Origin of the sequence: Bradyrhizobium sp. Bra64, from assembly GCF_024519875.1 — a bacterium.
Classification (GTDB): Bacteria; Pseudomonadota; Alphaproteobacteria; order Rhizobiales; family Xanthobacteraceae; genus Bradyrhizobium; species Bradyrhizobium japonicum_G.
This window is the reverse complement of record NZ_JALJRD010000019.1, coordinates 53,376-102,259: the sequence shown is the minus strand read 5'-3', so window position 1 is coordinate 102,259 and position 48,884 is coordinate 53,376. Positions and strand designations below refer to the sequence as shown.

Below are 48,884 nucleotides of genomic sequence, written 5' to 3'. Positions count from 1 at the left end.
GCTCCGGACACCAGTCCCACATAGCCCGTTCCGATCATCGCGATTCGCATGAAAAACTCTTTCCGTTGAAGACGGATGTTCCACTGAACACCCTAGACCATTTCTCTACCCGGCCGCTCGCCCAACATTAGGGCAGGATGCTGCGCGAACTGAACAAACCTTAACCGTCGCCACCCGATTTTTTTCGTGTCTTGCCGTTCGCTTCGGCGATCAGACGCCGTGGTACTTTCGATACCATTCGACGAAACGCGCGAGGCCTTCCGCGATTGGCGTCGACGGCGCGAAGCCGACGTCGCGCTGGAGGGCGGAAATGTCGGCGCGCGTCTCCAGGACGTCGCCGGCCTGCATCGGCAAAAGCTCGCGGATCGCAGGCTTGCCGATGATCTTCTCGAGCGTCTCGACGAACTCGATCAGCTTGACCGACCTGTTGTTGCCGATGTTGTAGACGCGGTACGGCGCATAGCTGGTCGAGTTTTCCGGCTGCTCGGCATTCCACGCCGGATTCGGCGTCGCAGGCCGATCGAGCGTGCGGATCACGCCCTCGACGATGTCGTCGACATAGGTGAAATCGCGCCACATATCGCCATTATTGAAAATCTTGATCGGCTGGTTCGCGAAGATCGCGCGCGTGAACAGATAGGCGGCCATGTCGGGCCGGCCCCACGGACCGTAGACGGTGAAGAAGCGAAGGCCGGTCACCGGCAGCTTGTGAACATGTGCGAACGTGTGCGCCATCAGCTCGTTGGCCTTCTTGCTCGCGGCATAGAGGCTGACCGGATGGTTGACCGAATGCTCGGTCGAATACGGCAAGGTGCGATTGGCGCCGTAGACGGAACTCGACGAAGCGTAGACGAGATGCGCCAAACCGTGGCGCCGGCCGGCTTCGAGCACGGTGACAAAGCCGTCACAATTGGCGCGGATGCTGGTGATGGGATCATCGATCGACGCGCGCACGCCGGGCTGCGCCGCCAGATGCACCACGCGGTCGGGCCGCACATCCTCGAAGACCCGCGCCGTGGCGTCGGGATCGGCAAGGTCCGTCTCATAAGACTTGAATCCGGGATACCGTTGCAGGCGGTCAAGTCGAGCGCGTTTCAAAGCTGGATCATAGTAGGCCGTGATCGCATCGATGCCGACCACATCCTCTCCGCGCGCGAGGAGGCGTTCAGATAGATGCATACCGATAAAACCGGCCGCACCGGTGACAATCACAGGAGCCATGATCAACTCGTCGCCTCATCCATCTCGCACTGCAATGCCAGACTGATACGTCCGAAGCAAGGCTCGGCTTTGCGGCCGTTTCATGCATTGAGAGCGGCATTCCGCTCCATCGTCCGGCGACGGACGTGCCGCGATGGCGATGCATGCACGATGTGGAGCAGCAGCTCAGGGGGCCAGTTCGAAAGGCCGGCGCTCCACGCGCGACGGCGAGAAGCGGTCGTCGTCGGCCATTTCTTTGCAAAATACTATCCGCGGGCTGGATGGTCGGGCTCGGCAAAGCACGCATGCGCGATGCGCAGCCCGCGACCTTCGGCGAAGCGACGGAAGATGAGTCTCACCTCGATCGGATCGTCGCACATGCCCTCGAGCAGCACGGCTTGGGTCGCTTGTGATGCGGCCTGGTACATCAGAACGGCCGTTGGAAAGAGACGGGCGCCAACGATGTCGTCGAAATCGGCGCGTGTCTGTCGCTTGAGGTCTTCCGGCAGGAAGCTGTAGGCGCGCAGCGCAAGCGGCGCGCGGAAAAGTTGCACCCAGATTTCATGCGGCCCGAAATGATACGACTGAGTGAGATAGGAAACCGCGGTCGGGCCAAAGCCTGCGGCTCGAATTTCAGCCCAGTACAACGCCAGCCAAGCGATCGATTCCGAGGGCGAGCACGCGATCAGGTGTTTGGCCGAGCGCGTCACGTTCTCCAGGCTCGCATCAAGCGAATCGACGTTGCCGGATTCGAGGTGATTGCTCAGGAGCCGCAGATTGACCAGCAGCAGGTTGCGACGCTGCCGGGGATCGCAAAATGCCCCCGAGGCGTCGTCGTAACGGGCCGCAATACGTTCGAGCACCTCATTGTCGTAGTTCTCGCCGCGGCTCAAACGCTCGGCCAGATCCTGCAACGTGGGCCGAAATGTATAACTCGCAGCCGATAGCAGCCAGACCAGTGCCGTCGCAGCGACTACGACGTTGATGATGGCTGCATATACTGCCGACGGGCGGCGGGACCCGTGCTTGTTCTCAGGCCTGCTCGACGTAATAGTCGGAATAGTGCCGCCCCTTGTACGACTCAATTCGCTTCAGCGTTTTCGGATTGGCTCGATTCAGCACGATACCGACGATCTTGCCTCTGAACACTTCAAGATCGACGATGGCCTCGTTCACCGCCGCACGGCGGGTCTTGCCCCACTCAACCACATAAACGATGGCGTCGACCAAATGTCCGACCGCCTTGGCGTCCGTCACGGGAAGCACAGGAGCGAGGTCGACAAAGATGTAGTCGTATTTTTTTCTCGCCGATTTGAGAAAATCCGACATCGCCTGGGAAGACAGCAAATCAGCCGAATTGACCAGCCGCGCCCGCACGACCGACGGCAGAAAGTGAAGATTGGACTGCCGGTCGACCTGGATGTGCTGCTCGAACTGCCCCGGCTCCGCGAGGGCCTCGACGAGACCAGACTTGGCGCCGGGAGCGATTTTCCGGGTCAATGTCTGAGTGTGCAGATCGCCATCTATCAGCAATGCGCGATGCCCTGCGAGAGCGGCCAGATGCGCCAGATTCGCGGCAACGGTCGTCTTTCCTTCCTTTGGAAGTGACGAGACGACGGCAATGACGTTCGTCTCTCTCGTCAGACGCGACAGGTCGACGGCGGTCTTGATGTTGCGAAGCGTTTCGGCAAACCGCGAGAACGGATGCTCGAGCGCATATCGCGTAAGCGCCGCCCCGCGCGTGTCCGACGACGAACCATCCGACGCCTCCGGACGAAGCTCAGGCAGCGTGCCAAGGCATTGCAGCGCTGTCTCAGTCTCGACCTCAGATGGCGTCCGCAGGACCTCGGTCAGCAACTCCTTGCCGACGGCACCACCGAGACCGAAGCACAGGCCTCCGATCAGCCCGCCCAGGAGCAGCAGCCCCGTTCTCGGCCAGCTCTTCTTGTCCGGTTTCTGAGCCGTGCTGATGATCCTGGCTTCGCTGATCGGGAAGCTCTGGTTTTGCGTCGCTTCCTGCAATTGCTGAAGGAAGTTGTTGTACAGCGTCCGATAGGTGTCGGCGGCGCTCTCCAGATTGCGCAGCTTCACCTGGGCCTGACTGGCGCTGCCGGATTCGCCCACGAGCTTGTTAAGGTCCGTTTCGAGCGAACTTTCCCTGCTTCGCGCAATCTCGTAATCGCTCTTGTAGGCATCGGCGATGCGCCTGACCTCGTCCTTTATCGCCCGCCGCAGTTCCTGCATGCGGGAAGCCAGGTTGACCGACGCCTGGTGCTCCTTGCCGTACTTGTTCGACCAATCCGCATACTGCGCGGCGAGATCGAGATATTGCGCGCGCAGTCGCGTAATCACGGTGTTGCTAAGAGCGTCAGTCACCGTCGGTTGAGCAAGGTCCTGGTCGGTGATCGCGTTGATTCTGTCGAGCCGGGCCTTGGCCTCCGCGGTGCTGGCGCGAGCCTGAATCAATTGCGTATTGACGTCGGAGAGCTGCTGCTCGTTCATCAAGCCCTTGCTCGTCCCAACGATGTGATTTTCAGCCTTGAACGTCTGAACCGCCCGATCGGCTTCCATCGCCTGCTGCTGCAGCTCAGTGCTTCGCCTTTGCAGCCATTCGCTCGCTCGCTTCGTCGACTGGTACTTGGCTTCCAGGACGCTGGTCATGTACGCATCTGCCAGGGCGTTCGCAATTTTCGCCGCCTTCTCAGGCATGGTCGATCGAAACGACATTGTCAGCACATAGGTGACGCCGACCCGCTCCACTTTCAGATTTTTCTTGAGGCTGGCGACCACCATCCGCTTCACAAAATCTTTGGATTCCGGCTCGGCGAGACCGAGCAGATTGGTGATTGAGCCAACCACGTAGGAGATCATGTCCCCCTGGACGTATTCAGGATCGCTGGTGAGGTTCAACGTATCTACGACCGAGCGCACCAGGTCGTCGGACGTGAGAATTTCGACTTGGCTCTCGACGAAGCCGGGATCAATCAGCGTGCTGTTCGCCGCGTCCGTCGATTTGTTCATAACCGCTTGACGGGTATCCACGAGAATACTGACGGAGCTCGTGTAATAAGGGGTGGCCGTCAGGGCGTACGCCACCACCACAGCCAGACAGAAGCCCACGACAGAGGCGATCAACGGCCACTGCCGGCGCACAATGTCGAGCGTCCGCTCGAACGTCAAAACGGCGGTGTTGAGCGGAAACGACGAAGACTGCCCAGGCTCGAAAGAATTTCGCGGCTGATACATGCTGCGCTACCGCGGCAGTTCGAGAGGAAGCGGGACGGGGGCGAACGGATTGCCGACATCCATGTTCCATTCTCCCTCGAATAACGAGTTGGACTGGGCGACCGGCTTGCTCGGCGCCGAAATCGGAACAGGTGCGTCGCTCTCAATCGACGCATATCCGGCGCTCACCGACGAGTCCTGCGATCTTCGTACAAAATCGATGATGCTCTGCACGACCTTGGGCTCGATCGGGCCGCAATGCTGTGCCGCTCGAGCAAGCCCGCGTCCGATTGCCGACCGATTCGACCCTGGAGCCAATGAAATCAATTTTGCAATCTGGGGCAGCAGATCGGGGTCGGTGGCCAAATACTCCGTTACTTTGTCCTCGAGCTTGGTCTTGTCGTTGTTCGCGTACTTCAAAAGATGCGCCGGATCGGCCGCAAAAACGCGAAGCTCGACCGGCGGAGTCCTCAACAGCAACGGCAGGCAATGTGCCGTTGCCGACGGCGCACCAGCCAGTGTGAAGCACACCACGGCCAGGAGCGATCGCACCAAGATCGGAGTACGCGAATAAAGGCACAACAGGCGATTGCGGTCTCTACGAAGCACTTGGTCTCACCGTATGTCATGGATCATCCGCGCTTAACGGATAAATACGGCAAGTCTTTGTGCATTGCAAAAGAAAACCGATCGCCCTGCTTGCGGCGGCCCTTACCTGTTCCCGAGCTCGGCAAAATCGCGGTGATCTTGCTTGGCGATCGAAACCCAAAAGCGAGGATCCTCGCCGGATTCCATCGACACCCATAGATAGCTCGATCTCCGCCAATCGCGCACGTCCGGCACGAGATTGTCCAGGACATAGTCACCGTCCTGCAACCGTACGATCAACACAAGGTGCCCTCCAGCGGGGGCATAGACGACCGCCAGACGCAAGGCACTCGCAGGCCACCCCTTGGCGAGAAGCAGATGGCGCTTGGTGATTGCATAGTCGTTGCAATCTCCCGACGAAGGCGAGATCGTCCAACGCGCCAGCAGCGGATCGGTTGATTTCTGCACAGGCGAAATGGCTTGGTTCACGCTCGCGTTGACCTCGGCGAGGGTCGAAAGAGCGACATCCTGAGCCGGCAATCGCGCTTCAGGCGAGCTCTGCGCGCACTCGCTCGAGTAGTTCATGCAGAATTTCACAAACTGCAACGGAGCCAGAACGTTCTGAGCCTCCTTCAGGAACACTCCCTTGCTCGCTCCCTGCTCAACCGCAAGGCACGGCAACGAAGAGCTTAGAACAAACAGAGCTGCAACCAGATGCTTCATCACCGCCTCCCGCGATACATTCGATCGCTCGACGGTAGACTCGAAAGTTCTCGACCCGATTGCGCAATTTCGTAAAATTGCGTCTAAATGGCTCGCTTCGTTCAGTTTGTCGGGCTGGTCTGCGCGAGCGGATTGATCGAGGTGGCCGAGGCCGCCGAGAAGAACGTCGTCGAAGCCGGAGCCGAGGCCGCAGTAAAAGTGCTGCTCACGGAAGTACTTACCGCGCCAGGGGACTGGACCGGAGAGGTACTGCGCCCGCCGCCAAAGATCGAATCCCCGTTTGGATCGGAGCCGGGAACGACGTTCGTCGGGACATCGCCGGTGATGCTTACGAAAGATTGAATGAGATCGCTATTCTCGGTCTTCAGGACAGCGGCCTGGATTGCCATGGCGGTCGTCGGCCGACTGAGCACGCATGTCGATGCGGCCGTTCCAAGTCCAGCGCCAATCGCTCGGTTCTGCGCCGGAGAACTGGCGCTCGATAGCGATCCAATGCCCTCCACCGTCTCGGGGCGCATCGAGGCGAAGTCTCGAATTGCTGCGGACAGCCTGCCTTCTTCCCCCTCGGGGATTCCACTCAACAGCCCAGGCGGATTATCGAGAAACTGAGTTGCCTTTTCAGCGGTCACGCCTCCGGAAAGAGGTACGCAGGCCACGTCAACGGCGGTCGCCGCATTCGATGTCGATGGCGCCAGCAGCAATGCAATCACCAAACCGGGTATCATGCGCATCTGGAAACCCCAATTCCTTCCAAGAAAAAACATCGATTAGACATACAGGATTTCCCGGGGAGCGGTTGAGTAAATTTAACGAGTGGTAAATTGCCTAAATTTTTTGCGGACGTCGGGTCGTGGATATCGACTGAGCCAGGCCGCAGCCCGAAATTGCCGCGAATATCACCGCAAATCCAGCAATTTGTAGTGAAAAATCAATACACGAATGCAACACCCCGAGCAGAAACACCGAGGCAGCGGTGGCGGGAATGTCTCGGTCGCGCAGCCTCGAGAAAGTCCCCCAGAGCATCCGCCCCCAGAAGAAAGCGGCGATGGCGCAAATTGTCGCTCCCAACGGAAGCCCGACCGAAATCATCATTTCCAACGGCGTGCTGTGCGCCTTGTCCCAGATGCCCTGACTGCCAAGACTTGCCGGGCGGTGAGGCGGAAATGCAGTCTCGAAATTTCCAATGCCTATGCCGAGCAATTCATGCCCGCGCAACATCTCCAGTGCCGTCCGATAGACTTCGGCACGTTGACCGTCAGTTAGGCCGAACAGACTAACCCGGCCGACAACACTTCCGCCGATCAGAAGGAACCCCACGAGGGTTGCAGCCGCGACGGCTCCCGCTCCCAGCCAGTAATGCCTGGATTGGAACCGAAGTTGCATGAGATGGAGATTGGCGAGGCAGGCAAGGCTGAACAGGGTCAATAGAACCCCGGCACGAGAGCCGGTCATGCCGGTGGCGACGAGACATGTCAGAAAGCCCCCAGCAAGGGTGGCAGGATGGTCTGTAAATGAACGCGAACCGTGCCGACGCGGCTGCTTGGCAACCAGAGCGTCCGATGCAATCCGAGCAAGACGGCCCAAGAACAAGATCGAGCAGCTGCCCCAAAAAACGGCAGCAGTGTTGCGGTTCACGAACGTTCCCGTCGCATAAGGAAGATAGTATTCCTTGCTCCTCCAGAGCAGCGCGCTCGGCGCCGCGAGATGCGCCAGGATGCCATATAGCGCGTAGGCGAATCCCGCATACGCGATCGTTTTCAACGTCTGCCGTGCCGCCTCCTCGTCGGTGGCAAGCAGATAGGCACGCAAGAACGCGAGTACAAAGAGCAAGCAAGAACCGAACCCGATCCATGGCACCGATGCCGTGGCTGAAATACGGTTCGGCTCCGTCACTCCCGCAATGTCCCTGGCAACCCGCCAGGAAGGATCAGCGAGCGCATCACTGACCCCGGGGAAGATCTGAAAAACCGCGAGCGCACACAATAGCAGCAGAACAGCGCCCGTCGGCCCGATAACCCAGAAATCCGAGTTGCAAACCCGGGAGAGATTGGCGGTTAGCAGACTCGCAAGCAGAAGCGACGTCCATATCCAGGTCCAGATCAGATCGACCGACCCAAACGGCAAAGGGACTATTACAAAGACTGCGACTGCGATGAACCGGGATATACGATGCACTGAAAATTCTATAGGCAAGCTGCGGAATCGACGATCATTTGAGCCAGATGTGTAGAATGACCAAAATCGAGACAATTTGCTACGCTACCGATGGGTCATATTGGTCCCTTACAAGACGCGCGATCTAACCGAAGGCCCTACGATGGATCAACCAACGACGCTGGCAGCGGAAAAACGCGAGGTCACACCTGCGGCCTGGGCCCTGCCTACCCTGGAAGGCTTCGCGGTGCTGCTCTATTTCAGCCGCGACGCTTTTGCCGGCGTCTTCCGCTATTATGCGAGTCTGACTCACCTGGACGCTCTGTGGTTCGTTCCCGACGTGTTTGCATTCGCCTGCGTCGGAGCATTCACGTACAGATATGCGTTCAAGCAAGGCAGCATCGTCGCCATTCTGCTCGTCCTGTATACGGCCTTCGCGCTCTTCCTCGGATACGTGTTCCTTGGAGAGGTGAAGGGGTTGGCCTCTTCCATGAAGATGATCGCGCCCGCCTTTGTCGGATTTTGCTTTTGCGGCCGCGAGTTCAAGGACCAAAAAGTTCTGCTGAACATCATATATTTTCTCTTCTTCGCGTCGATGATCGGGATTTTTTGGTCCGCGCATTCGCGGCTGCCATGGGTCGCCTTCTCCTACGAATCTTTCGGCGCGACGCGAACTGCGGCACGACTTTGGTGGACGGGCGGCGAAAGTCGCATTTCAGGGTTCGCCGCTGACAGCACCATGGCTGCATATTTCGTCCTGATAACCTATGTCTTCACCTCCATTCGCAAGAGCGTGCTATGGTGCCTGCTTTGGGCGGGTCCCGCGCTCTATGCGATTCAGGTCTCGACCAACAAGACCGCGCTGGGCGTCCTGGTGATCTATCTGGGCGCCCTTCTGCTGGTTCGCGCATTCGGCGAACGACATCGTTTCGCTGCGCTTCGTTCGCTCGCGCTCTGGTCCTTCCTTTGCCTTCTCGTCCCAGCTGCTTTGATGCTGGCGTTCAGCGGGACCAATCTGGGGAGGATCGCAAAGGGCCTGTACAGCCTGCAGGATCGCATCAACAACAGCTGGCAGCTGCCGTTCGTCTATATGAACGATCTGATGCCTCTGGGATACTTCACCGGCTGCGGGCTGGGCTGCTTCAACTATCCTCAGCAACTGTTCTCGAATAAGGCCAGCTATTACGTACCCGTGGATAATTTCTACATCGGAACCTACCTGATGTTCGGTCCGATCTTCGTGATCTTCGTGATCTTCGTGATCATGGCCGTGGCAAGGACCCGCGACATCTACAAGCTCACTGCCATCTTTGTGATGAATTTCTACACCATAACCGTTCTCGGCTACGGCCCTGCGAGCGGTCTACTGGTGATCACGATGGCGTTCAGCGAAGTTTTTGGAAAGCCGTCCCCGCTCCCGCATGTGAACCGCAATGCGAACAGACAGCCGCCGCAGCTCCTAAAGGTTGCAAGCGGGTGATGGCTCTTCTTGATCGTCCTTTGGGCGCAGGGAGGGCGAAGTATCTCGCCAAGAGGATATCCGACAGCAGGCGCAATATCTTCGGGCCGCACGGCTCTACGGCCCAAGCTCAGCTTTTTGAACCGTCGATCCAAGGGCTGCGTGGCCTTGCCGCGCTAAGCGTCTTGCTCGTCCATCTCTATGACATGCCCCTCATCGCCGGCTTTCTGCCGCCGGTGCCGTCGTGGTTCGATGCGACCATTGCAACCTTCGGCCGCGGGGTCGAAGTGTTCTTTATGATAAGCGGATACCTGATCCCAGCCAGCCTGGTCCGGCATCAGGTGGTCTCGAAATTCTTCGTCGACCGCTGTCTGCGCATCCTTCCTGTATTTGTCATCCTTCATCTCGCGCTCTTCGCCATCGGGCCGCTGGTCGGATACAAATTCTTCAAGGGCATCGATGCGCTGGACTACGCGAAGATCTTCCTCGCGAACCTGCTCTTCCTTCCCGACGTTCTGCATCTACCGCTTGGGCAGCAGAACGCATGGACGCTGACATATGAGTGGGTCTTCTACTTGTGGTTCGCGGCGGGTTTTTATTTCGCCACGCGCTCCCGGCCGGTTACCGCCCTGCTCGTGCTTGGTGGCGCCATCACCGTTCTCTACTTTCCGATCTCGGCCTATTTTCTGGTCGGGTTCGCGCTAAGGGCGATCGACCTGCGCATCGGAGCGCGAGGCGCATCGGGACTGCTGCTCAGCTTCACGTGCCTGGCATTGACGTACATGCTGCTGGAGTATGTTCATCCGTTCCTGGGGCTGCTTCCAGGCCTCATCTTGTTTTCGACAGTCCTGAACCCGGCCTCGACCATTGCGCAGTTGCTGTCGAAAGCTGCACCACAATTCGTCGGCAAGATCAGCTACAGCCTGTATCTCGTTCACCCGTTCGCGCTCTACCCGCTGCAGGTTGTCGGGGCACGGCTGGTTTCCCATGGCTACTCATCATGGGTGGTTTGGCCCATGTTCGTCGCCCTCGGACTGCTGTCCTCGTTCGTTGCCTCGACTATCACCTATGAGCTGATCGAGGTCCGGCTACGGAACGCCATCGCAGCCCGCCTTCGCACGGGCGGCCGGAAGACTTCGGTCGAAGTCCAGAGCGCGGTCGCCAGTCCCCTCTTGCAAGAAAATACGAGCGACCACGTCCCGCTCGATCGTCAGGGACGCCGGCGTGAGTGACGGTCGTGCTTCACCCGACCTGCCTCGACCGGGAGCTTTTTGGCCGGCGCGCTACGCCGTTTTTTCGGGACGATGCTGGGCGAGATCGTCTCTGGCGGACCGTCCTCACCGAACATCTCTATATAATGCGACAAAGGCATGTAACCGGCGTCGACAAGCGCCCTCGCGCTGTCGCGCGTGAGTTTTGCCTTCATTCCAACCTCCCCTTGGTTAACTCATACTTACTCTTCTTTGCCTTTCGATCAGCCTAGGCCGGGAACAGTAAAAGGGGCGTTGAGCAATTCGCCCTGATTCCGCCGATACGTCCACGAGGGCTAAGATCGAATGAACACCGCGATCGGCCATCGCCAGCCGTCGGACGGGAACCGCACGGATTGAAGCCTTGAACCGCCCGCCTTGCGTTTCGATGCGACGCCACGCGGTCTCGAACCGTGCGAGGCTTGCCCGCTCAGGCGGCGCAGAGGCGGGGGCAGTCGCGATGGAAGCACGCCGGCCGATCGGGCTGTCGTATTGGGCAATGACGAGCGGGAGCGCAGTTCGACCCGAGATGCCTCCCTGCATTGCACCGGTTCTCGATATCAACCTCCCGACCGCCTTTGATCCGCGCGCCTCTCTGGCAACCGCACGAGCGGCCTTGCGACATTCGACTTGAGAGCGAATCTTGCGCAATCGGATTCCTGCCTGCAATGAGGCACAAGCGGTCAAAAATTCGGCGGATTGGCGTGCCGCAGAATGATCGCGTGCATACTGGCGAGCAGTAACCCGCGCGATGACGCTTCGCCTTTGACACCGGTCGGATGATATGCTTGCCCTGCACAATCACGGATCATCGGTGCCCTGACAATGCAAGTCCCCCAGAAGCTGGTTGCCTTCGCGAATGTACTCATTCGATCGGCGACGCTAGGGCTACGATTCCTGCTTTCGTTCTACGTCATCAAATATCTGGGCTACGACGCGGCAGGTGTTTATGGGCTGACGGTCGGTGTCACAGGCCTCGCTCCGGCGGTGATCGGCTGGGGCCTGAATTATTTCGTGGCGCGCGAGGTCGTGGGATTGTCCCCGGCCGAAGCGGCAATTCGAGTCCGGAATCGCTTGTTCGTCACATTCGCTTCGCTGAGTCTGGCTACGATCCTGGCGCTATTACTGTCGCTCTACCTGCACCGCACGATCAGCCTCCTTTACGCGCTGATCGCCGTCCTGGTGTGGCTCGAAACGATCGGGCTCGATTTGCACCTGCCGTTGATCGGCCTCGACAAGGCGCTCGAAGCCAATGTGCTCGTTCTGCTTCGTTCCGCCGTCTGGATTCCCTTTGTCATCGGCCTCGGCCTGTTGTTTCCGCAACTGCGCTCGATAGAAACGGTGCTGTGCGCATGGATCGTCTCGAACGTTTTTGCCCTCGTTGCGCTTTGCATCATGGCAAGAAAGTGGAAACTCAGTGGCGTGCTGTCGCGGGAAGTCGACTTCGATTGGATCACCAACCGCCTCAGGAAATCCTGGCACATCTATGTGAGCGATGTCAGCCTCGTCGGGCTCATGTATCTCGACCGCTACATCGTAAGCTTCTTTCTCGGACTCTCGGCGACAGGAATCTATACGTTCTTCTGGTCGCTCAGCAATTCGCTGCAGACGCTGGTATCGACTGCCGTCGTTCAAACTGCCCTGCCGGTTCTCGTGACGACCTATTCGAGCGGGAATCGCGAGGCATGGCGCGAAGCCCTTCGCGGTGAATTCTACAAGGTCATCTCGATTTCCACGGGAATGGCCGTGGCCATTTTCGCGGCGAGCGAAGTGGCGCTGCGCTACATGGCCATGGAGGGACTGAGCGAACATCGCGGCTTGTTCCTGCTGCTGCTTGCGGCAGCCGTGCTGCGCTCATGCTCAGATCTGGGTAATGTCGGGCTCTTGAGCACGAGAAAGGATGCGTCCTACGCTGCCATCAACACGATCGGGGTCTGTCTTTCGACCGCAATGACCTGCGTCGGCATTGTAACTCTCGGCCTCCTCGGCGCAGGAATTGCAATTTTCCTGACCGCGGTTATCCTGTTGCTCATGCGCGCGTGGTTCTTGGCAGGGGCGCTTCGCTCGACCGGCGCATCGTCCTCTCCCGACAACAGCGGATGAGTGGAAATGAAGGTCGCCCTGCCGACCCATCGAGGCCGTTTGGATCTAGCCAGCGCCCAGCCGACGTTGCGGAGCTCACGTTCATGACAGAGAAGATGAAGATCATCGACAAGATCAAAGAGGATCTTGCTCATTACGCCTCGCGCGAACACACCTCGGTAGGCTTTGCATTCGTTGCACGCATGCTGTTGCTGACGCCAGGCTTCCAGTTCGTCTTTGCCTGGCGCATACAGGAGGTACTCTTCCGGGTACCGCTCGTCGGCCGGATTCTTCGCCGCATCGTCTGGTGGTTCACATGCCTGCTGTTCGGCTCGGAAATTGCCCTGGCGGCGAGCGTCGACGGCGGCCTTTATGTTCCGCATCCGTACGGAATCGTCGTGGGTGCCAGTGATATCGGAAAGCGCGTGACGTTATTGCAGCACATCACAATTGGTCGAAAAGACCACACCGATCGGGGCCGGCCGCGGATCGAGGACGGAGCTTCCCTGATGGCAGGCTGTGTCGTCCTCGGGAGCATCACCGTAGGCAGCAATTCAATGATCGGCGCAAACGCCGTCGTGCTCAAGGACGTGCCGCCGAATTCCGTGGCGGTAGGTGCCCCTGCGAAGATTTTGCCGCGCTCCGACGCTTCGCCGAAGTCCCTGGACGGGCTGCAAGGTCTGGCATCCGAAGTGGCTTAGCGCGACGAAGTCGCCCGATTCATATCCGCCGTCAACAACGGGCTTTCCGGCCTGACAGTGCCGACGATCCTCGCGGGCGCCCCCACGACCGTGGCAAAGTCCGGCACGTCAGACAGAACCACCGAATGCGCCGCGACGACCGCGTTGCGTCCGATTCTGATCCGGCCCAGCAATGTTGCGCCAGCGTAGATCACCGCACCATCGTCTATCGAAGGATAGGCGTCGACGTCGTGCGAAGCCCTGCCTAGCGTGACGCCTTGGTAGATCGTCACGTCGTTTCCGATCACGCTACCTTCGCCGATCACGATTCCGACCGGATGCGGCAGGCAGAGGCCGGCGCCGAGGCGCGCGGCAGGGGCAACATAGCATCCGTAATTCCTGACGGTAGACCGCCAGACGAGCCGCGAAAGAGCCCTGCCCCCTTTGCCCCGGTCGTCCAGCCAGGACGCAAGCCTTGCACGCGACACAAGAGCGAAGCCGGGTGACGTGACGAAAGCGATCAGGGCGCCAGTCAGACCATTACGTGCTGCGTTTCGCTGAAGATCCTGTCTCCACATGCTCATCATCACCCTGCTGGACGCCTCTTAACCGATGCTTGCGACCGGCTCCGCCGACCATGATGTAGCAAGTTCCACGGCCTTTCCAAGCGGCCAATATCGGGGCTGGGCTCGCGCAGCCTCTCGGCAGCTGCGCTTGGCAGTCGATATCCGATACCGCAAGGATCGTATGGCACCGTGAACCGTCCAACGAACTGCAACAAAGACTCAAAGTCAGACCGCCCCGGAACTTCATGCGCCCAGGCGAGCCCGCCCGTAAGCAGATCGATAACGCGAAAGTCGCGCGCTGCTTCGCCGTCGTGCAAGCGAGAAGCCGCAACCATCCGGACCGATCTGCACTCTTTCACGCCAACGGCAACTCGAGCACACGATAAACATCTGGCTAACAACGCTTGAACACCTGACGGCCGGAATCGGATTTACGATTCACGCAAATCCGTGCGACGCCGGACGTCGGCTGATTACGAACGAAGCATCTGCCAACTTTCTCATCGGAGATCGCATCTTCGTTGCCCGTGAGAACACGGGGACGGACTCGTTTTCGTGCCCGATGGCATCGAAAATGAGCAGACCCATTTTGCGGAACCTCGCGCACGCGTACGCGATCCGCGGCGCTTGCGCGATCATCGACCTCATTGGGAACACTGTGACGAAACTCTTTTTACCATCTTCAAACACGAAAACTTCCAAGTTGCATGACAGAGATGAGTGAAACTCTCCAACTCGGAATCTCTTCATGACGACGACAAGCACATCATCCGCCGTCCCTTCCGCGCATGCATTCGTCGATTCGATCGCAGTCAACGCCCATGCCGCCTACTCGGCCGCATCTTCCTGGGGAAGCTACGCCAACTCGAGTCTCATGATCGACGACCTGCGCTATCTCGGCGTCACGACGATCCGCGATTCCCTGCCAACCGATCCGTCGGCAATCCCGGTGATCGATGCGCTTGCGGCTGCCGGCGTGAAGTTCGACTTTGTCGTGACGTCCGACCTGCCGGCATCCGGTGCGGCTGGCATTGCCCAGTTCCTCGCTTCCCTCGACGGTTTCGTCGCAGCGTATCCGAACAGAGTCATCGCGATCGAGGGTCTCAACGAGGCCAATATCCAAGCCTTCACCTACCACGGCAGCTCCTCCCTGCAAGCTGCCGCGCAATTTCAGAAGGATCTGTACACGGCCATCAAGGCCGACGCACATCTCAGCGACGTCGCGGTCTACAACATGACGCTGGGACTGAACGACGTGAGCGGCTACGCTCGGCTTGGCGATCTCTCGAAATATTCGGACTATTCGTCGTCCCACGCCTACGTCGCGACGACTACGCCCGAAAACTACGGCATCAAGTACGCCGTCGACCTCGCTTCAACCAGCTCTCCCAACAACCCTTCGGTCATTACCGAGACGGGCTACACCACCCTGGCAAGCTATTCGGGCCTCGGCGTCGACCAACTGGTGCAGGCAAAGTCCATTCTCAATTCACTCGTCGATGCCTTCAAGGATGGGGTCACCACAACGTATCTCTACGAGTTGCTCGACCACGGCAGCAGCTCCGACCCCGAAGGCAAGTTCGGCCTCTTCAATGCGGACGGCACCCCGAAGCTGGCCGCGACCGCAATCCACAATCTGACGACACTCCTTGCTGACGATGGTGCAGGCGGCCACACGCCGACAAAGTCGCTCGGCTACACGATCGAGAACCTGCCCTCAACGGGCAGCAGCATGGTTCTCGGCAAGAGCAATGGGGCCTACGATCTGGTGGTTTGGGCCGAACCGCAGCTCTGGAACGACGCGAAGGACGTCGAAATCGCAAACCCGACAAAGCGGGCTCATGTTCATCTGAACAGCGTGCACAAAACCGTCACGATCTACGATCCGCTGAACACCACGAAGCCGATCGCGAGCTATACGAACGTCCAGGATTTCACCGTGCCCGTGAGCGACCATCCGCTCATCATCGAGATCGACGCCCCCGCCACCTCGGTGACGCAGCCGGCCGTGACCAATGTCACCGGCACCGCAGCCGAAATCGTGGCCGATTTGTCCGACCTCAATGCCGCCGGAACCGTCAAGTCCATCACGCTGACCGACACTCATGTTCTTGCCGTGTCGACGAAAGCGACGATGGACTACATGATCTCGCACTATGGCAACGTGCTTTCGACGATCAAGGGCGGCTATTCGTTCGCGGTGACCACCTCGACGTCAACCTGGAGCCTCACCAAGAACTACGATTCGACCGGTGCGCTCACGTCGACCGAGCAAACGGCCTATCAGGCCGGCCTCACGGTCTACGACCTCGTGACCTACGCCGACGGATCAACCGCCTCCTCGTCCTACGCGAACGGGGTCAAGACGTCGATGACGGTCACCCATAGCGACAAGTCGAAGGACGTGTTCGTCTATGGAATCACAGGCAAATCATATGTCACCGAGGTGACTCACAAATCCGCCTCGGGCGCCCTCACCGGAAAGACCTATATCAGCGCGGACGGAAGCGCGATCGACGATCATTACAACCCGGCCGGCGCGCTCGTGTCGGAAACCAAGACCAACGCTGACGGCTCGACGAGCACCACGCTCTTCACTTCGGGCGTCAAGACGGCAATGTTCGTCACCCATACCGACCGCTCGAACGACAATTTCCTCTACAACATCGTCGGGAAGAGCCACGTCGCCGAGGTTCTGCACGTGAACGCCAGCGGCGTCGTCACGTCCGTCGTCAGAACCCACGCCGACGGAACCCTGGACTACACCGAGACGCGCAGCGCCGACGGCACGGCGACGTCGACCAGCTTCGATGCCAAGGGCGTGAAAATCGCCCAGTCGATCTCGCGTCCCGACGGGACGAAGGACATCTACGCGCTGAACATCAAGCAAAAGGCTTATGTGACGGAACACAGCGGCTTCGACGCGGCGGGTCACCTTGTGCTGTTCGAGCGGCTGCATGCCGATGGCAGCTACGCACAGAAAGTCGCAATGGCAGGCGGCGTCACGACCACCGACAATTTCGACTCGGTCGGAGCTCTCTTGAATGAAACTGTGGTCGTCGCGGGCGGCGCGAGCACGACTTCGCTGTTCAGGGGCGGCATCAAGACGAAAATGTACGTCACGAACGCCGATCACAGTCAGGACAATTACGCGTTCAATGTCGTAGGTCAATCCTACGAAAACATCGTCCAGCACGTCAGCGCATCGGGCCAATTGACGTCCATCGTCCGCACGCATGCGGATGGAACCCTGGAGTACACCCAGGTCGTCGACGCCCATGGGACGAAGACCAGCACGCAGTACGACGCTCACGGCACGAAGCTGGCGCAGACGGTGCATCACACGGATGGATCGTCGGTCAACGATCTGTTCGACGCCGCGGGGTCGATCACTCGGGAGAGCGTCAAGAACGCGGACGGATCCACCTCAACGTCTCTCTTCACGGACGGCGTGAAGACCAAGATGTATGTATTGCACGCGGATCACAGCCAGGACAACTATGCCTACGGCATCGTCGGCCAGTCATACGTCAACATCGTTCAGCACGTCGATCCTGCCGGCAAGCTGAACTCGGCGACCCGCACCCACGCTGACGGTACGCTCGACTACACGCTTGCGACCGGCTCGGACGGCAGCTCGACCGCGACTTACTACGACGCAAAGGGACTGATGGCATCCAAAGTCGTAACCCAGAGCAGCGGCGTGAAGGACATCTATACCTTCCTCTCGTCCGGCGCGCAGGACAAGACCTACAGCCCCGCAGGAGTCTTGCAGAAGACGGATCTGCTCAAAACCGACGGCACACACGTCGAGACGGCGAACGCGGCGGGCGTAACGCTGAGGGGCGGCAACGGCAACGACCTGTTCACGGCGGCCGGTTCGACGACTTTTGTCTTCAGCCACGGCAACGATCAAATCTCCGGTTTTCACGCGGGCGCCTCCGCGAACCACGACGTCATCCAGATATCCAAATCGCTCGCGGCCGACTTCGCTCACCTGAACGTCACCCAGACGGGAGCGGACGCGATTGTTCACCTGGGAGATGGTGCTTCGATTCTGCTCGCGCATGTCAATTCGACCACCCTAACGCACGACAATTTCCTGCTCGTGTAGGGTGCAACGCCCGCGCAGGCTGCCTCGCGATCAGCACTCGCCGTTCTTCTTGCACTCCGCGCGCCAAGCAAGCGCGCGGAGCGACGTTAGATATTCGCGTTGCAATCGCTTGGGCGGAAATATAGACATTGGCGGCTGAGCGGCAGATCGGATGGCGCTACCATTCGAGGCTGAGCTGGTGTTTGTGTGTGCAGTCCAGAGACCAGCAAAGGGCGGACCAGGAAATCGCACCCGCAAAATTTAGTGGGGGCGCTGAATTGCCACAAAGCTCGTTTTGGTTAAGTCTGTCAGCGAATGTATCTCAGCCTGTACCGGGCTTGCTCAAAACCGAAGCAGGAATATCGTTGAAGACCGGGTGTTTGTTGTGTGGGTCGCATATGTCTCCATCAAGCCAATTTTCGAATGACGCCTGATTCCCCTCGGCTTAAGATCATCCACGTTGCCGAGACTATTCGCGGTGGGATCGCGACCTATTTCACCGAATTGCACGCGCTTCAGTGCCAGACTTTCGGCAAGGAAAACGTGTGCTATATCGTTCCGTCGGATCACCGGGCCGACCTGATCGGAATTGCGAATTCCAATATCGTCGCCTTTGACCGCTCAGGGCGGAACTTGCCCAGCCTGATGAGGCTGGCTCTTGAGACGATGCGGCAAGTGCAGGTTGCCAAACCGGACATCGTGCACGTTCACTCGACACTCGCCGGCCTGATCGTGCGAACGGCGTTCGTTTTCATGCGCAATCGTCCTGCCATCGTTTACTGCTCGCATGGCTGGGCCTTCTCGCGCGAGACGTCGCGCTTCAGCAACGCCGTCGCCAAAGTGGCGGAGCGGTTGCTCGCCAAGGTCACCGACAAAATCATCTGTATCTCGCAAAACGAGTACTCGGCAGCTCGCGACGCCGGTATCCCGGAGAAGAAGCTCAGCCTCGTCCTGAGCGGAATGCGAAACGAGCGCCCAAATTTCAGTCGCGATGATGCCAGCTGGAACACATCAAAGCTGAAGGTATTGTTCATTGGACGCCTTGATCGCCAGAAGGGATATGACTTCCTGATCGAGGCGGCGAGGCAGCTCGAGACGTCTATTGACGTCCGAATGATCGGATCCGCGGTCGTCAACGAGGAAGGCGACCACACCATGCCTTCGAATGTCACCCTTCTGGGCTGGCTCGCGCGGACGGACATTGAGGCCCAGCTCGACCTGACAGACATCGCCGTGATCCCGTCGCGGTGGGAAGCCTTCGGATTCGTCGCGCTGGAGGCAATGCGCGCGCACAAGCCGATCCTGGCATTTCGCGCAGGCGCGCTGCCGGAAATCATCGAGGACGGGCTCACCGGGTTGATCTGCGATCCTGCCGGAACACAGGCACTTGTGGCGGGACTGAGGCGAGCCTCACAGGTGAATTTGCGAGCGCTGGGAGAGGCTGGTTACGATCGGTTCGTGTCGATGTTCCGCATCGAGAGGACGCATCAGGAACTGCTCAAAGTTTACGCACTGGTGGTCACAACGTCGCCAAGGCACCTGTCGAAATTTGTCTTCTAGCGAAACGCGACGTGACCGGATTGCAACACTGATTTTCATTGTCCGTTGCAACCTGATCCAGACTTGGTCTCAAATGGTGCGACTGCTAAGAATTCAGCAGGCTAAGTGTGAGATAGGATGCGCGTTTGTTAGTATCGATGTTCAAAGTTTCTCCCGCGCTTGCCATCTCCGCCATTTGCTTGGCGGCGTGCGGCGGGCTTACGCCGCAGGACGCGCCGAACGGGGCTTCGGTCGTCTCAAATGCGGCGCTGACGGTCGCGCCCAGCCCGCCGGTGCCTTACGCGCTTCTGGCGGTGGACCCGCAGATCATGAAGGCGGCAAACTCGATCAGCGATCACGTCAGCGGCAATTTTCGCAATTTGCCTGGCGGAAATTACAAAGACATCACCATCGGCGTCGGCGATATCGTTACTGTAACCGTGTTCGAGGCCCAGTCCGGCGGACTCTTCATTCCGCGAGAGGCCAGCGTCCGGCCTGGTAACTTCGTGGACATACCTCGCCAGCAGGTCGACCAATCCGGCAACATCACGGTTCCTTACGCGGGCACGATCAAGGCCGCCGGGCTGACCGCTCGTGCGGTTGCCGACATCGTTCGCGAGCGGATCAAGAACCGCGCGATCGATCCGCAGGCCGTCGTCTCCGTCGTCGAGCAACGCGGGAACCAGATCAGCGTGCTCGGCGAGGTCAATGCGCCGCTCAGATTTCCGGTCGACCCGGGCGGGATTCGCGTGATGGGCGCAATCGCGCGCGCGGGCGGCCCGAAATACCCGTCGTGGGAAACTAAGGTCAGGGTCAAGCGAGGCGGCCGGACGTACACCGAAACGATGAGTTCGATCGTGCGTCATCCGGAAGAGGACGCATTCCTTGCGCCAGGCGACGTCGTTTATCTGTCCCGTGAACCGCGCGTGTTCATGGTCTTCGGATCGACGCCCTCGCCCGGCTCCATCGGCGGCACCAACAATCGCAGATTCACCTTCGAAAACGACAGGATGTCGTTGGCTGAGGCGATCGCGAAGGCTGGCGGCTTGGACGGCGCTCGCGCCAATTCACCTTCGGTCTATGTTCTTCGTCTTGAGCCGCGCAATCTGCTCAAGTCGGCCGGAATCGACGTCGAACGCTTCCCCGGCGATTTGGTTCCGACCGTCTACAACTTTGACTGGAGCAAGCCCGACGGGTTGTTCTTCGCCGACTCCTTCCAAGTTCGAGATCACGACGCGATCGTGGTGTCGGAATCGCCCAGCACAGAGTTCATCAAGTTCTTCTCGCTTATGATCGCCGGAACGGACTCGGCTGTTAACATTCAGACTCTGACGAGATAACGCACGTCAGACTGGATGGCACCGGCACTCGGCGCTGCAATCCTGCAGCGCCGCATTCGCATCCAATATCTCTTGGGTTGTGCGCGGCTAGGCTGCCTCAGTTCATTGTGACTGGAGCGGGTGAGCCGGGCATTTGGCCCGGATACTGCAAGATGCTGGATGACCTGGGCACGTCATAAAAAGGCGCTGTGTCTGCGCTTAAAGGAGCCAGATCCGCTAGTCATTTGGAGCTTGAAAGTATGCGCATTCTGGTTGTCTCGGCAATGTTCCCTCCGAATGTGCTCGGTGGTGCTGAGATTTCTGCTTTCAACCTCTCCTCCTGGCTCCAGAAGCAGGGACATGAAATCGGCGTACTCACGGCTGCAAAGTCTCGCGCAGAGGAGAAGCACGGCGAGCTCGTCGATGGCATGAGAATCTGGAGTATCTACATGCCGCGGCCATACCCGATCTATAAGCAGGGACGCGTCGATGAAACTTACCTGAAGCCGTTGTGGCATCTGCAAGATCATCTGGACCCGAGAAATCAGCGTATCGTCGGCCGCGTGCTCGACGAGTTCAAGCCCGACTTCTGCAATGTGCATTATCTGACGGGCATCGGACACAACGTTCTGCAGGAGTTTGCCAAGCGCGATCTCCCGATGATGTACGTCATGCCGGACCTGGCGCTGTCCTGCCTGCGGCTGACGATGTTCGTCAACGGAAAGACCTGCGAAACGCAATGCGGCGTGTGCAAGCTTTCGGCGAGCGTAAAGCGGCGCGGGATTCTCTCGATGCGGCGAATCGGTTTCTGTTCTCCATCCCGCGCCAATCTGGAACGGAATGCCGAGTTTCAGCCGCTGAAGCGATTCCCAACCGCGCACATTCTCAACGCGAACAAGTACCCGTCGCCAACAGTCCAGCGCGCCGATTCAGCGTCGGTCCGATTCGTCTACGCGGGCCGGCTGCACGAAGCGAAGGGAATAGATGTCCTGCTTGAAGCCGCCGAGGGGCTCGTGGATCGCTGGCCGTTCACGTTCACGATCGTTGGCGGCGGCGGACATGAACCCGCGTTGCGAAAGAGGTTCGGTCATCATTCGTGGATCAACTTCACGGGCCACGTTCCGCTGCAGGAAGCCATAAATCATATCGCGACGAGCGACGTGCTTTGCATTCCGTCGATCTGGCTGGAGAATTCGCCAGGTGTCGTCATTCAGGCCCTCGGCCTGGGAGTTCCCGTGCTCGGCAGCAACTTCGGCGGAATTCCCGAACTCGTCGAGCACGATGAAACGGGGCTGCTGTTGCCGCCGGGAGACGTGGATGCGTGGCGCGCCGGCCTCGAAAAGGTCCTGTCGGACCGCGAGACGCTTGGCCGATACCAGGCTAATGCGATGGGCCGCGCGCGTGAGTTCGATCAGGACTTTCTCGGCGCGAAGTACCTCAAATTCATCGACGAGATTCGCAATTTCCGCGGGCCTGCGAGCCAATGAAGGCCCCAGGATCTTTGACCGGCAGGCCTGGCCATCATCGTACTACGTCGCGTCCGGCACGTCCCGGCGCGCCGTTCAATTCGGTGCTGCGTCGAGCCATTCCATGGTGCCTGATGTGCGGCGTCGCGTTTTTCGGTGCCGAGCGCTCCGCGGCCGCGGAGCGAACCGTAACTCTGCCGCCCGTCACCAGCGCCAATCCGGCAGCTCGGCTGCTGATCGGATCAAACATACATTTCGGCCTCGTGCGCACGCTCGGATACGACTCGGCAACCACGGCCCTGCACGGGCTGGCGCAGATCGGCGCGGCATCTTTTCGCGACTACCTGCCGTGGCAATCCTTCAGCTTTCCGCCTCAAGGTCCGACCCTCGTCAAGTCGCAGCGGCTGATGAATTTTCTGCCTCAAACGAAGTTGAAGCCCGTCCTCAATGTCGGGTCTACAAACTCATTCGTGCCGGGAGGTATCCCGCCCCTGTCCGATGACGCGCTCGGAGTATTCGATGCCTACCTCAAAAAAGTCGTCGAGCTGACACGGCCATATGATCCGATCTATGAGATCTGGAACGAATGGAACATGGACATCGGCACGGGAACACGCCTGCCGAGACTTGTTGGCGAAGGACCGGCCAGCGATCCCCGATCGGCGGTCAACTATGTCCGCGTTGCAAATTCCGCGGTTCGAGCCATCAAGAGTGCGAATGCGCAAGCTGCAGTTATCGTCGGAGCTGTAGGGGACGATATCGACTGGAAATGGGCGAGGGCAATCGTCCGCGATGGTGCTATGAACGGCGCTGATGGCTTATCCGTTCACCTCTACAACCATTGCCTGAAGCCGCAAAACAGAACGGCCACTGAACTGATCGGCCGGGTCAAGCGTTTGCAGCAGGAACTGATGCAGGACCGTGGCGGGGTCGTGACGCCGATCTACGTGACCGAATTCAGCTGGCCCACGTCCACCGAGCCGTGCGGCCTATTGCCACTCGCTGCCGGTTATAACTTCGCTCAATTCATCATGCAGAGCGCGACGATCCCCTGGATCAAGGGAATATGGGTGCATGAATTGAAGGATATCGGTCCGAGTCCGACGGACAGGGAGCAGAACTTCGGTCTATTCACCTTTCACGATGAGCCAAAGCCGGCCGCCTGCTTTGTGCGTGAAGCAACGGATCTCGTTCGCTCGGCTGATCACGTTGACGTTCAAGAGCCGCTCCTGGACGTCTTCATTTTCAGGGCCCGACGCGGCGCACGACAAAACATCGTTCTTTGGACCTCAAACTCGGCCGTCAAGGCGCGATACGAACTATTGAACCCGCCCGGCGCATTGGGACGGCCGATGTGCGACGAGGCCGCGCCGGCCTCGGGTCCGCAAGGCAATGTTGGGCCGAATCCGGTCGTCTACGACATCGATGCGTCCGCTCCGGTCACCGTACGGGTTCTCAACTGATGCTGCCACAAGACCGAACCCCAGAGAGACTCTCGTCCGTTCTTGGCGCGATCAGAGGTCGAGCGACGTGATGCCCAGTGAACTCACCATTCCGCTGTTCGCAATACATCACCACAAGATCGGCGGCACGGAATCCGCGATCTACAATCTCATTCACGGTCTCGACAAGGCGAAGACCGCATTGACGCTCGCCTTTTCCGATCCGAAGCGCCTCTCCCCGGAATTTCTGCAGTGGATGGCGAAAACCCCGACGATCGCGCAGCAGCGACAATCCCCGCTTCCTGGCAAGAACAGCCGCTTCCTCGAGGAGCTTATGTTCGAATGGCAAAGGCCTGGGAACGGCTGGGCAGTCTATCCGAACTATTTCCTTCCGCCGCGGCGTCCCGGCAGCCGCGCCAAGTCAGCCGTAATACTCCACGACATTCAGTACAAGGTGCTGCCGCAGTACCATTCCCGCAAGAGAATCGCCTGGCTCGACTTCTATCTTCCCCGCATGTTCAAGACAGCCGACCTCGTATTCCTGATATCAAATTCCGAGAAGGAGTACGTTCGACGCCATTTCGGGGACGCGGCGGCTAACAAATGCAAGGTCATCTACAACGCCATCGAGTGGTCCAGGCTTGAACAGGGCGAAGTTAGCGAAGAGGCTCGCAGGCTTGCGAGCCGGCCTTACGTTCTCACCGTCAGCCACCCCTTCCCGCACAAGAATTTGGGAGTACTCATCAAGGCTTTCGACCGAGTCGCCCAATCGATGCCCGAAGTCGAATTGTATCTCGCCGGCAAAGCCTCCGACGAGAAAAGGCGTCTGATCTTCGAAAATGCGAGTGAGAGGACCGCCGCTCGCATCGTGATGACGGGCATATTGTCGGACGCAGATCTCGGCGAACTCTATCGAAACGCAAGGCTCTTCGTCTTGCCCTCGCTCTACGAAGGCTTCGGCATGCCGGCAGCGGAGGCTATGGGCTTCGGCGTCCAGACGCTCGTCAGCGGCGTGACATCGCTTCCCGAAGCAACCTTGGGTAAAGCGGAATACGTTGGCGATCCGACCAATGTGGATGCATGGACGGATCAGATGATCGCAACTCTGAATTCCGGAAAACGTCTCTCCACCGAGACCGTCGCAGAAATACGAGAGGCGTTCGCACCCCATAAAGTTGCGCAGTCTCTCCTGCAAAATCTGGGTTAGCGCACTCATGCAGTTTCTCGATGATGACAAAAATAGAGGCTCTCCCGGCTGGGTTTGTGACGGGGTCATCCGGAAAGTTATGGTATGACCTCATCAGGACCGACGAAGGCCGAGCACATCCAGGAAGATCGGAATTCATGCAAAAGATCAGCAGCAGTTGTGACGTCACACGGACGCGGGAATCCTGCCACGGGCGCGGTTTGTCATAGCGAGCACGTTTTGCATGACTAGGCCTTCAACTCTGCAGGAATCTCGCTCGATGAGCAGTTCGGGTAAGCTCCAGGCGATCATCGTCAATTTCAGAACCGCTCAACTGACCATTCGCTGCGTGAAATCGATGCTGGAGCATCGCGTGGTGGATTCGGACGGCGTGCTGATCGTGGACAACTGTTCCGGAGATAACTCGATCGAAGATGTTCGCAAGGCCCTGCCCGGAATTCGAACAATCGTTGCCGACCACAACGGCGGATTTGGAGCCGGTGTGAATCTGGGCGTGGCGGCAACCACCGCCGATTATCTTCTCGTCTTGAATCCCGACACCTATTTCGAGTTCAACAGCGTCGCTTCCGTCGTAGACTTCATGGAGCGCAGTCCCGAAACCGCAATGGTCGGGCTGGACCTCGTCAATCCCGACGGAAGTCGGCAATACTCGGCTCGCCGCTTCTACTCGGTGTTCGACGTCCTTGCCCGGCGCGTGGACTGGATCGGGGCCCTGGTGCCCGGGCGTACCGAAAAGCACCTGATGAAGGACGCTTGGGAGACCGGAAGGCCGTTTGATGCGGAATGGGTGATGGGGACGGGCTTCGTCGTCCGGCGCAGCGCATACGAGCAGATCCGGGGAATGGACGAGAGCTATTTCCTGTACATGGAGGATGTCGATCTCTGCGCACGTCTCTGGCGGGCGGGACACAGGATCAAAGGCATGCCCGGGGCCCAATTGGTTCATGACCATCAGCGGTCCAGCGCCGCCGGTCCTCTCACATTTGCAGGGAGGACGCATATTCGCAGCCTTCTTCTGTTCAGGTCGCGGTTTACCGTTCCGCTATTCCGGCCGCCGGGCGTGGACAAGATCAGCGGACGCGCAGGCTGAGCTTTGGGCTCCGCTGCGACTTGACGGGGAAAGTCAGCTTTCATGAAGCCCGAACTTCCGAAAGGAGAAACGCAGGTGCCACGGCAAGGACAACTGCTGCAGTTGAACTGGATCCGAGGCATCGCAGCGCTGCTCGTCGTGGCCTACCATTGCGAGGTGACCATGCTGATGCCGAAATACTTCGGGGTCAGCACGTTTCCATTGTTCAAGGCAGGCCATTCCGGCGTTCAGCTGTTTTTCGTCCTGAGTGGCTTCGTCATTTACCTGGCGCATCATCGCGATCTCGAGAATAGCCGCAGTGCCGTCGCAAGGTTCGCGGCGAAACGGTTTCGCCGCCTCTATCCGTCGCTTTGGATCGTGCTTGTTCCCCTGATCATCTTGTCGTTTCTCGGCTTCTCCACGAGAGTACCGAGCAGCACCGACGTCGCCCTGTCGCTGCTGATCTTGCCCGTAAAGGAAGAGGTCATCCTGGCTACGGAATGGACGCTTCGCCATGAAATTCTTTTCTACGCGATGTTCGTCTGCTTCCTGTGGAACCGGCGAATCGGATTCGGAGTTCTGATCGCGTGGGGCCTTGTCGGCCTGCCTCTCGCGTTGGTCGACGAGAAGGGCTGGCTTATCGATTTCATCTTCAACAACAACCATCTGCTCTTTCTCGCAGGGGTTGGCATTGCGTGGCTTTATGTTCGCGGATACTCCGCCGGCGGCCCCTACTTTCTCTTCGCCGGCCTGATCATTTTCGCCGTCACTTTCTACTTCGCAATCTCGAAACAGATTCCTGCAAAGGCTGAGCTTCTGCTGTTCGGACTGGGGGCCGCAGGAATCATCTACGGCGCGTGTTCGATGCCATCCCTGAACCGGCGAATTGGCCCGCTAGAGGAGGCAGGAGCGGCTTCATATGCGCTCTACCTCATTCATTATCCGCTGATCTCACTGCTTGTGAAGTTCGCGGTCAAACTTGACCATTCGATCGCGCTACCGCACGCCCTGTATTTTGTGACAATTTTGGTCGTCTGCCAGCTGGCCGCCGTGCTCTTCCATCATCTGGTAGAAGCCCCTCTGATGAAAGCCCGCTGGATGCAAAACCTGTTCGTTCCCGCCAAGGCGGCGGCGGTCACCTCGAGCTTTCAGGGACAATCTCCGAAAATCGCGGAACGCAACATGCCGGCGCCGTCTTCCGACTAATTGGGGTTTCAGTTCCCTTCCTTGGTGTGGTTCAGGGCGCCATTGCGCGGCCGCTCGCCGCCGCGAGCCAGTGACAGCGGGCGCTATATCGAATTCAGCAACGCAAGGGCCGACGAAGTCCACGTATAACGTGCCAGCCGGCCGGCTTGGCGTTGTCGCTCGAAGGCGGACAGCGGCCCCTTTTCGATCCGTTCGTGCATCAGAAGCGACAATTGCCCTGCATCCGTCGGGTTGCAGTATTCGGCTGCATCACCACAGATTTCTCGCAGCACGGCAATATCCGAAGCGATCACGGGGCAGCCGAACAGCATCGCCTCGAGCGGAGGCACACCGAATCCCTCATAGAAGCTTGGAAAGATCAATGCTGCCGCGTGCTGGTACAATGCCGCGATCGCCTCATCGGAGACCTGCCCCACACGCATCACTCGTTCATCGGGCATCGGACCGGAGTGCCGGAATACGCGCTCATCCTCCGCGCCGACGATCACGAGCCGATGGTCTGCCGGCATCGATTTGATCGCGTCCGTTGCGAGCCGGATATTCTTGTTCTTTTTCGTGGACCCAATCGCCAGAAAATACCTGCCCGGACCGAGGTCGAGCCTTTCGAGTATCGAAGTGTCCGGTTCGACCTCGGCGAGGTGCTCCGCACTATTCGAGCAAACCGTGATGGCGTCGGACGGGACACCGAGGACAGCCGAGAGTTCGCTCCGGGAGAACTCCGACACGGTTATGAGGTTCGCGGTCCTCGCGTAAAGCCGTCCAAGACCACGATGGAAAGACGCGTAGCTGCGGCTGAAGAACTCGGGGTGACGAAAGACCTGCGCATCGTGAAGCACGATATGATGCCGACGATGGAGCACGGGCCCGGAATTGGCCAGACTGATGAGAGTACCGTTCCGCGCCGCCACGGCGAGATCGATCTGATCCCAGGCATGCCCGGTGCGCGTTCCGACCCTTGCGATGTGAATGTGCTTCAGTGAAAGACGTTCTTCGGCGTTCGAAGGCACCAGAAGGGTCCAGCTTGCGTCGCTGAGCCGAGCAGGCAGCTGCTGTCGATCGATCAATTGATCGATTGCCTTGACGATTTCTGCGGCAAATCGCTGAACGCCGCTCAGCGATTGTGAAAGGAACCGACCGTTCAGGAAGACATCAGGCATGCTTCTAACGGCCTTGCGCGGCCTGCGGCGAGTTCGAACGGCTGAGAACCATGAGGGACCATCCGCCGACAAGTCGAACTGTGGCGTCGGGAGCGGCGCGAAACGCCAAACGTCGGGGCCATGCGGCCAGCCGCTTCTTCCAGGTCTTGTAGGATTGGTCGATCGCCCAAGCCGTATAGAAGCAATCGATCGTCTCCAGGCCGGATTCCGCAATCATCGACAACGCGCTATCCCGGGAGAAATAATGGATATGCCCCAACGTGCGACGGGCTTCGGGCAGCACCCAACCACGTCCGACCGCAAGAGCATTCATGTCGAGCGGGAGATGGATGACCTGCCAACGAGACATCTTCCCCATCGCCCTGAGGAATTCAAAGGGGTTCTCGACGTGCTCCACCACGTCGATCGCCATGGTCAGATCGAAATGCTTCCCGCTCTGAAAAGCATCCTGCATGCTGAAACTTAGATTTTCCGACGCTCGCTTGAGGGACAGCTCATGAGCATAGGGAGAAACCTCAAAACCTTCAAGTTTCGATTGCGGATACTGCTTGGACAGGATTCCGACGATCGCACCCGTCCCGCAGCCGATATCGGCGAGCGTTGCCCACGGGATAGCGTTGCGCTCCAGAATCGTCCGAATATGCGAGACCTTCCACGGCGCGTCTTCCTCGTGCCAGTTCGGATTGTCGGCCGCGTAGTCGTCCTGCCTGTACCTGCTCGTTGCGTCTGCCGCCGGCTGCTCCGTCGAGGAAGAATTCATACCGGTAGCGTCCTCACGCTTTCATAGAAGGCAACGACTCGCCGCCCCAGAGTGTCCTGATTGAATTCTTGCATCGCCGCGCCGGCGCTGTCCTTGTACGCCTCAAGACGCTCCGGATGATCCAGTATTTTCTCGATCGCGGCGCTCCAGGCTCTTACATCGCCCGCCTCCACAAGGATACCATTTTTCTCGTGTGTGATGAGTTCCGGTATTCCGCCGGCATTGCTCCCCATGACGGGAAGCCCCTGCCCGAGAGCTTCAACGATCACGCCGGGGGAATTTTCGAACCATATGGACGGCACGAACAGGAGATCGCTCTGCGCCATGCGGTTGGCGACTTCCTGCACCGAGACATGGCCGGCGAACTCGATCCAGCGATGATCACCGAAGCGCCGCCTGAGATCATCTTCGCTGGGGCCGGTCCCGACCAACGTCAGCTTGAAATCATGGCGTGCCGACAGCGGCTCGAGGGCCTGGAGCAGAACGTACAACCCCTTGGACTCATGCAGACGCCCGACATACAGGAAACGAACGGTTCTCGATCCTTCCTTCTCGACTGTCGGGTCCGGCGACTTGTTCGGGTTCAGGATGTGGTCATGGAGCCAAGTCTGGATCGGTTGAAATGCCGACAGCCGACGGAAAATTGCAAGCGAAGGCGACACGAATCCCAGTCGTGGAACGGAGCGGAGAAAGCCGAGCTTCGCTCTCGACGAAAACGCGCAAGGCGCGCATTGGCGCTCGCACTCGCGACCGGACTTGAACATCGCCATCCTCACGCAGGCGAGGCTGAGGTCATGAATCGTGAAGACGACAGGTATGTTCCTGGCACCGATCGCGCGAAGGGTATTCCAGCCGATGCCTTGCAGGACGTGTATGTTGACCATGTCGGGGACAAATTCGTCCAGCACCTGACGCATGATCCAGTTGTTGCGAGGGTCAAAATGGTCTTGAAGATGCCAGATGGATTTCTGCAGACCGGATTTTTGAGCAGCTTCAAACACCGCGTACGGCCGAGGCATGTGAATGCGCCAGACTTTGAGACCGTCAACGATCGCCCCCCTCACCTCGTCCTCCGGAGCCGGTGATGTGGTCAGGACGGCGACCTCATGGCCGTTCGCAACGAGCCACGCCGCCAGATTGCGCGCGGAAATTTCGGCTCCGCCTTGGACAAAGGGCGGAAAGAAAGCTGAAACGATGAGAATTCGCATGTACGTTCGTTACCTGACACAAGTGAGGGCGTAGATGGCCAGAGCAGCGACAAGAGGGTTAGTGGCACTTGCAGTCATCGCAGCGGGTTTGCTCTTCAGTAAAATCTATGCGGCTAATCAAACTACATCCTTCTGGATTGGCAAGCAGCCGTTGGCCGAGCGGGCCGAACGGCCGATAATCGGCATCGGCGTACACTTCGGGATAGGTGGAGAATATGGCTATTCCCCTCAGAAGACCGCGCTGACATTGCGATCCGACGCCTTTGATTCAGTCAGGGACGATCTCGCCTGGAGCTTGTTTCAGGCTGGACCGGCGATCGGCAACGCGGCCACTCAAGTGGCACGAGAACCAGCCAAGCTGTTCGATTTCCTGGATCGAACTCAAGCAAGGCCATTGCTCATCCTGGGTCATCCAAATCCTCTGGTTCCTGACGGCCAGCCCCCGCTGACCGACGTCGGCCGAAAGAGCTTCGGCGACTTCGCGGCGAAGGCCGTTCAGGCGACCGCCAAACGTAACCCGATTTACGAGATCTGGAACGAATGGAATATGAACGCCGTGCTGGGACGCCCCTTCCTGGTCGGCGAAGGCGACCCGAGCGATCCGCGCGCGGCGGCCAATTATTCCGCCCTCGCGAAGGAGGCGCTCGCAAGGATACGCAGCGTGGCACCCCAGGCACAGGTGCTGGTCGGGGCGGTCGGAATGGATCCCGACTGGAAGTGGACCATGGCGCTCGTTCGGTCCGGAGCGCTGGAAGGTGCCAGCGGCTTGTCCGTTCACCTCTACAATCATTGCGAGCGCGAGGTTTCCAACCGAACCGCAGAGGCTGCGATACATCAAGTCAGCTCCTTGCGGAAGTTGCTGGACTCCGCCGGATCAAACATCCCCATCTTCGTCACAGAGGTCGGATGGCCGACAACATCGAAGACCTGCCCGATTTCAACGCAAACTGCCGCGAACAATATCGCGCAATTTCTATTTTGGACTGCAGCCACACCTTGGATAAAGGGGGCCTGGATCTACGAAATGAAGGATCAGGGTTCTGATCCGACTGCCCTGGAAGACAATTTCGGGCTGTACGACTACGCTTTTTCACCAAAGCCTGCTGCATGCGCGACCCGCGAAGCCATTGCTATCATCAAGAGCATGGGCCCAATGAGACTTGAGCAACCCTTGCCCGGGCTGTTTGTGGTCGAGGCAACGACCCCTGGAGGAAAACAGCTGATCGCCTGGACCTCACAGGAAAAGACTTCGGCGACGCTCGAATTTCCCAACGACACAAAACCGGAATTTGCGCCGCTGTGTCAGCAAAAGACCACGTCGAGCACAATACGGCTAGGGTCCACCCCCGTCGTCATCACCTTGCCGACCACAGCCCCATTCGAACTGAAGGCCACATTGAATCAATGATCCCCGGTCGGCGGACGCCGGCCGGGCCTGTCGTACCGCGCTAACGTCGGCGCGCCCGGAGAGAGAATTGCTTTGCATGAAACCACCGAAGCGCGATGCAGGCCCGAGGCAAGCCGCGCTGCGGCTGGCGCCCGCCCGTTGCGGCAGGATGGGCGCATCGGCGATCGCGGGCACGAACATCCTGTGATGGACAGGCAATCAGTTGCGCTTCACCGGCCAGCGGTATGCAAGATCGCCGTCAATACGCTTCCTGATGGATCAAGGCCAGGGCCGTCTTGAAGATGATCTTGATGTCGAGCCAGATGCTCCAGTTACTGACGTACCAGACATCGTACTCGACGCGCTTTTCCATCAGATCGATCGTCGGCGTTTCACCGCGAAATCCATTGACCTGGGCCCACCCCGTCAGGCCCGGCTTCATATGATGGCGGTAGACATACTTGCTGATCATCGGATCGTAATAGTTGTCGTGTGCGAGCGCATGCGGACGCGGCCCGACCAAGGACATCTCCCCGCGCAGAACGTTCCAGAGCTGCGGCAGCTCGTCGATGCTGGTCCGCCGCAGCACGCGGCCGACACGGGTCACCCGTGCGTCGCTCCTCGTCGCCTGCGTGACGATATGGCCGTTCTCCGCCACCGTCATCGAGCGAAACTTCCAGATCTCGAACTGCTTGCCGTTAAAGCCGCGTCGAAACTGCTTGAAGATCACCTTGCCCCTGGAATCGAGCTTTATCATGATCGCGGCGGTCACCAGCAGCGGCCCCAGCAACAATAGCGCGAACGAAGCAATACCGACGTCGAGGCAGCGCTTCTGCGCCTGCTCAAACACGCTGAGCGGCGCACGCTGGATCTCGATCGCGACCGTGCCGCTGACGGGCTGGAACGGACGCGAGACCAGATCGGCGATCGGGAAATCCGGCAGCAGACGAATCGGCTGCGGAACCACGCGCAGGTGCTGGCTCAGCTTCTGGAGCAGCGGCATCTCATCCCAGTCGATCACCAGGAGATATTCCTCCACGTCAGCGGTCCGGGCCTGACGAATGATGTCACGAATCTCGCGATCCCAGCCCGCGCCCTCTTCCGAGGGCTCGAGCACGAAATGCCGCACAACGTTGAAGCCGTGCTTGCGCAGGTCCTTGAGGCGATTCGAGGTGAAATCCAGCGGCTTGAGGCTGAGCAGCACCACCTTCCGGTCGACCAGGCGCCCCTTGGCATAGCTCGAGGTGAGAGCCAGGCGCCACAGCACGCGGAGGCCACCCAGAGCAAGGCCGCCGGTTGCGGCGAACAGCAGCGTGGTCCCACGCGACAGCTCTGCAGACGATTTGAGCAGAAACGCTTCGACCGCGAGAATGGTCAGCGAGATCAGCCAGACTGCCAGAGCCTTGCGCAGCTGCCAGACCGTGCTCAGCAGACGATGGTGGTCATACACACCCTGGAAATAGGCGATCGTGACAAACACCGCACCGACGACAAGACCGGCGCCGACGGATGAATCCTGCTCGGCCGTGGCGAGCACGCGATACAGACCACTCGCCGTGAAGTAGCTGAGCAGCACGGCGACGAAGTCGCCGGCGATCAACGCGACCTGGAGGGGTCTCTGGAGAGCACCACGCCGGTTCGATATACCCGAATAGAAGTTTTCCGAACCGTAAGTTGCTACAGCCATCCGAACCTCGCTGCCTCGTCACACATTCGCAATCAGCAATTGCGAGTAAATCGATCTAAATTCGCGACGTGCGCCAAAGTATATCTTAACTAAACAAAGCGACATTGCGGCAGTGCACCGAAAAAATCAAATCGAATTTATGCAACGCAGCGTCGCTGCAAGAGTTGCCCAAAGTACTGTCACACACGTGACAATTATGCGTGCATCGCGCCGCATTTGCTATCAGATCGCGCCACGTTCGCACCGAAGTTCGCGCGCATTTGAACGGCTGTTCAACCATACCGCTTAAGCCGTTATTAGGTCGGCACCGTTAACACTCGTGACCAATTCGGGGAGTTTGTGTCGTGAGTACGGTAGCCGTTTTCAGTCTGCTGATCGGATCGTTGCTAGGAGGCCGATTCAGAATATTCATCCTGCCGCCCGCCATCGTTCTCGGTGCAGCCTTTCTCGGCGCAGGTCTGGCCTGGCAGGGGCATGATTCGGCTCACACCGTCGTTACGCTTCTCGTCTTTGCGGCGGTGCTGCAGCTTGGCTATTTCGGCGGCGCAGTGCTGGTCCGCGCGCGGGCGAACGCCTGTCGCGACAAAGCCGCGCCGTCGCTCGACGCCGGGAGTTTCGGCTAATCAGACCGGACGCGCAGGGATCGACAACTTGCCGCCCCCCGGCAGGTGATCGATCCGCCGCACAAAGGGACGTCAATCCCGCCCGCCCGGAGAAAAAAGCGACCCGCGGCGCCTCGATTTCGTCGCTAGCATATTGACATCTCGGGCGAAGCTCTCTGAAAGAGTTGGACCCAATGTCCACGACAGCGCCCCGAAATCCGCCCCGGCCGAAGCTACCGAACGGCGTGCGCATCTATGCGATGAGCGACATCCACGGCTGCGCGCATCTGCTCGAGCAGATGTTCGCCGTCATCGACGCGGACATGGCGAACAGCCGGCCCTATCGCGCCATCGAGGTCTTCCTCGGCGACTATATCGATCGCGGGCCGGATTCGCGCCACACCCTCGATCTGCTGATCAGGCGCAGCCGCCGCCGCAACACGGTGTTTCTCAAGGGCAATCACGAGGCCTATTTCACTTCGGTGCTGGAAGACCCCTCGCTCGCCACCGAATGGTTTCAGTTCGGCGGTCTCCAGACCATGATGTCATACGGCGTGTCCGCCGCACCGGGCCTCAGCAAGGACGAGCAGTCCGATCTCGTGCGCGAACTCGCATCCGCCATGCCGCCAGAGCACATCGCGTTCCTGCGTCAGTTGCGGCCGACATTCACCTGCGGCGACTTCTTCTTCGTCCATGCCGGGGTGCGTCCTGGAATTCCACTCTCAGAACAGCGCGAGGCCGATCTGCTGTGGATCAGGGACGAATTCCTGCAGAGCAAGAGGCGCTTCGGCAAATACGTCGTGCACGGCCACACGCCGGTGAAGCAGGCCGAGTTGCACGAGAACCGCGCCAACATCGATACCGGCGCGTATGCCACCGGAAACCTGACGCTGCTGTCCATTCAGGGCAACAGCATGCTCGCGATCTAGCCGTAAGGGCTCGCGGCGTCGTGGGCCGCGCCGGCCTTTAATTGGTGGGGCTCGTCGGCTGCCTATATTCCGGAAAGCGGCTCAGCATCGCCGCCTTCAGGAACTTGAAATGAGCGATCGAGGCGCCGAGTTCCTTGAGCCGCCGCTGGCCGTTCAGGATCTCCTTGTCGAACAGATCCTGATGGTGATTGTCGAGCGCCTCGCGCTCGAGATATTCGTCGTCGCCGTTGCCGAAGGTCACGGCGGCACGCGCCAGCACGTCTTCTACCCGCCGGTTCAGGCCCGACTGTTCCCGCTCGGCCGCGTGGAGGGCGTCCTCGATCGCGATCATAATGGCCTCGATGCGCGTGCGATCCGTTTCGGCGTCCCGCTCAGGCGAGCGCGCACGGAACGCCTGCTCTCCTCCGAAACGGTCCTTCAGGAAGTTATGGGTGCGAGCCCGCAGGAAGAGCTGGAACATGCGGTCATTTCCGGTTGAAGCGCCAGACCAGAAAATGGGCCCGGGATGGTTAACAAAGGTTAAACTCCCGAATCGTTCTGCCCGTTCGCGCGCCCGCGCGGGGGGACAAATCACATCGTTCCGTTGAGAGCGTCCAGTTCGGGATCAAGCGCTTGCTGCCATGTCGGCATCGCAATATCGAACCGTTCCCGCAGGCGCGTCAGATCCAGGCGCGAATTGAAGGGTCGCTTCGCCTTGACAGGAAATTCACTCGAAGCGATCGGAAGGATCTGCTTTACGGCAAACTTGGCCCCACGAGACTTCAGCCCGGAAACGATCGCGACCGCAAAGCCGTGCCAGCTTGTCTCGCCGGCGCACACCAGATTGACGGGGCCGCCCCGTCTATCGAACATTGCAGCAACATCCCCGTCCGCTGGTTGCAGCATCGCGACCATCGCGCGCGCGATCGCGCCTGCGGTTGTCGGACTACCGATCTGGTCGGCGACAATGCGCAGTTCTTCCCGCTCTCCTGCCAGCCTCACGATCGTTTTGAGAAAATTCGCGCCCGAGGCGGCGTAAACCCACGATGTGCGCGCGATCAGATGCGGTCCGCCCGCCTCGGCAATCGCCTGATCGCCAGCGAGCTTGCTCTCGCCATACACCGAGAGAGGGCGCGGAGTGCTGTCCTCACGCCACGGACGGTCACCGGATCCGTCGAAGACGTAGTCGGTCGAGAAGTGCACCAGCGGGATGTGGCGGCGCGCGGCCCATTGGGCGATAGCCCTGGGTGATTCAGCGTTGACACGAAATGCCATCTCGCGCTCGTCTTCTGCGCGATCGACCGCCGTATAAGCCGCGGGGTTGATGATCAGATCAGGCACGATCGCGTCCAGTTTTTCAGCGAGGCCCGCCGGCTGCGACAGGTCGAACGCCTCACGCGGCGGCGCAACGATGTTGGCGCGGTCCTGAAACTGCTGCAGCAGCGCCCCACCAACTTGCCCGGCAGCGCCGGTCAGAAGGATCTTCATGTCAGACCTCCCCATAGCGGGGGAGGCCCTTCACGTCTGCCAACAGCGGCGCCTCGGCATCCTTGGGTGAAAGTGACGGATCCGCGACAGCCCAGTCGATGCCGATTGCCGGATCGTTCCACCGCACTGAGATTTCATCCTTCGGACTGTAAAGCTCGTCGCATTTATAGAAGAAATCCGCAGTCTCGGAGAGAACGGCGAAACCGTGGGCGAAGCCACGAGGAACCCACAATTGCCTCCGATTATCTTCGCTCAGTTCAACGGCAACATGGCGCCCAAAGTTTGGGCTGCCGATGCGCACATCAACTGCAACATCGAGAACTCGACCGCAAAGCACCGTGACCAGCTTGCCCTGCGTGGCCGGATTCTGTAGATGCAGCCCACGCAGCACTCCGAAACGCGAGCGCGAGAGATTGTCCTGGACGAACGGCCGCGCAATGCCGTTCTGCACGTATCGCGCGAATTGATAGGACTCCAGGAAGAAACCGCGTTGATCACCGAATAGCTTTGGCTCGACGATCAGAACTTCGGGCAAATCCGTCGTGAGAACGTTCATTCGCAGGGACTCTAGCTCGGCGTCGACAAAAATCTTGTGCAGCGCACTCTATCTGATATTTTCGCGCTGGCAAACCAGAGAGGGCCGATGAAGGGAATAATACTCGCAGGCGGAACAGGTTCGCGCCTTTATCCCGTCACGACCGTGGTGTCGAAGCAACTGCTTCCGGTTTTTGACAAACCGATGATCTACTATCCGCTGTCGGCACTGATGCTCGCTGGAATCCGCGACATTCTCATCATCTCCACGCCGCAGGACAAGCCGCTGTTTCAACGCCTGCTTGGTGACGGAACGGAAATCGGCGTCAAGTTTTCGTATGCCTCGCAGGAAACTCCGCGCGGTCTTGCTGACGCATTCATCGTCGGCCGCGAGTTTGTAGGAGAGGATTCCGTCGCGCTCGTTCTGGGAGACAATATCTTCTACGGACATGGACTTCCCGAGTTGCTCGCCAAGGCCGCGGCTCGCAAGAGTGGCGCCACGATCTTCGGCTATGTCGTCAACACGCCCGAGCAATATGGCGTCGTTGAGCTCGGCAGTGACGGGCGCGCACGTTCGATCGAAGAGAAGCCCGCGCGACCGAAGTCGAACGTGGCCGTGACGGGCCTCTATTTCTACGACAATCGCGTGCTCGACATCGCCGCGAAGATCAAGCCTTCCGCGCGCGGAGAGATAGAAATCACCGACGTGAACAACGCATACCTCGCCAGTGGCGACCTGTTCGTCGAAGTTCTTGGGCGCGGGTTTGCCTGGCTCGACACCGGAACGCACGCCTCCCTGGTCGAAGCCAGTCACTTCGTGCAGATCCTGGAACAGCGACAGGGGCTGCGCATCGCGTGCCCGGAAGAAATTGCCTTGCGGCGCGGCTACATTTCCCTGGAATCCTTCTCGAAGGTTGCCGAGAAGACCGCCAAGAGCAGCTACGGCCAGTATCTGCAATCGGTGGCTCGCTCCTTCTCCGCTCACGGTCTGGACTGAGGCAAACGACTCATGCGCTTTGAAGGCTCCACGATTTTCGTCACGGGCGGTGCCGGTTTCATCGGCTCGGCAGTCATCCGTCATCTTCTTCGGGATACGCACGCGCGCGTCGTCAACGTCGACAAGCTCACTTACGCGGCAAATCTCGAGTCGATCCCGGGCGCCGTCGCAAATCCGCGCTACGCGTTCGAGAAGCAGTGCATTTGCGAAGCGCCGTCACTCCGTAAACTGTTCGAAAAGTACCAGCCCGTCGCGGTCATGAATTTGGCAGCCGAAAGCCACGTCGATCGCTCGATCGATGGGCCCGGAGAATTCATTCAGACCAACATCGTCGGCACCTTCACGCTGCTGCAAGAAGCCTTGCGGTACTGGAAAGGGCTGTCACCGGACCGGCGTTCACGGTTCCGCTTTCTTCACATATCGACGGACGAGGTGTTCGGCTCGCTCGGCAAGGACGGTTACTTCACGGAGACAACCTCTTACGCACCGAATTCGCCCTACTCGGCGAGCAAAGCGTCATCTGACCATCTGGTCCGCGCCTGGCGCGAGACCTACGAACTCCCGACAATGGTGACGAACTGCTCGAACAATTACGGGCCTTATCACTTCCCCGAAAAGCTCATCCCCCACATGATCATCAAGGGGCTGGCCGAAGAAGCGTTGCCGGTTTATGGCGACGGGCAGAACATCCGAGACTGGCTCTACGTAGAGGATCATGCCAAGGCGCTTGCGCTCGTGCTCGAGCGCGGCGTGATCGGCGAAACATACAATGTCGGCGGACGAAATGAGCGCAGCAACCTCCACGTCGTGGAAGGCATCTGCGATCTGCTGGATGAAATTTCGCCGTCCGGGACAGGTTCTCGGCGGAGCCTGATTTCGTTCGTTTCCGATCGTCCAGGGCACGATCGCCGTTATGCGATCGATGCTTCGAAGCTCGAGAGCCAGCTTGGATGGCGTGCGGACGAGAACTTCGAGAGCGGGCTGGCCAAGACCGTCCAGTGGTTCATCGACAATCGGGAGTGGTGGGAGAACATTCTCGGTCGCGGTTATCAGCAGAAGCGTATCGGCCTGGGCTAACCGCATTGGTGTCCTTTTGCGAAGGCTTGCCCAAGTCGGCGTGCAGGACATCGGCGGTTTGTTCGCATTGAATGCGACGGGCCCGCGAGAAATGGACGAATACTACTTCGTATGGATCCGTGGCCTCGACGGGCGCCCGAAGCCGCAGATTTGGGCCGCAGATCAATTTGACGGACCTGGATGGAAATTTCGGAACGTCATCGCGCGGCACGTTCTCGATGCGGCGGAACGCGGGATGGGTGCGGATCGCCTCGCGAAACTTTTCCCAGCGCCACCTGGTCAGGAAGAGTGCATCTAGTTTTTTCGACCTGACATGACTGCCGGACGCCACTTCGACTTCCACAATAGCCCAACGAGCAAGCCGCACGACTCCGTTTGACGTGTGATCAGCTTATGGATCGATTTTGCACCAACCAGGCCTTCCAGGCTCCTTCATGCTTTTCGTAGAGTTGTAGCCAGCGCTGCTCGCCGGCAGCCGGCCAGACATCCCGGCCGTCGGGCTCGGTCTGGCCCCCCGCCGGACCGAGTACCAATTCGCTATCGAGCCGTTCGAATTCGAACGTCTCCTCGCACGTCAGGCCGATCAGAACGCGCCGGCCCGCGGCATCGACGAAATATCGCCGGTGGGCGTTGTTTGTCGGGCTGATCATCGCGCGCCCCTCCCATAATGCCGGCCCCGCCCCCCAGCGCTCCGTGGACGACGTCGGCCCCCACATATCCGAAGTTGCAATCGCTCAGAATGCACGCCGCACCCTCGTCAGCGACGCATTCTGTGGAGATAGGGTCTGATCGTAAGGCTGATAGAGCGGATGACGCGTTCTGCGCCGGCGCGATCGCCACGCGCGCGTCGCGTAGCCTGAACCAAAGCCGGCGAGGATCGAGAGCAGGATCGCAACTATCATCATTCTGAAGTCTTCCAGTTGCTGAGCGCGGTATCTTCATGACCCAGCATTCTCATCTTCGAGTTGTGTCGACATCATGATGAGCGCTGCTGATCTTGTTGTCAGGCCGCGTGTTTTAACAGCACGATGGATGCGAATTGATCGCCTGGTCTGCGTCAGCCGAAGAAGTAGAAGAACAGTCTCACCAGCAGCAAGGTGATGAAATAGACCCAGCCTGCCATCGCGATCAGCGCTATGCTGAAAAACGCGCCTTCAAATGCTCGCTCTCTGAGCTTGGTGAGAGGGAATGCCGCTCGCGCTTTCTGAAGCATCTCGATCTTCTGAACGGTCCGTTGTTGTTGGCGTGATCATAGCCGCGTGAATTAGACGATCTCGTGACGACTCGCCCGAGAGTAGCGCAACACTGCTCGTTGAGATCGGCGCGGCATGCTCGCGCCGCGATCGACCGATTCTCGGTCGCATCGTCGTGATCGTATCGGACGTTGGCACGATCATGATTGGCTGGCATTGACAGTCACAGGTTTGCCGCACGGCAACGATTCCGAATCTCACGCAAGAGCTGACGCCGCTGGAATAGGCGCCGTCCTTCCTCGCCGCCAAGCGTGAGTGCTCACCGATACTGTCTCTCCGGATTCCCGAGCGAGTCGAGCCTGCACAACAGCACGCGGTCGGCGCGGCGTATTGGTCTTCCAATGAACGTTGGGTCGGGACTTCGAGGAGCCGGACGAAGTGCCGGAACATCCTCGACCGAAATCGAGGATAAGCGCGGATCGACCTCGGCTGATCAGAACACCCGTGGTTATACGGAGCGACGCGCATCGATTTCATGCTGGTAAGGTTGAGCGGTTAGCTTAATTCGCGTTGTTTGTTGCGAAGTCTCTCCCATCGCTTATCCATCCTCTCGCCGGACTTCCCCAAGGCCCGGCCCACCCAAGCAAGGCCGTCCAGCGAACATGGTCCGCTTGGCGGCTTTGTCGTCATGTCAACGAGAGGATCATTTTGGTTATGGCGCGCAAGCCCTGGTCGTTCAAGGAGGATCGCCGGCTCATGGAGTTGGCCAAGTCTTCGACTTCGCTGGAAGAGGCGGCGAGACAGCTTGGGCGATCGCCTGACGCGATCAAGCGGATGGCCTTGCGGCTCGGCCTGTCGTTGAAATCGAAGGGTGCGAAGAAGGGCTGACGGCACGAACACGATCTTGCCCAAGCGGAACAGCCGGCCGCCCGGTGCGCCATATCCGCCAGGACTTACAGCGGCTTCGGTTGCGTCATACGTCGCCACTCCCCTCGCGGGCGATCAGGCCGAACCTCACTTCGGGGTCGAGACCTTAACGATATTCTTGGCTTTCGGGAGCGTCGCTCCGATCGAACCGTTATGATGCTGCAATGCGTCGAAACCATCTCATCGCAGCTACAGTTATCTGCCTTGCGCTCATCGTCTACGCCATACTCGTCAAACGTGCTGGCAGACCGGCGCTCATCGGCCACGCCGAAGCCTATTGGGTGGTGATCATCGAGCGATTCAGCGCCTACTGTCTGCTGGGCTTTCTGCTGTCTTTCCTGCTGCCCGGCCGAATCAGGCTGGCTTGCGCCTTCGTGATTGCCGTCGCAGTCGCGCTAGAGGTTTTCCAGGCGGTAACGCCTGCCCACGATCCCCACTTGATCGATGTGCTACAAAAGGCAGCCGGCGGCGCTTTCGGCGTCATTCTCGCCCAGACGATTCTGGCCTTTCTGCCGAGGTCGCCGTCCTAGTCGAGTCTCATGGCGCGCGAGCTAGGTGCTGCCGGTCAGCGGAGCCACACGGGGCCAACGAATACGCTCAACCCATAAGCCGAGCCTATCACGCACAGGCTGATCGACAAATTTCGTCGCAACGTACGCAGCGCCGAGGCAAGTGATCACCTCCAGCACGATCGAAAGGGCGAGCGCCATTTTGCCAAGGGCAAGAGTTTCCTGAAAATAGAAGAAGATGCGCGTGATCGGGTAGTGCACCGCGTACAGCGGATAGGAAAGCTCTCCAGCGAACCTGCATGCCTGCCTCCAGCCCGGCGGCACGGCTGTCCCGGCGCCGCCCCATATCAAGACCGGGAATACGACAAGAATACATGCAACATCGTACATCGGGTGCTGGGGCAAAGGTGCAATGAACACACCAACCAAAACCACGACGGAGGCGACGGCCGTAGGACCGCTGACGATGGATACCGTTCCGATCCTCGACATAAGGACGCCGGCAAAAAATGAAAAGCCGACACGGAGCAAACCAGCATAGACTTCTCCGGTTCTTGCTCCCAATTCGAGGTCGCCCTGTTCGAGCGACACCACAACCAGTCCTACCGCGAAAAGAACCGCGAGGATTGAGAGTACGGGTATGCGTAGCCACCGAAACGCGAAACAGTAGACAACATTTGCCACCACTTCATAGAACAGAGACCAAAGAGGGCCATCAAACGGAAAGACGGATGCGGTCAACGGCATTCGGCCAAAGGGCAAAAGCAGCAACCCACATGACAGCACCAGGGCCATTTTGGTCAGGTCCAGCGCATGCCCTCTCAAGAGGCCGCCAATTGAAACAGCGGCGCCGACAAGGGTGCCCAGAATGATCATCGGCCAAAGACGGACGAAACGCCGCAACAGGAATTCAAACTTGAAAGAAGGATCTTCCAACCGCATGCCGTAGGCACGATCGATGACGAAGCCGCTCAACAGGAAGAAGAAGTCGACGGCAAGATACGCGTGAATTGCCATACTTGCGATCTGCAGGGATCCGGCAATATGGTAAATCAGCACGGCAAGGGATGCGATAGCCCGATAAACATCAAGAATAGGGTAGTGCCGGCTTCCCGGAGATTTCATTGCTCAAACGCCATTCGGAAACATATAAAAAACGCCGGCAAGAATATGGGAAATTAGCGGTCAGCCAAGATTAAACCTTTGGCAATGGGCGCTCGCTTTTCGCCTAGGTCGCCTTGCCAACCGCCGGCGCCGTTCTCGCCGGGATGGCCGCCCGTGCGCATCTTCGCATGCCGCTTGCTTGCCAGAAGATCCGCAGCATGCGCCTCGCCGAGCGATGCTGTGCCTCGGATCAGGCTTTCCGCCGTGTCACACGCCGCTTCGGCCTTGCCAGAACCTGGACTCGTTCGCGGCACTAGTTGGTGCTCTTGAACTCCGCCTGCAATTTAGCCATGTCGGCGCTTGCGACCGCCGCAAGATCGCGCAGGAGCGCAACAACTGTCGCACCCCCACGGGGCCGCACCGGCTGTACGACCACCTGATTCGAAGAGGGCCGGCTTGCCGCCTAAGCGGCGGACTTACGCCATTCCGCGCCCGAGCCCTTCCCGCTCGGCAGCGCGAACGCCGGACATCTGCCGATGGGTATCGCGCAACGCCGCGATCGCCTCATCGAGATCGAATTCGGCTTCACGAATGGTCTCGAAGAACCGGGCCATCAATGCGGGGGTCAGCTTGACGCGGGTGTTCCCGTCGCGGCTCTTGCGGCGATCGAGCGACAGATGCAGCGCCTGCACCCTGGCTTCGGCAGCGTTACAGCCGCTGAGTGTCGCAAATTCGTCATATGTCATCCAGATCTGAGGCATGTCCCTGTCCGCCTTTTGTTATGGGCGCCAACCTAGATTCCACGTCTAAAGGCACTCTTGCCGCAGCGCGGCCGGGAAGCGTTTTCGCGACAACAGCGTCAATGCAAAGCTAAAGCGCAGGATCCTCAGGGAACGGGCGTCTTGGGAGGCACAAACGGGTGGCGCGACCGCGAACGGCCGTCGATGCCCTTGGGCAGCTTGTCTGCATTGAGCTTCACGACCGCACCTCTGGCGTCAGCGGCCGGCGCCTCGTCCTGGCTGTAGATCAGCGTCGCCTCGAACTTCACATCGGGCGCCTGGTCGGCCTTTCCGGAACAGGTCGCCATCGCGCCGCTGCACACGCCCGAGAGCCTGACCTCGACCTCGTCGGGTCCGAACACGGTCGGCGGGCCCTCGGAATGTCGCCGCGTGGTCAGAACGGCCGTGAAGCGTTGCTCGTCGACCCGATAAGAGCCGCCGTACGTGAAGAAGCAGTCGCTGCCCGAGATTCGCCCTTCGGCCAGATGCACGACGCCGGTGCCCTGACCGCGCGGGGTTCTGAACCAGGCAGCATATTTGCCGTCTCTCAGCATGAAACACCCGTCGTGAAATTCATCCGTATTTGCAGCCAACTCTGGGGCGCGACAATGACCGGTGCGGCGAGTATTCCGCCACGGTTAACGCCCTGCAAAGTCAACCCGTCAAATTGCTGCCGAGGCTCGAGCCGAAGCCGGCCGCGACCTCAAAACAATTCTATGCCGTCATCGGCGGTCTCGACCGCCTCGACCCGGCGCGCCGCCGCGATCGATGCCAGCCCCAGGGTTCGAAGGAATTCCCGGTGAACGTCCCGCTCGCGCTCCATCGTGTAATGCGCGAACAGATCGTCGAGCATCGCTTCGTCGTCCGCATGGAGCTGCGGCCGCTGCGAGCCGTCGCTCGCGGCCTCGAGGCGCCCGGCGACCGCGGGCAGCGCAGCGGAACCTTCACCGAGCGTGGTCATCAGGCCCAGCGCCGAATTCATCAGCCCCTCGAACTCCGCACCTTCGGCGACGAGCCGGCTCATCAGCTTGCCAAGCCGTTCGTTGCCGGCCTCGACCTCGCGGAGCGCGTGGAGGATCTGCGGCTCGAGCTTGGCGAGCTGCGTGGGATCTCCCTGCACACGGAGCTCCTTCAGCTCCCTGGCCGAGCGCTCGATCCCGTCGAGCACGGGCCTCAAGCGCCCCGCGCCCGCCGAGACCTGATCGGCAGTCGCCTTGAGCTCGTTGGCGATGACGACGAAGGCGCTGCCGCGGCTGCCGAGATGGCTCGCCTTGAGGCCAGCATTCATCCCGATCAGCGTGATGTCGACCGTCGCCTCGGCGAGCCCGGCGATCGCCTGGCGAAATTTTGTCAGCGTGTCCTCGACGATCGCCAGCGCCTCGTCGACCGAACGGCCGGCGCCGTCGCAGGTGGCGATCAGGGTCGAGGCGTGCGCCAGCGTCTGCTTGATGCGCGCCAGGAACGACGACGAGCCGCCGTCCTCGCCGCCGAACAATGTGCGGCCGTGGCCGACGACGCTTCCCGCATCGTGCAGGATGGCCGTCAGCGCGCGGACGATCTGGCCGATGTCGCCGCCGAATTCGCGCTGGGCGTCCCTGAGTTGGGCCGCCTGCAAATGGCAGACCGCGCGCGTGCCGTCGTCGCTCGCAACCGGTTCAGGAACGAGGCCCGGAGCGGAGCCGGACACACGGGAAAGGCCGTGGGAGACGTGCTCCAGGCGTTGGCGCGTGCTGTCGCCGGCCTGCAAGGAGATGATCGCACTGCCGACCGCCTCGGCGATCCATTTGGTGCTGGTGCTGGCAAGTACGGCGAGCTGGCTGCTGCTGCGGCGCTGGTCGAGCAATCCCGAATAGGCGGCGCCGAGCTCAGCGCTCTCCGAAACCAGTTGATTCCCGTAGCGGCTCTCGAACTCCCGTTGCCGGCCGGATGCGGTGGCGACGGCTTCCGACAGGCGCTGCTGATCCCGCGCGCAGCCCTCGATCGAGCCCTGCACGGCCCTGCCGAGATCATAAGCCTCCTGCGTGAACGCCAGAAAGCCCTCGCGGTCGCCGTCGAGCGAAGCGGCCTCGATCCGCGCGCTGCGCGCGATGATGGTGATCATCTGGACGTGCTTGAACAGCGGCTTGAGCAGCGCCGACGCCTCAACGGTGCTCGTGCCGATCGTCGCAAGCAGGGCGCTCTCGGCCGGAAGCGCCTGCGCAAGCTCGCTGAGCCGCGCGGCGATCTCCTGTAGCGCCGTTGCGGCGCCCTCGATCTCGGCGCCCGCGAGTTCCTCGGACAGCGTCGCGAGGCCCTGGTTCAGCTCCTTGAAGATGAGGTGGCCGCGCCCCAGCTCCTGACCGACGCGCGCGAAGACGTCCTCGATCCGAGACGAGACGTCGTCGACCGCGGCGGTCGCTTCAATGAGCGTGTTGGCCGGCATGGCGGACATGACCATCAACCTGTCAGGGCCGTATGCCCGGCCTGGTACCAGAGCATGATCTCGCGCGGGATATGGTGCAGCGAGACGATTTTCTCGACACCGCCATGGGCAATCGCTTCCTTGGGCATGCCGAACACCACGCAGCTCTCTTCATCCTGCGCCCGCGTCGAGGCGCCGAGCTTGCGCATCTCCAGCATGCCGCGCGCGCCGTCGTCGCCCATGCCGGTCATGATCACGCCGAGCGCATTGGCGCCGGCATGCTGGGCGGCCGAGCGGAACAGCACGTCCACGGACGGGCGATGCCGCGACACCGGCGGGCCGTCCTTGATCGCGATCTGGTAGCGCAGGCCGATACGCTGGAGCAGCATATGACGGGCGCCCGGCGCGATATAGGCGCAGCCCGGCAGCACCGGATCGCCGTCCTCGGCTTCCTTGACCCGGATCTGGCAGACGCTGTCGAGACGCTTGGCAAAGGCCGCTGTGAAACCGGCCGGCATGTGCTGGACGATGACGATGGGCGGACAGTGCGGCGGCAGCATCTCGAGGACGTCGTTGAGCGCTTCGGTCCCACCTGTCGATGCACCGATGCAAACGATGCGTTCCGTTGTCGGCCGCGCCTTGCCCTGCACCGGCGGCGGGATGATGGCGTCGGCCGTCAGCTTCTTTTCGATCACCCGACGTTCGGTGCGCGGGCGCACCCGTGCGCGCGCCGCCGACTTCACGGCCTCGCGCAGCCGCATCGAGCATTCGAGCAGCGCCTGCCGCGTGTCGATCTTCGGCTTGGGCACGATGTCGACTGCGCCCGCCTCGAACGCCTCGAACATCACGTTCGAACCTTCCTCGGTGAGCGAGGAGCAGATGATCACCGGGATCGGACGCTGCGCCATGATCTTGCGCAGGAACGTCATGCCGTCCATGCGCGGCATCTCGATGTCGAGGATCATGACATCGGGGATCTCGTTCTGGAGACGTCGCGCCGCCGCAAACGGATCGGAAGCCGTCCCCATCACCTCGATCTCGGGATCCTCATTGAGGATCGTTTGCAGGATTTGGCGCACCGACGCCGAATCGTCCACGATCAGTACGCGAACTTTCTCCCTCGGCATTCTGGTTGCGCTCCGGCTAGACCTGGAAAATGGTTGGCTGAACTTGCTTCAAACCCGGCACTGCACTGTGAATCATCGATTCCGAATGTCCGACCAGTAAATAGCCGCCGGGCCGCAGATGATTGCAGAGTTGCTCGACAACTTTGCGCTGGGTCGGCTTGTCGAAATAGATCAGGACGTTGCGGCAGAAGATCATGTCGACGTCGCGATCGACGGGATAGGATGCATCCATCAGGTTCATCCGCATGAAATGCACCATGCGCCGCAGCTCCGGCACGACCCGTACCTCACCACGCGACTTGTCCCGCGACGACAGGAAATATCGCTTCACGAAGTGCTCCGGCACCGGCGCAAGCACGTCGCGCGCATAGATCGCGGTCTGGGCGAGGCGGAGCACCGCGGTTGAAATGTCGGTCCCCAGGATACGGTACTGAAACCGCGAGCCGTTTCTTGTCATGTCGTCCAGCACCATGGCGGTGGTGTAGGCTTCCATGCCGGTCGAGCTCGCCGAGCTCCAGACCTTCAGGTTCGCACTCTTCCGTCCATGCGATTTGAGCAAAGCGGGGATCGCGACCTCCCGCATGAAGGTGAAGTGCTGGGGCTCGCGGAAGAAGTCGGTCTTGTTGGTCGTCACCACATCGATGAGTTGAGTGAGCTCGTTATCGAAATAATCCGGTTCGAACAGGTTGTCGACATACTCGTTGACGTCGGAGAAATTCAGCGCGCGCACGCGCTTGTGCAGCCGCCCCTCCAGCATCAGCCGCTTGCCCTGCGGGAGTTTGATACCGACCTGGCCTTCGATCAATTCGGCGATGGTCCGGAAGTGGCGGTCCGAAAGATGGACGGCCGTATCCTGCATTGCAGGCATCATCGTTGCCTGCCCCCGTCCGGGATGGCCGCCTGCATCGAATGTCGGGCCGTACGGGCCATCTTCAATCCCACGCGTTTACGCAATCACTGGCGACCGATCGGCCTATTGGTGACGGATGGACCGATCGCTTGACGGGTCTCAGCGCTGGAACTCGGCGTCCCGATCATCCTCGCCGTCGTTCATGTCGAAGGCAAAGCCGCCGCCACCGGCCGCCTTGACGGCCCGCACCGGCTTGGCCTGCGGCTTCCTGGCCGGACGCTCGACCGCCGCCATGGTGGCTGCCTTGGCGCGCAACTGGTTGACCGCCCGGTCGATCGGCGCGGGGCCCTTTCCGCCGTGCTCAATGCGGAAATAGGCGATGGTGGATTGAAGCTGCTCGGCCTGGGAGGCGAGCTCCTCGGAGGTCGAGGACACCTGCTCGGAGGCGCTGGCGTTCTGCTGGCCGACCTTGTCGAGTTGCTGGATCGCCTGGTTGATCTGGGCCGAACCGACGTCCTGCTCGCGGCACGCCACCGTGATCTCCTCGACCAGCTCGGCGGTCTTCTTGATGTCGGGCACAAGCTTGGCAAGCATATGGCCGGCTTCCTGCGCCACCTTGACGGTCTCGGTCGAGAGCGTGCCGATCTCGGCGGCGGCCGCCTGGCTGCGCTCGGCAAGCTTGCGCACTTCGGAAGCCACGACGGCAAAGCCCTTGCCATGCTCACCGGCGCGCGCGGCTTCGACCGCCGCGTTGAGCGCGAGCAGGTCGGTCTGGCGTGCGATCTCCTGCACGATCGTGATCTTCTCGGCGATGGTCTGCATCGCATTGACGGCGCGGCCGACCGCGGCGCCGCTGGCCTCGGCATCCTTGGCCGACTGCGCGGCGATCTTCTCGCTCTGGTTGGCGTTGGCGGCGTTCTG

At 59.9% G+C, this 48,884-nt stretch carries 43 protein-coding genes; 19 read left to right on the top strand and 24 right to left on the bottom strand.

What is annotated here, in order from left to right; all coding sequences use genetic code 11:
- Positions 1-210: 210 nt before the first annotated feature.
- The 7 genes from NR187_RS32210 to NR187_RS32180 form a co-directional block, all read right to left on the bottom strand.
- Entirely contained in the window at positions 211-1,221 is a 1,011-nt protein-coding gene (locus NR187_RS32210; protein WP_256809087.1) for an NAD-dependent epimerase/dehydratase family protein, read from the bottom strand.
- Between the two features lie 245 nt (positions 1,222-1,466).
- Positions 1,467-2,114 (bottom strand): hypothetical protein, encoded by a 648-nt coding sequence (locus NR187_RS32205; protein ID WP_211381878.1) that lies wholly within the window; start codon positions 2,112-2,114, stop codon positions 1,467-1,469.
- Between the two features lie 118 nt (positions 2,115-2,232).
- On the bottom strand, positions 2,233-4,446 hold the full coding sequence (locus tag NR187_RS32200; RefSeq protein WP_211381877.1) for a polysaccharide biosynthesis tyrosine autokinase: 2,214 nt from the start codon (positions 4,444-4,446) through the stop codon (positions 2,233-2,235).
- A gap of 6 nt (positions 4,447-4,452) precedes the next feature.
- Entirely contained in the window at positions 4,453-4,980 is a 528-nt protein-coding gene (locus NR187_RS32195) for a hypothetical protein (RefSeq protein WP_211381876.1), read from the bottom strand.
- A 156-nt stretch (positions 4,981-5,136) separates the two neighbouring features.
- A complete protein-coding gene (locus NR187_RS32190; RefSeq protein WP_211381875.1) occupies positions 5,137-5,736 on the bottom strand; it encodes a transglutaminase-like cysteine peptidase in 600 nt (199 codons plus the stop codon).
- Between the two features lie 101 nt (positions 5,737-5,837).
- Positions 5,838-6,500, bottom strand: coding sequence for a hypothetical protein (locus NR187_RS32185; RefSeq protein WP_211381874.1), 663 nt, complete (start codon positions 6,498-6,500; stop codon positions 5,838-5,840).
- 61 nt (positions 6,501-6,561) lie between these two features.
- Positions 6,562-7,911 carry an O-antigen ligase family protein gene (locus tag NR187_RS32180; protein ID WP_211381873.1) on the bottom strand — a complete coding sequence of 450 codons (1,350 nt, stop codon included), beginning with the start codon at positions 7,909-7,911 and terminating at the stop codon, positions 6,562-6,564.
- Between the two features lie 142 nt (positions 7,912-8,053).
- Between NR187_RS32180 and NR187_RS32175 the strand changes: the two genes are divergently transcribed.
- From NR187_RS32175 to epsC, 4 genes are all read left to right on the top strand, one after another.
- Positions 8,054-9,370 carry a hypothetical protein gene (locus NR187_RS32175; protein ID WP_211381872.1) on the top strand — a complete coding sequence of 439 codons (1,317 nt, stop codon included), beginning with the start codon at positions 8,054-8,056 and terminating at the stop codon, positions 9,368-9,370.
- Positions 9,370-10,581: an acyltransferase gene (locus NR187_RS32170; RefSeq protein ID WP_211381871.1), complete on the top strand. Its 1,212-nt coding sequence runs from the start codon at positions 9,370-9,372 to the stop codon at positions 10,579-10,581. The genes NR187_RS32175 and NR187_RS32170 overlap by 1 nt, the downstream gene beginning before the upstream one ends.
- An 843-nt stretch (positions 10,582-11,424) precedes the next feature.
- Positions 11,425-12,702: a lipopolysaccharide biosynthesis protein gene (locus NR187_RS32165; RefSeq protein WP_211381870.1), complete on the top strand. Its 1,278-nt coding sequence runs from the start codon at positions 11,425-11,427 to the stop codon at positions 12,700-12,702.
- A gap of 83 nt (positions 12,703-12,785) precedes the next feature.
- Positions 12,786-13,382 (top strand): serine O-acetyltransferase EpsC, encoded by a 597-nt coding sequence (epsC, locus tag NR187_RS32160; protein WP_283814049.1) that lies wholly within the window; start codon positions 12,786-12,788, stop codon positions 13,380-13,382.
- Here the strand turns inward: epsC and NR187_RS32155 are convergent.
- The gene (locus NR187_RS32155; protein WP_256809071.1) at positions 13,379-13,945 is read right to left on the bottom strand and encodes a serine O-acetyltransferase; all 567 of its coding nucleotides are present in this window, start codon (positions 13,943-13,945) and stop codon (positions 13,379-13,381) included. The two genes, epsC and NR187_RS32155, sit on opposite strands and share 4 nt — an antisense overlap.
- A 730-nt stretch (positions 13,946-14,675) precedes the next feature.
- On the opposite strand from NR187_RS32155, the gene NR187_RS32150 reads away from it, so the two are divergent.
- The 8 genes from NR187_RS32150 (at position 14,676) to NR187_RS32115 (ending at position 27,268) form a co-directional block, all read left to right on the top strand.
- Entirely contained in the window at positions 14,676-18,041 is a 3,366-nt protein-coding gene (locus NR187_RS32150) for a hypothetical protein (RefSeq protein WP_256809069.1), read from the top strand.
- A 402-nt stretch (positions 18,042-18,443) separates the two neighbouring features.
- On the top strand, positions 18,444-19,580 hold the full coding sequence (locus tag NR187_RS32145; protein ID WP_211381867.1) for a glycosyltransferase: 1,137 nt from the start codon (positions 18,444-18,446) through the stop codon (positions 19,578-19,580).
- Between the two features lie 137 nt (positions 19,581-19,717).
- A complete protein-coding gene (locus NR187_RS32140) occupies positions 19,718-20,899 on the top strand; it encodes a polysaccharide biosynthesis/export family protein (protein ID WP_211381866.1) in 1,182 nt (393 codons plus the stop codon).
- Between the two features lie 239 nt (positions 20,900-21,138).
- Positions 21,139-22,365, top strand: coding sequence for a glycosyltransferase (locus NR187_RS32135; protein ID WP_211381865.1), 1,227 nt, complete (start codon positions 21,139-21,141; stop codon positions 22,363-22,365).
- A 113-nt stretch (positions 22,366-22,478) separates the two neighbouring features.
- Positions 22,479-23,807, top strand: coding sequence for a hypothetical protein (locus NR187_RS32130; RefSeq protein WP_211381864.1), 1,329 nt, complete (start codon positions 22,479-22,481; stop codon positions 23,805-23,807).
- A 70-nt stretch (positions 23,808-23,877) separates the two neighbouring features.
- Complete coding sequence (locus NR187_RS32125; protein WP_211381863.1) at positions 23,878-24,993, top strand: glycosyltransferase family 1 protein; 1,116 nt, start codon at positions 23,878-23,880, stop codon at positions 24,991-24,993.
- Between the two features lie 259 nt (positions 24,994-25,252).
- Positions 25,253-26,083 carry a glycosyltransferase family 2 protein gene (locus NR187_RS32120; RefSeq protein ID WP_211381862.1) on the top strand — a complete coding sequence of 277 codons (831 nt, stop codon included), beginning with the start codon at positions 25,253-25,255 and terminating at the stop codon, positions 26,081-26,083.
- A 42-nt stretch (positions 26,084-26,125) separates the two neighbouring features.
- Entirely contained in the window at positions 26,126-27,268 is a 1,143-nt protein-coding gene (locus NR187_RS32115; protein WP_211381861.1) for an acyltransferase, read from the top strand.
- 83 nt (positions 27,269-27,351) lie between these two features.
- Here the strand turns inward: NR187_RS32115 and NR187_RS32110 are convergent, their stop codons facing one another.
- Genes NR187_RS32110 through NR187_RS32100 form a run of 3 tightly spaced genes read right to left on the bottom strand, consistent with a single transcriptional unit; the run spans position 27,352 to position 30,393 of the window.
- Entirely contained in the window at positions 27,352-28,425 is a 1,074-nt protein-coding gene (locus NR187_RS32110; protein ID WP_211381860.1) for a glycosyltransferase family 1 protein, read from the bottom strand.
- A gap of 4 nt (positions 28,426-28,429) precedes the next feature.
- The gene (locus NR187_RS32105; RefSeq protein ID WP_211381859.1) at positions 28,430-29,185 is read right to left on the bottom strand and encodes a bifunctional 2-polyprenyl-6-hydroxyphenol methylase/3-demethylubiquinol 3-O-methyltransferase UbiG; all 756 of its coding nucleotides are present in this window, start codon (positions 29,183-29,185) and stop codon (positions 28,430-28,432) included.
- On the bottom strand, positions 29,182-30,393 hold the full coding sequence (locus tag NR187_RS32100; RefSeq protein WP_211381858.1) for a glycosyltransferase family 4 protein: 1,212 nt from the start codon (positions 30,391-30,393) through the stop codon (positions 29,182-29,184). Before NR187_RS32100 ends, NR187_RS32105 begins: the two co-directional genes overlap by 4 nt.
- A 34-nt stretch (positions 30,394-30,427) precedes the next feature.
- On the opposite strand from NR187_RS32100, the gene NR187_RS32095 reads away from it, so the two are divergent.
- The gene (locus tag NR187_RS32095; protein ID WP_211381857.1) at positions 30,428-31,801 is read left to right on the top strand and encodes a cellulase family glycosylhydrolase; all 1,374 of its coding nucleotides are present in this window, start codon (positions 30,428-30,430) and stop codon (positions 31,799-31,801) included.
- A gap of 238 nt (positions 31,802-32,039) precedes the next feature.
- Here NR187_RS32095 and NR187_RS32090 read toward each other — a convergent pair whose 3' ends face one another.
- Entirely contained in the window at positions 32,040-33,467 is a 1,428-nt protein-coding gene (locus tag NR187_RS32090; protein WP_211381856.1) for an undecaprenyl-phosphate glucose phosphotransferase, read from the bottom strand.
- 344 nt (positions 33,468-33,811) lie between these two features.
- Here NR187_RS32090 and NR187_RS32085 point away from each other — a divergent pair, with 344 nt between their 5' ends.
- Positions 33,812-34,090, top strand: coding sequence for a hypothetical protein (locus tag NR187_RS32085; protein WP_211381855.1), 279 nt, complete (start codon positions 33,812-33,814; stop codon positions 34,088-34,090).
- A 173-nt stretch (positions 34,091-34,263) separates the two neighbouring features.
- Positions 34,264-34,998: a metallophosphoesterase family protein gene (locus NR187_RS32080; protein ID WP_211381854.1), complete on the top strand. Its 735-nt coding sequence runs from the start codon at positions 34,264-34,266 to the stop codon at positions 34,996-34,998.
- 37 nt (positions 34,999-35,035) lie between these two features.
- On the opposite strand, the gene NR187_RS32075 is transcribed toward NR187_RS32080, so the two are convergent.
- The 3 genes from NR187_RS32075 to rfbC all read right to left on the bottom strand — a co-directional run bounded on the left by NR187_RS32075 (position 35,036) and on the right by rfbC (position 37,021).
- On the bottom strand, positions 35,036-35,458 hold the full coding sequence (locus NR187_RS32075) for a hypothetical protein (RefSeq protein WP_211381853.1): 423 nt from the start codon (positions 35,456-35,458) through the stop codon (positions 35,036-35,038).
- Between the two features lie 110 nt (positions 35,459-35,568).
- Positions 35,569-36,465, bottom strand: a complete 897-nt coding sequence (gene rfbD, locus NR187_RS32070) for a dTDP-4-dehydrorhamnose reductase (protein WP_211381852.1) — start codon at positions 36,463-36,465, stop codon at positions 35,569-35,571.
- A gap of 1 nt (position 36,466) precedes the next feature.
- Positions 36,467-37,021, bottom strand: a complete 555-nt coding sequence (gene rfbC, locus NR187_RS32065; protein ID WP_211381851.1) for a dTDP-4-dehydrorhamnose 3,5-epimerase — start codon at positions 37,019-37,021, stop codon at positions 36,467-36,469.
- Between the two features lie 87 nt (positions 37,022-37,108).
- Between rfbC and rfbA the strand changes: the two genes are divergently transcribed.
- Complete coding sequence (gene rfbA, locus NR187_RS32060) at positions 37,109-37,996, top strand: glucose-1-phosphate thymidylyltransferase RfbA (RefSeq protein ID WP_211382415.1); 888 nt, start codon at positions 37,109-37,111, stop codon at positions 37,994-37,996.
- Positions 37,997-38,008: 12 nt separating this feature from the next.
- Positions 38,009-39,073, top strand: a complete 1,065-nt coding sequence (rfbB, locus tag NR187_RS32055) for a dTDP-glucose 4,6-dehydratase (protein ID WP_211381850.1) — start codon at positions 38,009-38,011, stop codon at positions 39,071-39,073.
- Between the two features lie 386 nt (positions 39,074-39,459).
- Here the strand turns inward: rfbB and NR187_RS32050 are convergent, their stop codons facing one another.
- On the bottom strand, positions 39,460-39,723 hold the full coding sequence (locus NR187_RS32050) for a hypothetical protein (protein WP_211381849.1): 264 nt from the start codon (positions 39,721-39,723) through the stop codon (positions 39,460-39,462).
- Positions 39,724-40,130: 407 nt separating this feature from the next.
- A complete protein-coding gene (locus tag NR187_RS32045) occupies positions 40,131-40,286 on the bottom strand; it encodes a hypothetical protein (protein ID WP_211381848.1) in 156 nt (51 codons plus the stop codon).
- Positions 40,287-40,980: 694 nt separating this feature from the next.
- Between NR187_RS32045 and NR187_RS32040 the strand changes: the two genes are divergently transcribed.
- Both NR187_RS32040 and NR187_RS32035 read left to right on the top strand, forming a co-directional pair.
- A complete protein-coding gene (locus NR187_RS32040; protein ID WP_211381847.1) occupies positions 40,981-41,154 on the top strand; it encodes a hypothetical protein in 174 nt (57 codons plus the stop codon).
- A 203-nt stretch (positions 41,155-41,357) separates the two neighbouring features.
- The gene (locus NR187_RS32035; protein WP_211381846.1) at positions 41,358-41,723 is read left to right on the top strand and encodes a VanZ family protein; all 366 of its coding nucleotides are present in this window, start codon (positions 41,358-41,360) and stop codon (positions 41,721-41,723) included.
- A gap of 21 nt (positions 41,724-41,744) precedes the next feature.
- Here NR187_RS32035 and NR187_RS32030 read toward each other — a convergent pair whose 3' ends face one another.
- The 7 genes from NR187_RS32030 to NR187_RS32000 form a co-directional block, all read right to left on the bottom strand.
- Positions 41,745-42,827: an acyltransferase gene (locus tag NR187_RS32030; protein ID WP_211381845.1), complete on the bottom strand. Its 1,083-nt coding sequence runs from the start codon at positions 42,825-42,827 to the stop codon at positions 41,745-41,747.
- 455 nt (positions 42,828-43,282) lie between these two features.
- Complete coding sequence (locus NR187_RS32025) at positions 43,283-43,567, bottom strand: hypothetical protein (protein WP_211381844.1); 285 nt, start codon at positions 43,565-43,567, stop codon at positions 43,283-43,285.
- 125 nt (positions 43,568-43,692) lie between these two features.
- The gene (locus NR187_RS32020) at positions 43,693-44,139 is read right to left on the bottom strand and encodes a hypothetical protein (RefSeq protein WP_211381843.1); all 447 of its coding nucleotides are present in this window, start codon (positions 44,137-44,139) and stop codon (positions 43,693-43,695) included.
- 149 nt (positions 44,140-44,288) lie between these two features.
- Entirely contained in the window at positions 44,289-46,016 is a 1,728-nt protein-coding gene (locus NR187_RS32015; RefSeq protein WP_211381842.1) for a chemotaxis protein, read from the bottom strand.
- A 5-nt stretch (positions 46,017-46,021) separates the two neighbouring features.
- Complete coding sequence (locus tag NR187_RS32010) at positions 46,022-47,113, bottom strand: chemotaxis response regulator protein-glutamate methylesterase (RefSeq protein WP_211381841.1); 1,092 nt, start codon at positions 47,111-47,113, stop codon at positions 46,022-46,024.
- A gap of 16 nt (positions 47,114-47,129) precedes the next feature.
- A complete protein-coding gene (locus NR187_RS32005; RefSeq protein WP_211381840.1) occupies positions 47,130-47,984 on the bottom strand; it encodes a protein-glutamate O-methyltransferase CheR in 855 nt (284 codons plus the stop codon).
- Positions 47,985-48,122: 138 nt separating this feature from the next.
- Positions 48,123-48,884, bottom strand: a 762-nt coding sequence (locus NR187_RS32000) for a methyl-accepting chemotaxis protein (RefSeq protein WP_256809061.1), incomplete at its 5' end; no start/stop codon positions are given.

Bases quoted from the DNA above. Each gene is read 5' to 3' on its own strand.
- NR187_RS32155 (WP_256809071.1), bottom strand. From the start codon at position 13,945: ATGAGCATGTGGAGACAGGATCTTCAGCGAAACGCAGCACGTAATGGT.
- NR187_RS32125 (WP_211381863.1), top strand. From the start codon at position 23,878: ATGCCCAGTGAACTCACCATTCCGCTGTTCGCAATACATCACCACAAG.
- NR187_RS32190 (WP_211381875.1), bottom strand. From the start codon at position 5,736: ATGAAGCATCTGGTTGCAGCTCTGTTTGTTCTAAGCTCTTCGTTGCCG.
- NR187_RS32010 (WP_211381841.1), bottom strand. From the start codon at position 47,113: ATGCCGAGGGAGAAAGTTCGCGTACTGATCGTGGACGATTCGGCGTCG.
- NR187_RS32105 (WP_211381859.1), bottom strand. From the start codon at position 29,185: ATGAATTCTTCCTCGACGGAGCAGCCGGCGGCAGACGCAACGAGCAGG.
- NR187_RS32165 (WP_211381870.1), top strand. From the start codon at position 11,425: ATGCAAGTCCCCCAGAAGCTGGTTGCCTTCGCGAATGTACTCATTCGA.
- NR187_RS32185 (WP_211381874.1), bottom strand. From the start codon at position 6,500: ATGTTTTTTCTTGGAAGGAATTGGGGTTTCCAGATGCGCATGATACCC.
- NR187_RS32110 (WP_211381860.1), bottom strand. From the start codon at position 28,425: ATGCCTGATGTCTTCCTGAACGGTCGGTTCCTTTCACAATCGCTGAGC.
- rfbC (WP_211381851.1), bottom strand. From the start codon at position 37,021: ATGAACGTTCTCACGACGGATTTGCCCGAAGTTCTGATCGTCGAGCCA.
- NR187_RS32095 (WP_211381857.1), top strand. From the start codon at position 30,428: ATGGCCAGAGCAGCGACAAGAGGGTTAGTGGCACTTGCAGTCATCGCA.
- NR187_RS32210 (WP_256809087.1), bottom strand. From the start codon at position 1,221: ATGGCTCCTGTGATTGTCACCGGTGCGGCCGGTTTTATCGGTATGCAT.
- NR187_RS32075 (WP_211381853.1), bottom strand. From the start codon at position 35,458: ATGTTCCAGCTCTTCCTGCGGGCTCGCACCCATAACTTCCTGAAGGAC.
- NR187_RS32140 (WP_211381866.1), top strand. From the start codon at position 19,718: ATGTTCAAAGTTTCTCCCGCGCTTGCCATCTCCGCCATTTGCTTGGCG.
- NR187_RS32080 (WP_211381854.1), top strand. From the start codon at position 34,264: ATGTCCACGACAGCGCCCCGAAATCCGCCCCGGCCGAAGCTACCGAAC.
- NR187_RS32100 (WP_211381858.1), bottom strand. From the start codon at position 30,393: ATGCGAATTCTCATCGTTTCAGCTTTCTTTCCGCCCTTTGTCCAAGGC.
- NR187_RS32020 (WP_211381843.1), bottom strand. From the start codon at position 44,139: ATGCTGAGAGACGGCAAATATGCTGCCTGGTTCAGAACCCCGCGCGGT.
- NR187_RS32025 (WP_211381844.1), bottom strand. From the start codon at position 43,567: ATGCCTCAGATCTGGATGACATATGACGAATTTGCGACACTCAGCGGC.
- NR187_RS32145 (WP_211381867.1), top strand. From the start codon at position 18,444: ATGACGCCTGATTCCCCTCGGCTTAAGATCATCCACGTTGCCGAGACT.
- NR187_RS32015 (WP_211381842.1), bottom strand. From the start codon at position 46,016: ATGTCCGCCATGCCGGCCAACACGCTCATTGAAGCGACCGCCGCGGTC.
- NR187_RS32040 (WP_211381847.1), top strand. From the start codon at position 40,981: ATGGCGCGCAAGCCCTGGTCGTTCAAGGAGGATCGCCGGCTCATGGAG.
- NR187_RS32045 (WP_211381848.1), bottom strand. From the start codon at position 40,286: ATGCTTCAGAAAGCGCGAGCGGCATTCCCTCTCACCAAGCTCAGAGAG.
- NR187_RS32035 (WP_211381846.1), top strand. From the start codon at position 41,358: ATGCGTCGAAACCATCTCATCGCAGCTACAGTTATCTGCCTTGCGCTC.
- NR187_RS32150 (WP_256809069.1), top strand. From the start codon at position 14,676: ATGACGACGACAAGCACATCATCCGCCGTCCCTTCCGCGCATGCATTC.
- NR187_RS32200 (WP_211381877.1), bottom strand. From the start codon at position 4,446: ATGTATCAGCCGCGAAATTCTTTCGAGCCTGGGCAGTCTTCGTCGTTT.
- NR187_RS32175 (WP_211381872.1), top strand. From the start codon at position 8,054: ATGGATCAACCAACGACGCTGGCAGCGGAAAAACGCGAGGTCACACCT.
- NR187_RS32050 (WP_211381849.1), bottom strand. From the start codon at position 39,723: ATGATCAGCCCGACAAACAACGCCCACCGGCGATATTTCGTCGATGCC.
- rfbD (WP_211381852.1), bottom strand. From the start codon at position 36,465: ATGAAGATCCTTCTGACCGGCGCTGCCGGGCAAGTTGGTGGGGCGCTG.
- NR187_RS32120 (WP_211381862.1), top strand. From the start codon at position 25,253: ATGAGCAGTTCGGGTAAGCTCCAGGCGATCATCGTCAATTTCAGAACC.
- NR187_RS32030 (WP_211381845.1), bottom strand. From the start codon at position 42,827: ATGAAATCTCCGGGAAGCCGGCACTACCCTATTCTTGATGTTTATCGG.
- NR187_RS32005 (WP_211381840.1), bottom strand. From the start codon at position 47,984: ATGATGCCTGCAATGCAGGATACGGCCGTCCATCTTTCGGACCGCCAC.
- NR187_RS32090 (WP_211381856.1), bottom strand. From the start codon at position 33,467: ATGGCTGTAGCAACTTACGGTTCGGAAAACTTCTATTCGGGTATATCG.
- NR187_RS32130 (WP_211381864.1), top strand. From the start codon at position 22,479: ATGTGCGGCGTCGCGTTTTTCGGTGCCGAGCGCTCCGCGGCCGCGGAG.
- rfbB (WP_211381850.1), top strand. From the start codon at position 38,009: ATGCGCTTTGAAGGCTCCACGATTTTCGTCACGGGCGGTGCCGGTTTC.
- NR187_RS32115 (WP_211381861.1), top strand. From the start codon at position 26,126: ATGAAGCCCGAACTTCCGAAAGGAGAAACGCAGGTGCCACGGCAAGGA.
- NR187_RS32170 (WP_211381871.1), top strand. From the start codon at position 9,370: ATGGCTCTTCTTGATCGTCCTTTGGGCGCAGGGAGGGCGAAGTATCTC.
- rfbA (WP_211382415.1), top strand. From the start codon at position 37,109: ATGAAGGGAATAATACTCGCAGGCGGAACAGGTTCGCGCCTTTATCCC.
- NR187_RS32135 (WP_211381865.1), top strand. From the start codon at position 21,139: ATGCGCATTCTGGTTGTCTCGGCAATGTTCCCTCCGAATGTGCTCGGT.
- epsC (WP_283814049.1), top strand. From the start codon at position 12,786: ATGACAGAGAAGATGAAGATCATCGACAAGATCAAAGAGGATCTTGCT.